Annotated in this window: 48 protein-coding genes and 2 pseudogenes (2 of these 50 only partly in view); 20 read left to right on the top strand and 30 right to left on the bottom strand. The window is 69.8% G+C overall.

The features are described from left to right. The 4 genes from ACFQVC_RS28430 to ACFQVC_RS28415 form a co-directional block, all read left to right on the top strand. Positions 1–133 carry the end of an ABC transporter ATP-binding protein gene (locus ACFQVC_RS28430; RefSeq protein ID WP_370423472.1) on the top strand. Its footprint begins 614 nt before the window's first position, so only the last 133 of its 747 coding nucleotides appear in the window; the start codon falls outside the window, past its left edge; the stop codon is at positions 131–133. After that, positions 130–2,655: an ABC transporter permease gene (locus ACFQVC_RS28425; RefSeq protein WP_381835863.1), complete on the top strand. Its 2,526-nt coding sequence runs from the start codon at positions 130–132 to the stop codon at positions 2,653–2,655. The genes ACFQVC_RS28430 and ACFQVC_RS28425 overlap by 4 nt, the downstream gene beginning before the upstream one ends. 72 nt (positions 2,656–2,727) lie before the next feature. Continuing rightward, positions 2,728–3,966 (top strand): sensor histidine kinase, encoded by a 1,239-nt coding sequence (locus tag ACFQVC_RS28420; protein ID WP_381835861.1) that lies wholly within the window; start codon positions 2,728–2,730, stop codon positions 3,964–3,966. Then, a complete protein-coding gene (locus ACFQVC_RS28415; protein WP_370423475.1) occupies positions 3,954–4,601 on the top strand; it encodes a LuxR C-terminal-related transcriptional regulator in 648 nt (215 codons plus the stop codon). The genes ACFQVC_RS28420 and ACFQVC_RS28415 overlap by 13 nt, the downstream gene beginning before the upstream one ends. A gap of 72 nt (positions 4,602–4,673) precedes the next feature. Here ACFQVC_RS28415 and ACFQVC_RS28410 read toward each other — a convergent pair whose 3' ends face one another. The 4 genes from ACFQVC_RS28410 to ACFQVC_RS28395 all read right to left on the bottom strand — a co-directional run bounded on the left by ACFQVC_RS28410 (position 4,674) and on the right by ACFQVC_RS28395 (position 9,642). After that, positions 4,674–5,552, bottom strand: coding sequence for a hypothetical protein (locus ACFQVC_RS28410; RefSeq protein WP_381835859.1), 879 nt, complete (start codon positions 5,550–5,552; stop codon positions 4,674–4,676). A gap of 249 nt (positions 5,553–5,801) precedes the next feature. Beyond that, positions 5,802–6,884 (bottom strand): TniB family NTP-binding protein, encoded by a 1,083-nt coding sequence (locus tag ACFQVC_RS28405; RefSeq protein WP_370423477.1) that lies wholly within the window; start codon positions 6,882–6,884, stop codon positions 5,802–5,804. Beyond that, a complete protein-coding gene (locus ACFQVC_RS28400) occupies positions 6,881–8,905 on the bottom strand; it encodes a Mu transposase C-terminal domain-containing protein (protein ID WP_381835857.1) in 2,025 nt (674 codons plus the stop codon). The genes ACFQVC_RS28405 and ACFQVC_RS28400 overlap by 4 nt, the downstream gene beginning before the upstream one ends. Continuing rightward, positions 8,902–9,642 (bottom strand): TnsA-like heteromeric transposase endonuclease subunit, encoded by a 741-nt coding sequence (locus tag ACFQVC_RS28395; RefSeq protein ID WP_381835855.1) that lies wholly within the window; start codon positions 9,640–9,642, stop codon positions 8,902–8,904. The genes ACFQVC_RS28400 and ACFQVC_RS28395 overlap by 4 nt, the downstream gene beginning before the upstream one ends. A gap of 88 nt (positions 9,643–9,730) precedes the next feature. Here ACFQVC_RS28395 and ACFQVC_RS28390 point away from each other — a divergent pair. The 3 genes and pseudogenes from ACFQVC_RS28390 to ACFQVC_RS28380 form a co-directional block, all read left to right on the top strand. Next, positions 9,731–10,867: pseudogene (locus ACFQVC_RS28390) on the top strand (MFS transporter); the annotation flags it as partial. Between the two features lie 235 nt (positions 10,868–11,102). Then, entirely contained in the window at positions 11,103–11,666 is a 564-nt protein-coding gene (locus tag ACFQVC_RS28385; RefSeq protein WP_381835853.1) for a dihydrofolate reductase family protein, read from the top strand. Positions 11,667–11,849: 183 nt separating this feature from the next. After that, positions 11,850–12,383 (top strand): GNAT family N-acetyltransferase, encoded by a 534-nt coding sequence (locus ACFQVC_RS28380; protein WP_381835851.1) that lies wholly within the window; start codon positions 11,850–11,852, stop codon positions 12,381–12,383. 10 nt (positions 12,384–12,393) lie between these two features. Here the strand turns inward: ACFQVC_RS28380 and ACFQVC_RS28375 are convergent, their stop codons facing one another. Both ACFQVC_RS28375 and ACFQVC_RS28370 read right to left on the bottom strand, forming a co-directional pair. After that, entirely contained in the window at positions 12,394–13,515 is a 1,122-nt protein-coding gene (locus ACFQVC_RS28375; protein WP_381835849.1) for a sensor histidine kinase, read from the bottom strand. Beyond that, complete coding sequence (locus tag ACFQVC_RS28370) at positions 13,512–14,210, bottom strand: response regulator (protein ID WP_381835847.1); 699 nt, start codon at positions 14,208–14,210, stop codon at positions 13,512–13,514. The genes ACFQVC_RS28375 and ACFQVC_RS28370 overlap by 4 nt, the downstream gene beginning before the upstream one ends. A gap of 465 nt (positions 14,211–14,675) precedes the next feature. Here ACFQVC_RS28370 and ACFQVC_RS28365 point away from each other — a divergent pair, with 465 nt between their 5' ends. Beyond that, positions 14,676–15,917, top strand: coding sequence for a DUF418 domain-containing protein (locus tag ACFQVC_RS28365; RefSeq protein WP_381835845.1), 1,242 nt, complete (start codon positions 14,676–14,678; stop codon positions 15,915–15,917). Positions 15,918–16,273: 356 nt separating this feature from the next. Here ACFQVC_RS28365 and ACFQVC_RS28360 read toward each other — a convergent pair whose 3' ends face one another. The 3 genes from ACFQVC_RS28360 to ACFQVC_RS28350 all read right to left on the bottom strand — a co-directional run bounded on the left by ACFQVC_RS28360 (position 16,274) and on the right by ACFQVC_RS28350 (position 19,472). Continuing rightward, positions 16,274–16,840, bottom strand: coding sequence for a SigE family RNA polymerase sigma factor (locus ACFQVC_RS28360; protein ID WP_381835843.1), 567 nt, complete (start codon positions 16,838–16,840; stop codon positions 16,274–16,276). Next, a complete protein-coding gene (locus ACFQVC_RS28355) occupies positions 16,833–17,417 on the bottom strand; it encodes a TerD family protein (RefSeq protein ID WP_381835841.1) in 585 nt (194 codons plus the stop codon). Before ACFQVC_RS28355 ends, ACFQVC_RS28360 begins: the two co-directional genes overlap by 8 nt. A 249-nt stretch (positions 17,418–17,666) precedes the next feature. Further along, positions 17,667–19,472 carry an ABC transporter ATP-binding protein gene (locus ACFQVC_RS28350; RefSeq protein ID WP_381835839.1) on the bottom strand — a complete coding sequence of 602 codons (1,806 nt, stop codon included), beginning with the start codon at positions 19,470–19,472 and terminating at the stop codon, positions 17,667–17,669. Positions 19,473–20,231: 759 nt separating this feature from the next. Here ACFQVC_RS28350 and ACFQVC_RS28345 point away from each other — a divergent pair. The 5 genes from ACFQVC_RS28345 to ACFQVC_RS28325 all read left to right on the top strand — a co-directional run bounded on the left by ACFQVC_RS28345 (position 20,232) and on the right by ACFQVC_RS28325 (position 27,590). Next, positions 20,232–20,843 (top strand): RICIN domain-containing protein, encoded by a 612-nt coding sequence (locus tag ACFQVC_RS28345; RefSeq protein ID WP_381835837.1) that lies wholly within the window; start codon positions 20,232–20,234, stop codon positions 20,841–20,843. A gap of 2 nt (positions 20,844–20,845) precedes the next feature. Further along, positions 20,846–21,448: an RICIN domain-containing protein gene (locus tag ACFQVC_RS28340; protein WP_381835835.1), complete on the top strand. Its 603-nt coding sequence runs from the start codon at positions 20,846–20,848 to the stop codon at positions 21,446–21,448. Between the two features lie 481 nt (positions 21,449–21,929). Next, entirely contained in the window at positions 21,930–23,702 is a 1,773-nt protein-coding gene (locus ACFQVC_RS28335; protein ID WP_381835833.1) for a SpoIIE family protein phosphatase, read from the top strand. Between the two features lie 485 nt (positions 23,703–24,187). Next, the gene (locus tag ACFQVC_RS28330) at positions 24,188–24,970 is read left to right on the top strand and encodes an ABC transporter ATP-binding protein (RefSeq protein ID WP_381835831.1); all 783 of its coding nucleotides are present in this window, start codon (positions 24,188–24,190) and stop codon (positions 24,968–24,970) included. A gap of 58 nt (positions 24,971–25,028) precedes the next feature. After that, complete coding sequence (locus ACFQVC_RS28325) at positions 25,029–27,590, top strand: ABC transporter permease (protein WP_381835829.1); 2,562 nt, start codon at positions 25,029–25,031, stop codon at positions 27,588–27,590. A gap of 289 nt (positions 27,591–27,879) precedes the next feature. Here the strand turns inward: ACFQVC_RS28325 and ACFQVC_RS28320 are convergent, their stop codons facing one another. From ACFQVC_RS28320 to ACFQVC_RS28275, 10 genes are all read right to left on the bottom strand, one after another. Next, complete coding sequence (locus ACFQVC_RS28320) at positions 27,880–29,028, bottom strand: NAD-dependent epimerase/dehydratase family protein (RefSeq protein ID WP_381835827.1); 1,149 nt, start codon at positions 29,026–29,028, stop codon at positions 27,880–27,882. After that, positions 29,025–30,239: a glycosyltransferase family 4 protein gene (locus ACFQVC_RS28315; protein WP_381835825.1), complete on the bottom strand. Its 1,215-nt coding sequence runs from the start codon at positions 30,237–30,239 to the stop codon at positions 29,025–29,027. Before ACFQVC_RS28315 ends, ACFQVC_RS28320 begins: the two co-directional genes overlap by 4 nt. Positions 30,240–30,297: 58 nt before the next feature. Beyond that, positions 30,298–31,401, bottom strand: coding sequence for an endonuclease/exonuclease/phosphatase family protein (locus ACFQVC_RS28310; protein ID WP_381835824.1), 1,104 nt, complete (start codon positions 31,399–31,401; stop codon positions 30,298–30,300). A gap of 43 nt (positions 31,402–31,444) precedes the next feature. After that, positions 31,445–32,296 carry a UbiA prenyltransferase family protein gene (locus ACFQVC_RS28305; protein ID WP_381835822.1) on the bottom strand — a complete coding sequence of 284 codons (852 nt, stop codon included), beginning with the start codon at positions 32,294–32,296 and terminating at the stop codon, positions 31,445–31,447. A 274-nt stretch (positions 32,297–32,570) separates the two neighbouring features. Next, positions 32,571–33,548: a lysylphosphatidylglycerol synthase domain-containing protein gene (locus tag ACFQVC_RS28300; RefSeq protein WP_381835820.1), complete on the bottom strand. Its 978-nt coding sequence runs from the start codon at positions 33,546–33,548 to the stop codon at positions 32,571–32,573. Between the two features lie 475 nt (positions 33,549–34,023). Beyond that, entirely contained in the window at positions 34,024–35,052 is a 1,029-nt protein-coding gene (locus ACFQVC_RS28295; protein WP_381835818.1) for a ketoacyl-ACP synthase III family protein, read from the bottom strand. Positions 35,053–35,073: 21 nt separating this feature from the next. Then, complete coding sequence (locus ACFQVC_RS28290; RefSeq protein ID WP_381836081.1) at positions 35,074–35,898, bottom strand: SDR family NAD(P)-dependent oxidoreductase; 825 nt, start codon at positions 35,896–35,898, stop codon at positions 35,074–35,076. A gap of 105 nt (positions 35,899–36,003) precedes the next feature. Beyond that, a complete protein-coding gene (locus ACFQVC_RS28285) occupies positions 36,004–37,017 on the bottom strand; it encodes a Gfo/Idh/MocA family protein (protein WP_381835816.1) in 1,014 nt (337 codons plus the stop codon). Beyond that, positions 37,014–38,042 (bottom strand): Gfo/Idh/MocA family protein, encoded by a 1,029-nt coding sequence (locus tag ACFQVC_RS28280; protein ID WP_381835814.1) that lies wholly within the window; start codon positions 38,040–38,042, stop codon positions 37,014–37,016. Before ACFQVC_RS28280 ends, ACFQVC_RS28285 begins: the two co-directional genes overlap by 4 nt. A 664-nt stretch (positions 38,043–38,706) precedes the next feature. Continuing rightward, on the bottom strand, positions 38,707–39,315 hold the full coding sequence (locus ACFQVC_RS28275) for an SGNH/GDSL hydrolase family protein (RefSeq protein WP_381835813.1): 609 nt from the start codon (positions 39,313–39,315) through the stop codon (positions 38,707–38,709). 399 nt (positions 39,316–39,714) lie between these two features. On the opposite strand from ACFQVC_RS28275, the gene ACFQVC_RS28270 reads away from it, so the two are divergent. After that, complete coding sequence (locus tag ACFQVC_RS28270; protein WP_381835811.1) at positions 39,715–40,905, top strand: IS110 family RNA-guided transposase; 1,191 nt, start codon at positions 39,715–39,717, stop codon at positions 40,903–40,905. 48 nt (positions 40,906–40,953) lie between these two features. Here the strand turns inward: ACFQVC_RS28270 and ACFQVC_RS28265 are convergent, their stop codons facing one another. Both ACFQVC_RS28265 and ACFQVC_RS28260 read right to left on the bottom strand, forming a co-directional pair. After that, entirely contained in the window at positions 40,954–41,391 is a 438-nt protein-coding gene (locus ACFQVC_RS28265; RefSeq protein WP_381835809.1) for a VOC family protein, read from the bottom strand. 276 nt (positions 41,392–41,667) lie between these two features. After that, positions 41,668–42,564, bottom strand: a complete 897-nt coding sequence (locus ACFQVC_RS28260) for an aminoglycoside phosphotransferase family protein (protein ID WP_381835807.1) — start codon at positions 42,562–42,564, stop codon at positions 41,668–41,670. Positions 42,565–42,920: 356 nt separating this feature from the next. Between ACFQVC_RS28260 and ACFQVC_RS28255 the strand changes: the two genes are divergently transcribed. Further along, entirely contained in the window at positions 42,921–43,073 is a 153-nt protein-coding gene (locus tag ACFQVC_RS28255) for a hypothetical protein (protein WP_381835805.1), read from the top strand. A gap of 145 nt (positions 43,074–43,218) precedes the next feature. Here the strand turns inward: ACFQVC_RS28255 and ACFQVC_RS28250 are convergent, their stop codons facing one another. After that, on the bottom strand, positions 43,219–43,836 hold the full coding sequence (locus ACFQVC_RS28250; protein ID WP_381835803.1) for a TetR/AcrR family transcriptional regulator: 618 nt from the start codon (positions 43,834–43,836) through the stop codon (positions 43,219–43,221). 112 nt (positions 43,837–43,948) lie between these two features. Between ACFQVC_RS28250 and ACFQVC_RS28245 the strand changes: the two genes are divergently transcribed. After that, positions 43,949–44,860 (top strand): alpha/beta fold hydrolase, encoded by a 912-nt coding sequence (locus tag ACFQVC_RS28245; RefSeq protein WP_381835801.1) that lies wholly within the window; start codon positions 43,949–43,951, stop codon positions 44,858–44,860. A 211-nt stretch (positions 44,861–45,071) separates the two neighbouring features. On the opposite strand, the gene ACFQVC_RS28240 is transcribed toward ACFQVC_RS28245, so the two are convergent. The 3 genes from ACFQVC_RS28240 to ACFQVC_RS28230 form a co-directional block, all read right to left on the bottom strand. Then, on the bottom strand, positions 45,072–45,980 hold the full coding sequence (locus tag ACFQVC_RS28240) for an NADP-dependent oxidoreductase (protein ID WP_381836079.1): 909 nt from the start codon (positions 45,978–45,980) through the stop codon (positions 45,072–45,074). Between the two features lie 293 nt (positions 45,981–46,273). Beyond that, entirely contained in the window at positions 46,274–48,022 is a 1,749-nt protein-coding gene (locus tag ACFQVC_RS28235) for a cation:proton antiporter (protein WP_381835799.1), read from the bottom strand. After that, entirely contained in the window at positions 48,013–48,210 is a 198-nt protein-coding gene (locus ACFQVC_RS28230) for a hypothetical protein (protein ID WP_381835797.1), read from the bottom strand. The genes ACFQVC_RS28235 and ACFQVC_RS28230 overlap by 10 nt, the downstream gene beginning before the upstream one ends. A gap of 327 nt (positions 48,211–48,537) precedes the next feature. Between ACFQVC_RS28230 and ACFQVC_RS28225 the strand changes: the two genes are divergently transcribed. Both ACFQVC_RS28225 and ACFQVC_RS28220 read left to right on the top strand, forming a co-directional pair. Continuing rightward, positions 48,538–49,101 carry a cysteine hydrolase family protein gene (locus ACFQVC_RS28225; protein ID WP_381835795.1) on the top strand — a complete coding sequence of 188 codons (564 nt, stop codon included), beginning with the start codon at positions 48,538–48,540 and terminating at the stop codon, positions 49,099–49,101. A gap of 389 nt (positions 49,102–49,490) precedes the next feature. Further along, complete coding sequence (locus ACFQVC_RS28220; RefSeq protein ID WP_381835793.1) at positions 49,491–50,081, top strand: hypothetical protein; 591 nt, start codon at positions 49,491–49,493, stop codon at positions 50,079–50,081. On the opposite strand, the gene ACFQVC_RS28215 is transcribed toward ACFQVC_RS28220, so the two are convergent. After that, a complete protein-coding gene (locus tag ACFQVC_RS28215) occupies positions 50,074–50,913 on the bottom strand; it encodes a S1 RNA-binding domain-containing protein (RefSeq protein ID WP_381835791.1) in 840 nt (279 codons plus the stop codon). The two genes, ACFQVC_RS28220 and ACFQVC_RS28215, sit on opposite strands and share 8 nt — an antisense overlap. A gap of 607 nt (positions 50,914–51,520) precedes the next feature. Here ACFQVC_RS28215 and ACFQVC_RS28210 point away from each other — a divergent pair. Then, positions 51,521–52,150: a class I SAM-dependent methyltransferase gene (locus ACFQVC_RS28210; protein WP_381835789.1), complete on the top strand. Its 630-nt coding sequence runs from the start codon at positions 51,521–51,523 to the stop codon at positions 52,148–52,150. An 816-nt stretch (positions 52,151–52,966) separates the two neighbouring features. After that, on the top strand, positions 52,967–53,245 hold the full coding sequence (locus ACFQVC_RS28205; RefSeq protein WP_381835787.1) for a hypothetical protein: 279 nt from the start codon (positions 52,967–52,969) through the stop codon (positions 53,243–53,245). Between the two features lie 292 nt (positions 53,246–53,537). On the opposite strand, the gene ACFQVC_RS28200 is transcribed toward ACFQVC_RS28205, so the two are convergent. The 4 genes and pseudogenes from ACFQVC_RS28200 to ACFQVC_RS28185 form a co-directional block, all read right to left on the bottom strand. Then, positions 53,538–53,723 (bottom strand): hypothetical protein, encoded by a 186-nt coding sequence (locus ACFQVC_RS28200; protein ID WP_381835785.1) that lies wholly within the window; start codon positions 53,721–53,723, stop codon positions 53,538–53,540. Positions 53,724–53,803: 80 nt separating this feature from the next. Continuing rightward, on the bottom strand, positions 53,804–55,255 hold the full coding sequence (locus tag ACFQVC_RS28195) for an MFS transporter (RefSeq protein ID WP_381835783.1): 1,452 nt from the start codon (positions 55,253–55,255) through the stop codon (positions 53,804–53,806). A 295-nt stretch (positions 55,256–55,550) separates the two neighbouring features. Further along, positions 55,551–56,996 carry an MFS transporter gene (locus ACFQVC_RS28190; protein ID WP_381835781.1) on the bottom strand — a complete coding sequence of 482 codons (1,446 nt, stop codon included), beginning with the start codon at positions 56,994–56,996 and terminating at the stop codon, positions 55,551–55,553. Between the two features lie 389 nt (positions 56,997–57,385). Then, positions 57,386–57,671: pseudogene (locus ACFQVC_RS28185) on the bottom strand (IS5 family transposase) (its annotated part continues 16 nt past the right edge of the window); the annotation flags it as partial.

Raw genomic sequence — 57,671 nt, 5'->3', positions numbered from 1 at the left:
CACGCATGACCCGGCTGCCGCTGCCTGGGCGGACCAGGTCCTGTTCCTTGCCGACGGTCAGGTCCACTCCTCCATGAGCGACGTTTCGGCCGCGCAGGTGGCCGCGGTGATGACGGAGCTGAGTGCCCGATGATCCGTCTCGCTCTTGCCACCGTGCGCCACCGCTGGTGGTCCTTCGCCGGGACCTTTCTCGGCACAGCCCTGGCGGTGGCGCTGGTCGCCGCCTGCGGCACGCTGCTGTTCTCCGCTCTGTCCTCCCCGGCCGGAGCCGACAGGTACACCGCCGCTGACGCCGTGGTCAGCGCCGCGCGTCAGGTGTCCGTGCAAGACGGGGACGACACCGAGACCCGCCCGCTGTCCGGTGCGCCCGCGCTCCCCGATGGCCTGACCGGCCGCCTGGCCACCGTGCCCGGAGTCACGCAGGTCACCGAGGACACGTCGTTCTACGCCCAGCCGCTCACACCCCGCGGAAAACCGGTCGGTGGCGGCTCGGACGCGACCGCGCCGGTGATGGGCCATGCCTGGTCCTCCGCCTCCCTGACCCCCTTCCGGCTTCTTGCCGGGCGCGTACCCCAGGACGGCGAGGTGGTGCTCGACGCGGGCTTGGCACGGCATGCCGATGTGCATGTGGGGGGCCGCGTGCACATGGCCCTGCCGCACAAGGTCGCCTCGTTCCGACTCGCCGGCACCGTCGCCGCCCCCGGAGGGCCGCAGCTTTCCTCGCAAGGCGCGGTGTTCTTCTCCGCCTCGGACGCGGAACGGCTGTCCCAGCCGGGCGATGCGACCGCGCTCGCCCTGCGCTTTGCTCCGGACGCCGACAGCCGCACAGTGCTGGACAAGGTGCGGTCGGCGGCCGGGCCGGACGTGCGAGTGCTCACCGGAGACGAACGGGTACAGGCCGACGCACCGGCTGTGCTGGTCAGCTACACCGGGGCGGTCGGGGTGTTCGGCTCGATGGCCGGCATCACCGTGTTCGCGGCCCTGTTCGTCATCGCCGGGACCATCGCCTTCGCCGCCCGGCAGCGACTGCGCGAGCTGGCGCTGCTGCGCACGCTCGGCGCCACGCCGCGCCAGGTGCGCCGGCTGATGGGCCTGGAGGCATGGGCGGTGGGCGTGGCCGCCGCCGTGGTGGGGACTCCGCTCGGGTCGTGGCTGGCGGGCTGGATGGGTGAGCGGTTCGTGGCCACCGGCGCGGTTCCCGCATCTCTTGACGTGCATGGCAGCGCACTGCCGCTGCTGATCGCGGCCGGTTGCGGGGTGGGGGTGGCGCGGCTGGCGGCGTACTTCGCCGGTCGGCGGGTGGCGCGGATCGCTCCGACTGAGGCGATGCGGGAGGCGGCTGCGGCTCCGGCCAGCGGCGGCATCTGGCGCGTGGTGACCGGTGCGGTACTGGTCGCCGGTGCGGTGGCCGTGCTGGTGTTCACGCCGATGCGCGGCGGGATCGGTGTGGGCATGGGCTTCATCGGCTGCGCGCTGCTGGTCTGTGCCGCCGCCGCCCTGGGACCCTGGCTGGTCCGGGTGGTGGGTGCGGTGCTGGGCGGTGTCCTGCCAGGGGCGACCGGCCGTCTGGCCGCGGCCAACACCCGGCGCTTCCCGCTGCGGACGGCGGGGGCGGCGATGCCGCTGGCGCTGCTGTTCGCTCTCAACGCCACCATGCTGCTCAACTCCACTCTGCTCAGCAACCTCACCGACCAGGCCGCCCACGCCCGGGTCGCCTCCGCCCGCCAGAGCTTGACCGCCGCCGACGGCCCCGGCCTGCCGCTGGGCGCCTACGAAGAGGCGGCCAGGATGCCGGGGGTACGGGATGTGGATGCGACCGTGCCGAGCGAGGTCATGGTCCGCAAGGGGGGCAAGCCGCAGCATTACCCCGCCCAGGGCCTGTACCGCACCGGCGGCGGTGTGCTGGATCTGAAGGTCACCAGCGGTTCCCTGGACGGGCTCGCCGAGGGGGTGGCGGTCAGTACGGACCTGGCCGGCAGCCAGCACTGGCGGGTGGGTGAAACGGTCGGGCTGTGGTTGCCGGACGGTACGTATGTCTCGCGGCCGGTGGTGGCCCTGTACGGCCGGTCCGCCGGGTTCGGCGACATGCTGCTGCCCGGCTCACTGGCCGCCGCGCACACCACTCGGCCCCTTGTGTCGGCCGTGCACCTCGGCCAGAACCCTGGTCCGGCGGCCGTGAAGGAGTTGCGGGCGCAGTTTCCGCAGCTGTCCGCGTACGGTGACGAGGCAGCAACCAGTCGGCAGGACGCCGAAACCGCCTCCCAGCAGGCAGCGCTGCGCCTGCTGACCGGTATCTCCCTCGTCTTCACCGCCGTCGCCGTCCTCAACACCTTCGCCATGGCCGCCCTCGGCCGCCGCGGCGAGTACGCCGCTCTGCGACTGCTGGGCGCCACCGCCCGCCAGGTACGGGCGATGGCCGCACGCGAAGCGGTACTGACGGTCACTGCCGGCCTCGTGGTCGGTGCGGGGATCGCCGCGGTGGTCGTGGGAACGTTCAGCAGCGCCCAGGACGGCCAGTGGCGCATCATCGTCGACCCTCTCTGGTACACCGGGCTCCTCACCGGTACCGGCCTGCTCGGTCTGGCCGCCGCAGCCCTGCCCACCCGCCTGGTCCTGCGCACCGCGACGGCCCACGGCGGACGGAGCGCGCAGTGAAGCCAACACACCAGACGGCGGCCGACCCCCCATGCCGCTCGGACGAAGCCAGGGGTTCGTAAGGTGCGGGACATGCTCCAGCGCACCGTCCGGTCTGTGCAATACCTGCTGCTGGGCCTGGCCGCAGGCAGCGGGGCCCTGGTGACCGTCGTGGCCGGGGCCACCGGCTGCGCGGTCCTGGTCGTCACCCACCTGGGCGCCCCCGCCTTCCTCGCCGCGACCACCGCGGTGCGCCGGCTCGCCGGACTCGAACGACGCCGCGCCGCCCTCATCCTGCCCGCCCCAATCCCCACTCCCTACCCGGGCGCCGAGCCCGCCACCGTCGCCGGACGTGCCCGGCAACGGGCCGCCCACCCCGCCACCTGGCGCGACACGGCCTGGCTGACGATCCTCTTCCCGCTGACCCTGGTCTGTGCCGTCCTCGCCGTGGTCGTCCTCGCCGTGGACCTCGCGGCCCTCACCTCGCCGGCTTGGGCCTGGGCCCTCCCGCCGGAACGCCGCGGCGACCCAGGATTCATGACGCTCACGACACCAGGAAGGCAGGCCACGACGGCGCTGGCCGCGCTGATCCTGCTGCCCGCCGCTGCGTGGCTCGTACGCGCCCTGGCCGCCGGCCAGGCCCGCCTGGCGGCCGGACTGCTCAAGCCAGGCCGCACCCAGCGACTGAGCGAACGCACCGACCACCTGGCCCGCACCCGCAGCCGCGCCATCGACGCCCAGGCCGCCGAACTGCGCCGCATCGAACGCGACCTCCACGACGGCGCCCAGGCCCGCATCGTCGCCCTCGGCATGACCCTGGCCCTGGCCGAACGGCGCCTCAAAGCCCTCGGACCCGCCGCCGACCAGGCCTGCACCGACCTCGCCGCAGCACGCGCCGACGTCAACACCGCCCTGGACGAACTACGCCACCTCGTACGAGGCATCCACCCCCCGATCCTCACCGACCGCGGCCTGGACGGTGCCCTGACCGCCCTCTTCGCCGACCACCCGCTGCCCGTCACCGCGGACATCCGCCTGCCCCACCGCCTGGCACCCGCGCTGGAGGCCGCCGCCTACTTCCTGATCGCCGAAGCCCTCACCAACATCACCAAACACGCCCACGCCACCACCGTCACCGTCACCGTCGACACCCGTCCCGACGGCACGCTGGCCGTCACGGTCACCGACGACGGGCAGGGCGGAGCCGACCCGGACGGCTCGGGCCTGACGGGACTGCGCCGCCGCATCGAAGCACTCGACGGCACCTTCACCCTCACCAGCCCCAGCGGAGATCCCACCACCATGCACGCGGAGATCCCATGCGCCTTGTAATCGCCGAAGACCTGCTCCTGCTGCGCGAAGGGCTCATCCGCCTGCTCACCGCCACCGGCCACGAGGTCCTGGCCGCCGTCGACTCGGGGCCCGACCTGATCGCCGCCGTGGACACCCACCGGCCCGACCTCGCCCTGATCGATGTCCGCCTTCCGCCCGGCTTCCGTGACGAAGGACTGCGCGCCGCCATCGAGGTCCGCGCCCGCCACACCCCCACCCTGCCCGTGATCATCCTGTCGCAGTACGTCGAGCGCACCTACGCCGCCGAACTGCTGGCCGACGGCCGCGGCGGCGTCGGCTACCTCCTCAAGGACCGCGTCACCGACATCGACGCCTTCCTCGACGCCCTCGACCGCGTCGCCGCTGGCGGCACCGCCCTCGACCCCGAAGTCGTCGCCCAGATCTTCGCCCGCAACAGCCAGGACACCGGCCTCGCCCGCCTGACCCCCCGTGAACACGAAGTCCTCGCCCTCATGGCCCAGGGACTGTCCAACTCCGCCATCGCCGAACGCCTCGTCCTCGCCCCCGTCTCCGTCGAAAAACACATCTCCAACCTCCTCGCCAAACTCGACCTCCCCCTCACCCACGACACCCACCGACGCGTACAGGCCGTCCTCACCTACCTCAACGCCTGATCCACCTGCCCCCTCACCGCCGCCCCTGCGAGGGAGGCCACCGCCTCGACCTGCCTGACTTCTCTGCCCATCTCACCCAGCTACGCGGCGCATTTTCGCGACCTGTTCCTTCATCTGGTCGTCGGTGCGCGTGCTGTGCCAGACGGTGCCTTCCCACTTCACGTACTGCGGTTCGCCCTCACGCAGGAGGACCGGCTTGAGGTGGCCGTGGAAGAGAAGCGTGCGGCCCTGGTTCCGGCGGAGCCGGCTGAACCACAACGCGCTCTTCTCATGCCGGGCAAGACGGTTCGCGGCGACGCCGGGAAGGATGCCGCGGACGCGGCCGGGTGTGTAGGTCGTCAAGGGCCGGCTGGGCGGCCGCCAGGAGTCTGCGAGGGCCCAGTGCGCGACGGCGTCGCCGCCGCGGTCGGGCGGGAGGTAGGGGTAGGTGACGCGACCCGCGACCTCCGCGAAGAACCGGGCCTGCTCGGCTTCGGTGCCGCCGGCCAGCCGACGCCAGTAGGGCGAGGCGATCAGCGGTGCGAGGGCGACGGCTTCGGGATAGACCGCGGCGAACAGCCGCGAGGTGCTGAAGCCGACGTAGTCCTGCTTCTCCCGGTCGAAGGGGATCAGGACATCGAGGCGGTCGTCCCAGACGTCCCAGCGGCCGAAGGGCGACGGGCGCCCCTCCGGAGACCAGATGTGTGCGCAGAGCATGAGGCCGGTCAGCACCGCGTCGTAGGTGGCGGCCCAGCCGTAGCGCCGCAGCGCGAGCAGGTGGCGCCGCTGTGCATCGAGGATGCCCGGGAGCCGGGTGAGATCGACGGCGGGATGGTCGATGTCGGGCGGGCCGATCCAGGTGCCGTGCCGCAGGCAGACGTAGGTGTGGTGGGGCAGGAGCCGCACCACCCGGCCGCCGGGGTGGCGGGCGTCGCAGAGGTGGCAGCCGGTCTGCGGCTGGTGGCGGAACATCTCCCAGTTCGGCGGCGGGGTCGCGCAGTTCCGGCATGGCCCCGGCCAGGGCGTGGACGCTGCGGCCGGTCAGCGCGGCGAGCCGTTCGGGGACGACGACGCGGCGGCCGGCTCCGGGATAGGCGGGCTGGGTGACCTGTAACCACAGGCCGTTGATGTCCAGGCCGTGCAGGGTGGCCAGGCGGCTGATGTAGGACGGGGGGATCTCGTGCCGGGCGGGCGGGACGGGGTCGGGGAGCGTGCGGAGCATCAGGCCGCGCGCCTCCGCCGCCCGGTCGCCTTGGCCTGAGCGGTGAGCCGTTCGGACTGCGCGGCGGCGAAGTCGATCGGGACGATCTCCAGCAGCTCCTCGGTGATGGCCTCGCTGCCGTCCTCGATGGCCAGCACGGCGGCGCCGCGGATGAGCTGCGACAGGCTGCCGATCATGCCGCCGGTGCGGTGGAAGAGGTAGTCGCTCATCGCACTGAGCGTGCCCGGCGCGTGCTCGTGGAGGCGGAGCATGGATTCCAGCGTGCCGATCAGGCCCCGCCAGGCGTCCTTGTCGCCGGTGGTGGCGTAGGAGAACGGGGCGGCGGGGATGACGACGAACCGTCCGGCGATCTGCCGGCCGCGCGTGCCGGCGAACAGGCCCTGGCTCTCGATGTCGATGCCCGCGTAGGCGAACGTGGCCGGCAGCCGCTCGGCGAAGTACTTCAGCTGATCGGATGCTTCCGCCCCGGAGCGGGAGCCGAGGTTGAGGTTGTGCAGCTCGTCCACCAGGACCAGGTCGACGTGGACGTGCGCGGCGGTGGCGCAGACGGCGTCGACGACGTCGGTGTGGGTGGCCCGGGCCGGGAAGGTCAGCCCGAAGAACCGGGCGAACTCCATCGCGAGCATCTTCGGGGTGGCCGCCGGCGGAACGGTGACATAGACGACCGGCAGCCGGGACCGGTCGTGCGGGTGGCGCTTGCGGGTGGCCAGCTCGTGCGCGCGGCCCAGCTGGGTGAGAGCGGTCGTCTTGCCCGTGCCGGAGGCGCCGGAGAGGATCACGCCGCGGCGGGCGGAGACCTGGTGGCGGTTGAGCTGGATCAGCAGCCGGGCGGTGGAGATCACCTTCCGGATCGTCGGGGTGTTCACCAGCGGCAGGTCCGCGTGATACTCCCGCCGCCGGTCCTCCGCCCGGGCCCGCTCCCGTCCGGTCAGCGCGGCCCGCTCGGCGGCGGGCAGCAGCTTGGGCGGGATGGTCTCGTGTTCGACGTAGCGGCGCCAGCCTTCCTTGGTCGTCAGCGGGGAGTCCGGCGGCGCCTGTTCGTCGGTGTCCGTCTGCGGCGGTGCGGTCGCGGGCGTGCTCATAGCCACCTTTCAGCTTCGGCGTGGGCGTCGAAGACCCCGAAGGGCACCACCTCCGAGGGCGCGGAGTCGGGCTCGGGGTCGGGCGTGTTCTCGATCTCGGGTGCCGCTGCGGGTGCCGGGAGGGCTGCGGCGGTGCGGGTGCGGCCGATGACGCGCGCGGTGCGGATGTCCGGTCCGTTCTCGGCCCGGGTCAGCAGGGCGTCCAGGACGCGCGCGACGTCGGCCTCGTTCGCGTCGTCCAGACCCGCCGCGGCGGCCAGGCGCCGGGCGTGGTCCCAGGTGAAGTCCGCGAAGGGGGCATTCACCAGCGGCAGGTGGACCCAGGGCGTGGTGATCCAGCCGCCGGTGGTGCGGACGAAGACGCGGGCGAGGTCATAGGGGTCGTAGTGCACCTCCCAGAGGCCCTTCTTGGCCGTGTGGCCGGAGTGCTGGCGCCGCCACGGCCCCAGCTCGGGCGCGTCGTAGGTGCGGTGGCCGATGCGGATGCCGTAGTCGTTGATCGCCCGCCAGGCCACCGGCAGCAGCTCCAGGTAGTCCTGGCCGCGCAGCACCAGCGGCAGGTAGCCGGCCGCCGCGACCAGGGAGGCGTACTTGTCGTTCGGCGACATCGCCTTCCCCGGGCGGAACGGGTCGCGCAGGGCGTCGTGCGGTCGCATCTGCCACCCGGCCAGAAGCCATTCCTCCAGCAGGTCCTGGAGTTCGGGGATCGTCCAGACGGCGGCCTGCTCGACTCTCTCGCCGCGGCGGGTTACGTCCCGGCCGGTGTATCCGGCCAGGTGCTGGGCGAACAGGGTGTTGATCGCGGAGAACGTCGCCTCCACGATCGCCTTGTCCGTCGGCGTGCGCGGACGCGCCCGCTGGACGGAGATGCCGAGGCGTTCGCAGGCCCGCAGGAAGGTGTCGGAGATGAACACCTTCCCGCCGTCGATGACCACGGTGTCCGGCACGATCACTGGCTTCGCGGCGACCTGTTCCATCCGCGCGTCGATGCCGAGCATCTGCCGGTGCGGCATCCGCGAGGCCGCCATCCGCAGCGACGCGGACCAGCCCGGCCGCATCGGCTCGGGGACCAGCATGCGCGCCAGGAGGAGCGAGGCGTCCACCGCTTTGGTGCCCACTGGCCGCAGCGTCGCCGCGCAGATCGTGCGGGTGGCGACATCGACCGCGATCGTCAGATCCGCCCGCGCGGTCACCCCCGAGTCCAGGATCACCATCACGTCCAGCGGGGTGGAGTCGATCTGCACCTGTTCCCCGGGCCGGTCGGCGAACGTCGGCGTGAACGGCCCCTCCGGCCGGTTCGCCGTCTGCCGCCGCGTGACCGCCGATCCGAAGGCGTGCCGGCCCGTGGCGAGCGCGTCGATGAGCTTGTAGAGGGTGCGCGTACTGGGCAACGGCACCACCCCCTCGCCGTGCGCGGCCTCCACCGTTTTGATCACGCGGCGGATCAGCCGCGAGCGGGTGCCGGTCGAGACGTTCGTCTCGCGGTCGAGCACTTCGCGGATCGCCGCCACCAGCCGGGCATCCGCCCGGCCCGTCGCCTCCCACCGGCGCGTCGTGCGCTGATCCACCAGCCCCCAAAGCCCCTGCTTGAGGTAGCGCGACCGCTTGCCCTCCACCGTCCTCAGGCTCACGGCCAGCTCGGCCGCCTTCGCCCGCATCCGCTCGGTCAGCGACCGCGTCGCCGGGTCGTACTCGTCCCGCGCGGGTGTTCCCGGCTCGGCGCCGGGCGGCAGCCCGGTCTCCACCTCCACCACATGCCGCTGCCACTCGGCCGCAGCTGCCCGCGCCGGCTCCGGCAGCGTCTCCAGGAGACCGAACGGCTCCATCTCCGGCAGCGGCTCGGCGCCGGTAACAGCGAAGTCCGGTGCCGCCATCAGATAGGAGGCCAGCACCGCCGATTCCGTCCCGGCAGCGGACCGCAGCCGCACTGCCGTTCCGGCCAGCGCCACCACCTGATGCTCGCCGTCGTCGAAGGTGACCCAGTCGCCCGGCCGCAGCACCGAGCCCCCGCCCGCGGTCAACGGCCTGCCCCGGGCGAGACCAGCGAGCCGCCGTGCAGGGGCACCGACACGTCCACCGCCAGTTCGTGCGACCACAGCAGGTGGAACAGCACCGGCAGCACCGCCAGCGGCTCACCCGCCGCCGCGGCCCCGTCCATCAGCGGCAGCGGCTCGGCGAACACCTCCCGCAGCCGCGAGGCGGCCGGCTCCATCCGGTGCCGGGGGTGCCGGTAGCCCGCCAGCCACCGGACGTTGCGGACCACGACCGGGTCCGGGGCGCCCACCAGCCGGAACTCCCACCCCACCTCGGCGCAGGCCGCCGCCGTCGCCTCGAACTTCACCACGTCCCGCGGGCCGCGGCGTTCGGCCGGGCGGCAGTCGACGACCATGGCCGTCCCGTCGTCGCGACGGGCGAAGTAGTCCGGCACGTGCGAGACCGGCCGGCCTTTCGCCGCTGTCCAGAACAGCCAGAACGGCTGCGAGGAGACGCCCACCACCGCCGGGTCGAAGTCCAGCAGCATGATGTGGTCGCGCTCCAACCAGGACTCGTACCCGACATGCCCGCCCGTCGTCGCCGACCACCACAGGCCCGGCAGGTTGCGCTGTCGGCGGTACGACGCGAAGGCGCGTACGGGAAGGGCGTGCTCGAACGGCACCGCCCAGACCTCCGGCAGCGGGCGCCGTAACTCCATCCCGTCCGGGGCGATGTACGCGACCTCGAACCCGGCCACCGGCTGCCCGGCAGAACCGCCCGGCATGACATCTAACGCACGCACCATGACCAGCTACCCCAACCCCTCACCGCAAGGTAGGTCTTCAGCCCGCACGCTTCCCCGCAAAGTGAAGCTTCAATCCGCAGCTTTCGACGTCACAGGACACGCCGCGTTGGCACTGATCACACTCCTGTTCCCCGGCACCGCGGAGCGCACCAAGGCATTCGGTATCTGGGGCGGCATCGCAGGTCTCGGCGGAACGGCGGGACTGGTGATCTCCGGCGCGCTGACCGGCCTCGCGTCCTGGCGCTGGATCTTCCTGATCAACCTGCCGGTAGCCCTCACCGCCCTGGTACTGCTCCCACGCCTGGTCCCCGAGAGCCGGGCCGTCCGCGCGGTACGCCTCGACGTACCCGGTGCGGTACTCGGCACCGGCGCCCTGGTGTCCCTGGTCTACGGACTGCTGCGGACCGGGGAGGCGGGCTGGGGGGGGGACATCACCGCAGTCGGGCCCCTGGTCCTGGCCGTGTTCCTGGCCGCCGCCTTCGTCGCGGTCGAGTCACGAACTGCCGAGCCACTGGTGCCGTTGTCGTTCCTGTCCTTCCGGTTCCGGGCCGTCGCCAATGCGGCGGCCCTGCTGTTCTCCGCCGCCATGTTCGCCATGGCCTTCCTGCTGATGGTGCACCTGCAGACCGTGCTCGGCTACCGCCCTCTCACGGCCGGCCTCGCCTATCTGCCCTACTGCGCAGGCATCTTGTCGGGCATGTGGCTCTCCTCCCGAGCCGTGATCAGGCTTGGCCTGCGCCCGACCCTCGTCATCTCGATCCTGATCGGCGCGGCCGGATTCCTCCTGCTGTCCGGCGTGGCACCGAACGACGGCTACGCCTCCGGAGTGCTGCCCGGCATGCTCGTCACGAGCCTCGGATGCGGACTGAGCCTGCCCGCCCTGACCGTCGCCGCGCTCACGGGCACCACCGAGGAGGACGCCGGGCTCGGCTCGGCGCTCCTGAGCTCCGTTCAGCAAGTCGGCGGAGCCGTGGGGGTGGCGGTGCTCGTCGCTCTGGCCGCACGCCGCAATGACGCCCTGTCCACGCAGGACGGTCCCCTGCAAGCCGCGACGGTGGGCTTCTTCCTCGCGCTCACCGTCGCCGCCGTCCTCCTCACGCTGGGCGCTGTCCTGATAGCCACTCTGCTCGGGAAGGACCAGCGCCCCGAGAATGCACCCGCCGCTGAAGAAGTTCCGGACGACCGCGAGAAGAACCGTACGTAGCCGCCACTTCGGTCGATCGGAAGTCGGAAAGGGGGCGTGCCTCTCTGGGGCCGGATCTTCGCTGCGCTCATCCAGCGGAGCGCGGTGGAGATGGTGTGCTGCTCTGCGCGACCAGCACATCCGGATGCCGGTTGTGCGCGTTGAGCCACCGCAGATACGCCTGCAACTCCCGCCGTCACCCCCTCCGGCCGCACTATGATGCGGCCTCCGGACTCCAAAGACTTGGAGAAGACGCATGAGCAGCGTGAGCACCAGCACCGGCAAAGTGGTCGTGAACAGGGCGATGTCGCTGGACGGGTTCATCGCTGGTTCTGGCGACGCCATGGACTGGATCTTCGAGCACGTGACTGCGGATGCGTTCCCGGAGGTCATGGCGGCCACGGGTGCCATGCTCATCGGCCGGCGCACCTACGAGGTCGGCAAGCGCATGGCCGACCAGGACAGCGCCTACGACGGGGGAGCGCAGTTCGTCCTCACCCACCAGCCTCCCGACGAGCCGGACCCTGCCGTCACGTTCCTCACCTGTGACATTGAGGAAGCCGTTGCCACGGCGCGCAGCGCCGCGGGCGGCAAGAACCTGGAGATCCTCGGTGCCGACGTGGCCGCCCAGTGCCTGCAGCGCGGGCTCGTCGACGAGATCCTGGTGTATGTCCTGCCGGTGCTCCTCGGTGACGGTGTCCGCTTCACGCCCCCAAGCCTCGGCAGGGTCGACCTGGAACCTTTCAGCAACACCCAGTCGGGTGCCGTCACGATGCTCCGCTTCCGCGTGCGAAAGCAGGCGCGGTCCTCCAGCAGTTGACACCACCACGAGCGGACCTCCTGATCGTCGTTCCCCGCGGATGCGCAGGCGGCGGAAGCCGTGCAGCCAGGCAGGCAGCCAGCCGTCGCCAGCAGGTCATGCCCGGGCCGAAGCGGAGTTCCTGGGACAGGTACTCCCGCATATCGCAAGAGCCTCGGAGATGCTGGATGAGATCCTGGGGTCATGAACGAACTGCGTCCCCTGTCCGGAAGCCGTGTGGAGTTGCGTCCGCTGACGGCGGATGCCGTGGCCGCGTGGATTGAGGGGGATCGCGCCGCGGTGGGGCACTTGACCGGTGCGGTGTTCCCCGATCCACCGGTGGCGCCCCCGCTGATGGACGATGCGCTGCCTTTCATGAGGGATCGGCTGCGTGAGCATCCCGACGAGGTCGGGTTGTGGGCCTGGCTGTGCGTTCTCGAGACCACCGGTGAAGTCGTCGGCTCCGCCGGCTTCGGGGGACGCCCGGACAGCGACGGCCTGCTGGTACTCGGATATGCGATGTATCCGGGCTTCGCCGGGATGGGCTATGCCTCGGAGACTGCGGCCCTGCTGGCCGAGTGGGGGCTGACGCAGCCGGGAGTCAGGGGTATCCGGGTCACCGCGCAGACAACGAACCCCGCCTCGCTCCGTGTGGCGGCCAAGGCCGGGTTCGTCGAAGTGGGCAAGACCGATGACCCGGAAGTCGGCGAACTGATCGTGTTGGAACGGCGGTCGTAGAGCCAGCCTCTCAGGCGGGCCGGATGGGGGCCCGCAGCTCGATCGCGTATCCGCCCTGCTGGGTGGATTCGGCGGTGAGGGTGCCGTCGAGGAGTTCGGCGCGTTCCCTCAGGCCGATCAGGCCGTGGCGGGCGCTGGGCAGGGCGACGGACGGGCGGGTGGGGGCCGTGTTGGTGACGGTGACGCCGAAGTGGTGCGCGTCATGCCACAGCCGCACCTCCGCGCGGGCGCCGGGGGCGTGCTTGCGCACGTTGGTGAGAGCTTCCTGGACGGTGCGGTAGACGGTGCGCTGGGCGGTGGTGCTGATGTCGGGCGGGAGCTGACCGGTCAGGGTGGTCTCGATGCCGCTGTTGGCGATCAGCTGTTGGAGTTCGGCGAGGGTGGGCTGGGGGGTGAGTTCGGTTTCCTTGCCGCCGGAGGCGCGCAGCAGGGTGACCATGTGGCGCAGTTCGTCGAGGGTGTTCACGCTCAGCGTGCGGATGGTGCGGGCGGCGTCGCGTGCGTCGGGCTCCTTGGCGGCGACTTGCAGCGCTCCGGCCTGTACGGCGATGAGGCTGACCTGGTGGGAGACGACGTCATGCATCTCGCGCGCCAGTTGGGCGCGTTCGCGGGCGAGGACGCTCTGGGCGTGCAGGGCGCGTTCGTGTTCGCGGGCCTCTTCGACCTCGACGAGCTGACGGGCCACGTCGTGCCTGGCCTGGACGAGCTGGCCGCACAGCACGGGGGCGAAGGCCGTGGCCAGCGCGTAGACGAACTGGATGAGCGTCCAGGTCTGGTCGCCGGAGAGCGTGTCGGACAGCGGCCAGGCGAGGGTGCCCCCCGCCGCGTTCAGCAGGGCGCAGCCGACCAGCAGCGGGCGGTTGCGGGTGCGGACGGCCAGGGTGTACAGGGCGGCGATCGGCGCGACCGCCACGTCCATGAACAGGGTCATGGGCAAGGTCAGCAGGACGGCGGCCAGGGGGAAACGGCGGCGCAGCAGCAGAGCGGCACAGCCAAGTGCCGCGCAGGCCCACATGAACGTCGTCGCCTCGCCGAAGAGGTTGATCCAGACGTCGAGCGCGGCAACCGCGATGAGGCCCGCGTCGACGGCCCAGCGCGGCACCCGCCGCCACAGCGCCCGGCCCGTGGTCATCGCCCGTTGTCCTCTGCCGTGTTGTCACCGCTGTCGCCGCTGCTGCTGTTGTCACCGAGCAGTCCGGCCCGCTGCGCGAGCAGTGCCGCCTGGACGCGGCCGGCGACCCGCAGCTTGGTGAGGATCGAGCTGACGTGGTCCTTGACGGTGCCCGCACTCAGATGGATGCGGGCGCCGATGTCGGCGTTGGACAGTCCGTGGGCGATCAGGACGAGGACCTCGCGTTCCCGGTCGCTGAGCAGGCCCACACGCGCCACGTCCGCGTCCTGGGGACCGCCCGCCCCCGGATGGCTGCGCAGCAGAGCCCGTGAGGCCTTCGGGGACATCACCACCCCGCCCGCGGCCAGGGTGCGTACCAACTGGCCGAGTTGTTCGGGCTCGGTGTCCTTGAGCAGGAAGCCCGCGGCCCCCGAGCGCAGCGCGGTCAGGATGTACTCGTCGGTGTCGAAGGTGGTCAGCATGGCCACTTGCGGCGGTGTGGGCAGCGTCCTGATCTGTTGCAGGACGGTCAGGCCGTCCACGTCCGGCATACGAATGTCGAGGAGCACGACGTCCGGCAGCTCGCGCCGGACCACCTCGGCGGCCTGTGCTCCTTCCGTGGTCGCCACGACCTGGATGCCGTCGGAGGCGTTCAGGATCAGTTCGAACCCGGAGCGCACCAGCGCCTCGTCGTCCACCACCACTACCCGGATCACCGGCGTTCCGCCTCACACTCTTCTGTCCTGTCCGGCTGCTCGGCGACCCGTACCCCGCATCGGGACGACCGCGTTTCTCGTACGGTGATCGCCTGCCGCCGACAGTACGTCCGTCACGGAACGCGGTGGCTCGATTTCCTCGGAGTATGGACATCTGGCGGGTCAGCTCCAGCCGTTCGGGGGGAGTGCCCGGGACCGTCGGCAGCCAGCCAGCCAGCCAGCCAGCCAGCCAGCCAGGCGGGCAGGTGGGTGGGTGGGCGAGGCTTGGCGGCGACGCCGTCGCCATGACCCGTTTCCCGGCGTCTCGGACTGGCCATCGCGCCGCTGCCGACATGCTCGCTGCCGACACGTTGACCGGACGGCGCAGTAACGGCCGGTCGGCGGGGAAGCCCAGGCCGGTCGGCGGGGGCGTCACCGAAGGCCGTCGGATGGTCAGCCTCCTGGCCGCACCGCGAGATTGCCCGTATGACACAGATACAGCCGCCGCAGGAGACATCAGCTCCGCAGGAGAACCCGCCTCCACGGCCCCGGACCTCGCCCGACTCCGCAAGGCAGGCCCCTGGCGGTGCCTCGATGGGGCGCCTCGTCGGGGTGGATCTGGCCCGCGCGCTGGCGGTGTTCGGCATGTACATCGTCCACATCGGCCCGCCGCTGTCAGCCACGGACGGCGTCGCGAGCTGGGTCCGGTACCTGGCCGACGGGCACTCGTCGGTCCTGTTCGCCACCCTCGCCGGGTTCTCGCTGATGCTGCTCGCGGGTCGCCGTGAGCCGAAGACCGGCCTGGCCGGCCGGCAGGCGAAGGCCCGGATCGTGATCCGCGCGGTGGTCCTGCTGGCGCTGGGCACCGTGCTGGCGATGGAGTACGGAGGCGTGATCATCCTCGCCTTCTACGGCGTCTACTTCCTCCTGGCCCTGCCGCTGTTGCGTCTGCGTGCGGGAACCCTCGCGATGATCGCGGCGGGGCTCGCCCTGGTCACACCGCAGCTGGCGTTCGTCCTGACATCGCGGATGAGCGACTCCGTCCAGCAGGGGATCAACGCCTACGACCCGCTGCACCGGCTCAGCGAGGTGGGAGTGCTTGATCTGCTGCTCACCGGCTTCTATCCGGCCATCACCTGGATGCCGTTCGTGATCGCCGGCATGGCGCTGGCTCGCATGGACCTGTCCGCGGCCGCCGTCCGGCGACGCCTGGCCGTGCTCGGTGCCGGCCTCGCCGTGGGTGCCTACGGCCTGTCCCTGCTGCTGGCGGGCAAGGACGCGTTGAGGAGCATGGCAGAGGACGGGGGGTCGTCCAGCGGCTCCGGGGCGGGATCCATGGGCAGCGGGGCCGTCGAGCCCCAGCTGACGGCCTCGCAACTGCTGTCCGCCGGGCCGCACAGCGGCACCACGTTCGACATCATCGGCAGCGTGGGCGTCGCGATCCTCGTGATCGTGGGCGCGACGGTGCTGATGGAGCGTCTGCGGCGACTGGCGACACCGGTCATCGCCGTGGGCACCATGTCCCTGACGGCCTATGTCGGCCACTTCGTCGCCCAGTCCGTGCTGTCCCAGGCAGGCGGCGCCGAGGGCACACAGTCGTGGGTGCCCGTGCTCACGTACATCCTGGGGGCGATCGTGTTCGCCGCTGTCTGGTCCCGCTTCTTTCGCCGTGGGCCGCTGGAGTACCTGCTCAACGCCGCTACCAAGCCGGTCAAGTACATCCGGTGAAGTCCGGTCGGGGCAGCTGCTCTGCCTGCCCCGCGGACTGAACGGAGGACTGGACGGACTGGACGGACTGCCGAAGCCGGCAAGGGAATGGCCCTTGCCGGCTTCGGCTGTGGTCCTGGCCGACTGACTGATGCCGGCGCCGCCCGGGGCAAGGGCCGGTGTGGGTCCGGGCAGCACTGCCGACGGTCCAACTCGCCCGCGCCGGCTGCAGGTTCAACAGGCACCCGGCATCGGGAACTGTGGGGTTGGATGACCAGCCGTCCAACCCCACAGGCATCCGCGGTGGTGAACGTGAACCGACCGTCGGGATCCACGCCACTTTCCCGTCCGTGCGTGGGCGAGGGTGCCCTGGGACGTCAGGCTGCGGCCTGTGAGGGCGCAAGCTCCTGGCGGAGTATCTCCAGTGCCCGGTGGAGAGTGCTCTTGACGGTGCCGACAGTGATGCCCAGGGCCTGCGCCGTCTCCTTGGTGCTGAGGCCCTCCCAGTACCGCAGAACCAGCACACTGCGCTGACGCTCACCGAGCAGGGGAAGAACACCCAACAGCTGCTCCTGGTCCAGGAGTTGCTGCAGGCGGGCCTCCTCGGACCCGGCGTCCGGGAGGTGCTCCAGGGGCACCTCCACCGCCTTGCGCGCGCGCCACCACTCGGTCCTCAGATTGATCATGACGCGGCGTACGTACGCGTCGGCTCGCGTCTTGTCGTTGATACCCGGCCAACTCGCCTGCGTGCGCAGCAGCGCAGCCTGCAGGAGGTCCTCGGCGTCGGTGGGGTCGGGTACGAGGCGGCGGGCCATGCGCAGCAGAGCGCCGCGGCGCAGACGTACGTACTCTCCGAAGTCCTTGTGTGCCGCGGACCGTTGGCCGATGCGCCGGGTGTCTGTGGCACTGGGCGGTACGGGGATCGTGCGTGCGCGCTCAGCCATGGCGCTCGATGGCCTGGAGGAGATCGCCGAAGGTGGCGCAGGTCGCCGGTTCACCGATGGCTGTCATCGTCCATGCGCCTGCTGTGCGGGTCACTTCCGCCATGATCAGTGCTGTGTGAGGGCCTTGGGCGGGAAAGGTGTACCGGGCCAGCTCGTGGCCCCTGCTCTCGTCCACGAGCCGGCAGTGCGCGCTCTGCACCGTCTCGAAGGTGCTGCCGTCGAAGGAGCTGACGGCGAAGACGATGCGGTCCGCGTGGGGAGGCAGCCGGGACAGGCGGGCGAAGAACGACTCGCTGTCCCCTGCGGCCGGGGTGTCCTCCGCCACGAGGCCGGTGAGGTGCTCGATGGACTCGTCCGGGTTGCGGGGATTGTCGGCGAACAAGGCGTCGAGGAACCGGCCGTGGCCGTACAGCACGGCGAAGGCGCCGAGGCGGCCACGGCGATGAAGGCCGAGCGCGCCGAGCAGTGCGGGGCGCGGAGCGTGCTGCCAGCCGATGCCCATCCGCATCAGGTTGAGCGGACGGCCGTCCGGCCTGTGCAACGGGACTTGCTGACCCTTGGCCATGAGTACGGGCATCGGGACTCCAGGTGAGGTGGCGGACTGGGCGGGGGAGCGAACCGTCTGGTGACAGCGGCGCAGTCACCAGCCTCATGAGCCGTGTGGTGCGCCGGTATCCGGCGGATGTCCGATGCCACCCCGCCACTCAGCCGGGCTGCCCCCGCCGCACGGCGGGGCAGCCCGTGGACGGCGGCGGGGGGGGGAACCAGTGGACGGCGGGGGCCACCGGTGGACGACGCTGTCGCAGCCTTCCGTACCCGGCCCGCATCACCCGTGGGGGAGTACTTCAGGGGTCAGCAGCTGGGAAGCCGCGAGCTGCGCGTACAACTCGTCCTTTTCCACCAGCTCTTCGTGGGTGCCGATGGCGCGGACCCTGCCCGCGTCCATGACGACGATCCGGTCGGCGTCCGTGACCGTCGACAGGCGATGGGCCACTACCAGCACGGTGGTCTCGCGTGCGGCAGCGGCGATGGCGTCCCGTACTGCCAGTTCGTTGACGGCGTCGAGCTGCGAGGTCGCCTCGTCCAGGAGCAGCAGCCGGGGCTTGCGCAGCAGTGCGCGGGCGATTGCGATGCGCTGGCGCTCGCCGCCGGACAGCTTCGAGCCGCGGTGCCCGACCAGGGTGTCCAGACCGTGGGGGAGCCGCTCGACGAGGGCGTCGAGCCGAGTCCGTGCCAGGACCTCGCGGATGTCGTCGTCCAGCGCACCGGGCGCGGCGAAGGCGAGGTTCTCCCGCAGCGTGCCGGCCAGGACCGGCGCGTCCTGCTCGACGTATCCGATGACGGACCGCAGCTCGGACAGCGGCCACTGGCGTACGTCCTTGCCGTCGACCAGGACGCGGCCGCCGGTCGCTTCGTAGAACCGCTCGACGAGTGCGAAGAGCGTCGACTTGCCCGCCCCCGAGGGGCCGACGAAGGCCGTCATGCCGCCGCCCGGGACCTCGAAGTCCACTTGCTGGTGGATGTACGGCAGCCCGGCCCGGTAACGGAAGGACACCTCCTCGAAGCAGACCGACGCCGCACGCGGCCGCACGGCGTCCGTCGCTGTGTCCCGTGCCGGCCGGTGCCCGTCCTGGGGCTCCGTCGCCAGGCCGTCCACCTGCTTGATCCGGGCGATCGCGGCCGCACCCTCCTGGTAGTGGGTCGCGGCGTCGACCAGCTTGTACACCGGCTCCATCAGGTAGAAGAGGTACAGCAGGAACGCGATGAGTGTGGACACGGGGATCGCCCCGGCCGCCACGCGGGCCCCGCCGACGGCGAGCACCGCGAGGAAGGCCAGCTGCACGGCGAGGTTGTCCGCCGAACCCAGCACGGCTTCCCATTTCGCGCTGCGTACACCGTGGCGCCAAGCCCGTCGTGCCGATGCCTCGACGCGAGCGGTCTCCCGCTGCTCGGCGCCGGACGCCTTCACGGTGCGGAACGCGCCGAAGGCCCGCTCCAGGCCCGTGGACATGTCCCCGACCGCGGCCTGCGCACGCTCGGCGGCCTGCCCGATCTTCGGCATCACCAGGGCCACACCCGCGCCGACGACCGCGACCACGCCGAGCGTCACGCCCAGCAGCAGGGCATCGAGGAACGCCATCACCACGACCGCGGCGACGAGCGTGACCGCTCCCGTCGCCGCATTGACCACTGCTTGGGTGCTGACCGCCCGCAGCAGGGTGGTGTCGGAGGTCACCCGGGACATCAGATCGCCCGGCTGCATCCGGTCCACCTCCGGGAGCCGCAGGCGCAGCATTCGTCCGATGAGGCTGCGGCGGGCGGCGAGCACCACAGACTCCGCCGTCCGCTCCAGCACATAGGCGCCGAACGCTTCGGCCACCGTGCTCAGCAGTACCAGCACGGTCAGGGCCAGCAGGACGGTGGCGATGGTGCCACCGGACGAGAGCCGGTCGACCAGCGTCTTGGTGGCCAGGGGCTGCAGCAGACCGCCGGCGGCCCCGGCCAGCGCGCACAGCAGACCGAGCGCAACGGGCCAGCGGTGCGGACGGACATACCCGTACAGCGCCTTGAGCGTCTCGCGGGCGCGCAGGGACTCGGCACCCGTCGTCTCCGGGGCGGATGCGGTGTTCACAAGATTCCTTCTCTACGTGGTCGGCCGCGCACCGCGTCAGCGGCTGCGGACATCGGCCCGCACGAGGGCCTTCGGGGCTCGGCTCAACGGGCCAGTTCCGCAGCCCTCGTGGCGAGCGTGTGCACCACCGCATCGCAAAGGTCAGGGCGTGCGACGGCCAGGCAGAGAGCGCCCGCCACGAACGCCATGCCAAGGAATTCCCAGAGCGCGCTCCCGCGTCGCCTGGCGCTCCGACGACCCGCTGCATCGGCCGGTGGCCGGCGGGCGGTGTCGAGCTCCCTCTCGTGCGCACGGTGTGTCATGCCACCAGCCTGGAAGTCCGGGCCTTGCGCCGGCCATCCGGCGATCGTCGGGTGGACCCCCGCCAGGTGGCTGGAGCCGCCTGCACACCGTGAAACCGGAGCAACCGGAACCGGCGAAGAAGGGGGGCAGGGGGCGGCGGAGGAGGAGGCGGGGGCCTCGGGCAGCTGCCGGTTCGCCCACGCCAGTGGTTGACCACGTTGCGGCGTCGCCGCCGCCTGGAAGCGCTGACAGGCGGAAACACAGGACGGGAACGGCTCAGCAAGACCCGGCCATACCGCGAAAGTTGTAGCAACCAAGAACGTACCGCGGGGGTTTCGTCGGTGATCAAACCGGTGTGGGACGACACCCGCTCAGACCGCTCGTACCTTCATGATCAGTGCCGCTCTCAGGCCGATGCCGTCGAGTGGGCTGCCGGCACATGTGTCGGCCAACCAAGTGATCGAGAAAGGGGGACGTATGCGCAGGACGCGCACGCTCCTGGCCGTGGCGGGAGTCGCCGCCGTGGCCCTGCCGGGCTCAGCTGTGGCTCTCTCGCCACAGAGCGCGAGTGGCGAAGCACCAGTGCGGACCGCAGCACAGCCGGAGCGGGGAGCCGGGTTCTTCGACGATGCCGCTCTGCAGCCCGTCGAAGGGAGGGACAACATCTACTACATCAAGGCCAAACACAGCGGAAAGTGCTTGACGGTCAGAGGGGCCAGCAAGGCCGAGAACGCACCCGTCAATCAGTACCGGTGCGTTTCCGCAACGAACCAGTGGTGGGTCGTCCAGAACATGGGCGGACTGGCCCGCAGGCTGGTCAACTACAACAGCCAAAAGGCACTGTCCCTCAAGGGCGGCAGCATGGCCAAGGGAACTCCGCTGGTGCAGCGCACCTACGACGCGGACAAGGACCAGATCTGGTGGGTCGCACTGCCCAACACCAGTGACCAGCCCAGCGTGATCTTCATGGAGAACGGGACCAGCGACCGGTGTGCTGACGTGCAGGGGGCCAGCACGGCGGACAACGCACCCGTGATCGCGTGGACCTGTAACAGGAAGAGCAACCAGAAGTGGATGGCGGCCGGATGAGTATGGGACTGAACCGTAAGGGCTTCCAGGGCATCGTGGCAGCCGCTACCGCCGTCACCGCGGTCACCGCGCTCTCGGGCCTGGCCGCTGCCTCCACGCCGGGCCCATCCACCCCGGGCCGATCCGCGCCAGGCACCGCCAGTTCGGCCCAGGCCGGCAACCTCACCCGGTACGTGGTGGCCAACCACAGCGGCAAGTGCCTGACTGTTCTGGGCGCCAGCCACGCCAACAACGCCCTCGTCAATCAGTACCGGTGCGTGGGCGCCAAGAACCAGCAATGGCGCCTCGAGATGGCCGGCGGTGGGGCCGCCACCCTGGCCGACGCCGTGCTGCGTAACGTCAACAGCGGCAAGTGCCTCACAGTCCTCGGCGGCAGCACAGCCAAGGGCGCGAAGCTCACCCAATACACCTGCGTCGGCGCGGCGAACCAGACCTTCGCCGTCAAGCCTTTGCTGCTCAAGCACACGCAGCTCTTTGCCAAGCCCCTCTCCGGCACGAAGTGTGTCGACGTGCAGGGCGGCAGCAAGGCGGACAACGCCGCCGTCCTCCAGTGGTCATGCAACAACAGGGAAAACCAGAAGTGGGATCTCACCCGCAAGGCATGACAGGGCGCCGGGAGCGGTTCCCGTTTCCCTTCGACCCGTAACGAATGGGTGCTGCTGCCCGGCAGATCACCGCTGCGTCCGCAGTCCGATCGCAGCGACGGTGACCGTGCCGTGCCGTGCCGTGAAGGACCCGTGAAAGTCACTGCGTTCCTGCGGGGACAGAGCGGAGCGCCCGGTCGAGACCAGCAGGGCGACCGCCGCGGCTGCCGCGCCGCCGGCGGTTTCCCCGCTGGCCCCTGCGAACGCTCTCGACCGGAGCCGTACGCCTCATCGCGGCACAGATACTCAGGGCGGGGCTGCGGGGCTGCGGGGCTGCGGGGCTGCGGGGCTGCGGGGCTGCGGGGCTGCGGGGCTGCGGGTCCGCGGGTCCGCGAAGGGCCTCCTGATATGCGCGCTGGCGCGGGCCAGCGGATCATGGGAGGGGTGTCCCTGCGGGACGGGCGGGCAGGCGGTGCTGACCCCGCGGAGCAGGAGGTGAGCTGTGGGGCCCGAGGTGTCGGCTTCCCGGTCTCTGTTCTCCGAGCACGCCGAGACACTGCTGGCGGCGGCGGGCGCCGTGGCCACGTCACCGCTGGGCCGTGAGTACCGGGTGCTGAGGCAGATCGTCGAAGGCGCGGCGGCCGGTGTGGCCGTGCTCGACACCCAGCTGCGCTATCTGTACGTCAATCCGCACATGGCCCGGATGAACGGTCTGCCCGTCGAGGCCCACCGGGGCCGCGTGCTGACCGAGATCCTGCCCGGCGTGCACCGCGCCGACGACGTGCTGCGCCAAGTGCTCGCCGACGGCCGGCCGCGCGAACTGGTCGTCCATGGGAGCACCCGGGCCCGTTCCACGTACGGACGTCGGGAGTGGCGTGCCACCTACCATCGCCTCGAGGACGAGCACGGCACCGTCGTGGGGCTCGCCGGGATCGGTCTGGAGATCACCGAGCCGCGTCAGTATCTGCACGAACTCGAGCGCTCGCACCGCCGGATGGCCTTGCTCGACACCGCCGCCACCCGCATCGGCACCACCCTCGACGTCGACGCCACCTGCACCGAGCTGGCCGACTTCGTGGTGCCAGGCCTCGCGGACACGGCATCGGTCGAACTGTTCCTGGAAGACCGGCCGGGAACGCGGCGTCCTGTCCCGCCCGGGGTGATGCGACTGCGCCGGGCCGGCTTCGCCTCCCAGCCCCGGTTGGCCGAATGTCTGCAGGAACTCGGCGAAGCGGGTGGGCTCGTGGAGTACGACCCCGACTCCCCGCTGCGCCGCTGCCTGGAGGAGGGGCAGCCGTGGGTGCACGACCTCACCTCCGACGACCCGGACCTCGTCGCCGCGCACCCCGGGCATCGCTACGCGCGGCGTCTGGCTCTCTACCGCGCCGCCGGCTTCCACTCCGCGCTGCTCGTACCGCTCACCTCCGACTCCCGCACGCTCGGCATCCTGGCGATGGTGCGCTGCGCGCCCTCGCCGCTGTTCGCGAGCGAAGACGTCGCCGTGGCACGCGAGTTGGTCACCCGTGCGGCACGAGCCCTTGGACGGGCAGTGGAGTTCGCCCGCGAACGGACCATGGCGCTGGAGCTGCAGCGCGCCCTGCTGAGCGAACCACCCGTTCCCCACCCCGAGTTGGACACGGCATCGCGCTATCTGCCCGCGCACGACAGTGCCTTGGTGGGCGGCGACTGGTTCGACTCGCTGGCGCTGCCCCAGGGGCGCAATCTGCTGGTCATCGGCGATGTGATGGGCCATGGCGTGGATGCCGCGGTCGCGATGAGCCACTATCGCTCGATGGTACGGGCCATGGCATCGGCTGAACTCCCGCTGAGCGAGGTCCTGCGCCATGCCGACCGTATGGTCGCCGAGTCCGGCTTCGACCGCGTCGCGACTTGTCTGCTGGCTCTGGGCGACCCGCGCACGGGCACCATCACCTACGCCAACGCCGGGCATCTGCCGCCCTGGCGCCTGACGCCCGAGGGACGGAGCGAGATCGTGCCGATTCCCGCCGATCCTCCCCTGGGCACCGGACTCGGCGACTATCACACCCTCACCCGCAGCGGCCTGCCCGGCGGCACCCTGTTCCTCTACACCGACGGTCTGATCGAACGCCGCAGCGACGACATCGACACGTCGCTGGCCCGGCTGACCCGGCTGCGCCTGAACCCGCGCGACGACCTCGAGACCATCCTCGACGCCGTCTTGGACCAGCTCGTCGCAGAGCCCGCCGAGGACGACATCGCCGTGCTCGCGGCCCGCACCCGCACCCGCCCCTGACCCACGACCGCACCGGCCACATCGGCCGTACCGGGGCGCAGTGAGCCTTTTGGTGACCCCCCCAGGCTCCGCTGGGCAGCGCACTGCACAAGCTGAGAGACCTCGACGCGATCATGGTCCTGGCCTCGCTGATCGCACTCGCGGCGGCGGCACTCCTCGCCACCTATGGTCCGGGCTGCTCGCCCGCAGGCTGCGCCGGGTCTCCGCGACGGCGGGACGGGCCTCCGGGACAGCGGGACGGATCTCCGAGCCTGCGGGGCGGATCTCCGCCGGGGACCTCGATGCGCGATCCGGTCCCTGCGCCTGCCGGGCTGACCTCACGTCCCGCCGTACCGCCTGCCGGCCCGGCCCCTCGCCCCGTCGTATCGCCTGCTGCACAACTGCTACAAAGTGACGCGGCCATCGATACGCCGCGGCCCAGGGCCCCGATACATGCTCCGGAGACTCTTCGAGTGCGCCTTTCCGCACCGACGAGGAGCCTTTCAGTGACCACCGACTCCCTTGCCCCGCATGCATCCCGCACGTCGGCCGGTATCGCCGCCGTCGCCACAGATCTGACCAAGATCTACGGCAGCGGTGACGCCCGGGTCGTCGCCCTGGACCAGGTGAGCATCACCTTCCGCGAGGGCGAGTTCACCGCGATCATGGGTCCGTCCGGATGCGGCAAGTCCACCCTGATGCACTGTGCCGCGGGGCTCGACTCGGTCAGCTCGGGCTCGGTGCGTGTGGGCACGACCGAGCTGGGCACGCTGGGCGACCGGCAGCTCACCCGGCTGCGCCGGGACCGGATCGGGTTCGTCTTCCAGGCGTTCAACCTGCTGCCGACGCTGTCGGCCCTGGAGAACATCACGCTGCCGCTGGCCATCGCCGGGCGGCGGCCGGACGCGCAGTGGCTGGAGCGGGTGGTCTCCATGGTCGGGCTCTCCCAGCGCCTCGGGCACCGGCCCGCGCAGCTGTCCGGCGGGCAGCAGCAGCGCGTCGCGGTGGCGCGCGCCCTGGTCTCGCGGCCCGCGATCGTCTTCGCCGACGAGCCCACCGGAAACCTCGACTCCCGCTCGGGGGCCGAAGTCCTGGGCTTCTTGCGGGACTCGGTACGCGAGTTCGGCCAGACCGTCGTGATGGTCACGCACGACCCGGTCGCCGCCGCGTACGCGGACCGCGTGGTCTTCCTGTCCGACGGCCGTCTGGTGGACGAGATGGTGCGGCCCACCGCGGACCGGGTCCTGGACCGGATGAAGGCCTTCGACGGCCGGGCCCACACCAGCTGACCCGGGCCACGTCGGCCCTGCTCCGCCCTGCCCGCGCCAACTCCCCGGAAAGACCGTCATGTTGAAAACTGCCGTGCGCAATATCCTGGCGCACAAGGCCCGTCAGCTCATGACCGTGCTCGCGGTCGCCCTCGGTGTCGCCTTCGTCTGCGGCTCCCTCGTCTTCGCCGACTCCACCGCCGCGGCCCAACGCGCCGCCGCGTCGAAGAACTTCGCCGACATCGCGGTCACCGTCAGCGAGAAGCCGTCCGCGTCCGGCGGCCCCACGGACCCGAAGAAGGGTGTGCTCGACGACGCGCTCGCGCGCAAGCTGGCCGCCGTGCCGGGAGTCGCCTCCGTACGGCCGTCGGCCGACGGCACCGCCGCCCTGAACGCCACGGACGGCAGCCCCCTGCGCGTCGACACGGGCAAGAACCACGCCGCCTCCTACGTGCCGGACACGCACGGCAAGGACAGCCGCTACCCGCTGGTCGTGGGCCGTGCCCCGGAGCACGCCGGTGAACTCGCCGTGGACCGGGCAACCGCCGACGCCGGGCACTTCCGCGTCGGCGACACCATCACGCTGGCCATCGACGGCCCGGTGATGACCAAGCGGCTCGTCGGCATCGTCACCACCAAGGACACCCGGGCCACCACCGGCACCCTCGCCCTGTTCGACAAGGCCACCGCGCAGAAGCTGTTCGCGGCCCCGGGCCACTACAGCGCGATCGACCTGTCCGCCGCACCCGGCACCGACCAGTACGAGCTCGCACGCCGTGTCACCGATGTGCTCCCGGGTGACCGGGCCGAGGCCGTGACAGGCGCCGCCCGAGCGGAGCAGAACGCCGTCTACGTCAACGGCCTGGCCCGGGGTCACGCCAAGATCTCGATGGTCTTCGCCGGAGTCGCGCTGTTCATCGGCTCGTTCCTCATCGTGAACACCTTCACCATGCTCGTGGCGAGACGCTCCCGTGAGATCGCGCTGCTGCGGGCGATCGGCGCCTCGCGCCGCCAGGTGTCACGCTCCATCCTCGTGGAGGCTCTGCTGGTCGGCCTCCTCGCCTCGGCGGCGGGCTTTCTGCTCGGGCTCGGGGTGGCGTCGGTGCTGCCGTCCCTGCTGACTGCGGGTGGCCACGCACTGCCCCATGGCCCCCTGGCGATCGGGCCGCTCCCGGTCGTGGCGGCGCTCGCCGTGGGCGTGGGCGTCACCGTGCTCGCCGCCTGGCTGCCTTCCCGCAGGGCGGCGAAGGTCGCACCGGTCCAGGCGATGCGCACAGCCGCACAACCGCCTCGCAACTCCTCCTCGAAGCTTCGCGCCGTGACGGGCCTCGGTCTGCTCGTCCTCGGCGCCGGGCTGCTGGTCTCGCTCATGGGCGCCGAGAGCGCCACGGACGAGAACCTCCAAACCGCGATGCTGGGCTGCGGTCTGCTCATGGCTGCTCTGATCGTCCTCGCTCCGCTCCTCGCCGTCCCGGCGATCCGGCTGACCGGGCGACTCATGCGGCGCTCAGGGGTCACCGGCCGACTCGCGCGGGAGAACGCCCTGCGCGACCCGCGGCGCACCGGGGCCACCGCCGCCACCCTGCTCGTCAGCACCGCGCTGGTCGCTGGTCTCGCCGTCATCGGCAACTCCACCGCGCAGGCCCTCGACCGTCAGGCCGCGGCCGGGCTCAGCGCCGACTACGTGATCGGCTCCCGCGTCACCACGGGCGCCGGCATCGACCCGGCCTCCGTGCAGCGGGTCGCCGACACCCCCGGCGTGCGCACCGCGAGCCCGGTCACGGACGCCGCCGTGTTCATCGGCGGTGGCGCACGGGAGATCTCCGGCGTGGACTCCGCGACCGTCGACGACGTCATGAAGCTCGACTTCGTCAGCGGCTCCGCAAAGGACATCGGGCCGGGCCGGATCGCCCTCTCCAGCACCGTCGCCCGCGAGCACGGGGTGAGCACGGGCGACCGCATCGACGCCGGGATCGGCCGCAACCGGGACCTCACCCCGTACACCGTCGTGGGCGTCTACAAGGACAACCCCATCGCCCACGACGTACTCGGCGCCCGCAGCGAGGTCGCGAAGGCCAGCTTCCTGCCCGGATCCGTCCAGCGGATCCTCGTCAAGACCGACGACGGCACACCGGCGCAGCGCATCGAGGACGGCCTGCGCAGCGCCACGGGCCACAGCCCGCTGGTCAAGATCCAGGACCGGCAGGCACTCGTCGACGAGGCCGCCGGCGTCATGGGCGACCTGCTGAACGTCATGTACGGACTGCTGGCTGTCGGCGCCCTGATCAGCGCGCTCGGCATCATGAACACCCTCGCCATGTCGGTCGCGGAACGCACCCGTGAGATCGGCGCGCTGCGCGCCCTGGGCATGGACCGCGCGGGCATCCGCCGCATGATCCGCCTGGAGGCAGTGACGGTCGCCGCGTTCGGCACACTTCTGGGCCTGGCGGCAGGGCTGTTCGGCGCCTGGACGGTCGGCGCCCTGGCCAACGGCGCCCTGGAGCAGTACTCCCTGGCGCTGCCCTGGGGAACACTGCTCCTGGTGTGCCTGGCCTCCGTCGGGATCTGCGTCCTCGCGGGTGCCCTCCCGGCCCGCCGGGCCGCTGCCCTCGGTCCGCTGGAGGCCGTCGCGCAGGCCTGATGCCAGGCTGGCGACCCACCGGCCGAGGGTGTCGGATGTCGGCGTCAACGGCTGTGTGGCCGGGGCCAGTTGCCGGGGCCAGGCCACGCAGCCGCCGTTCCGTGCCCGGCGCGTTCGCGCCTGGGGCTGTATCGGCGGGGGAGGCCGATGGTGTCGGTGGGTACTCCGCGCGTCAGGCAGTTTCGCCGGCGGCGCGCAGGCTCGAATGACGCCAACCCGGGCAGTCCACCGGGAGCGCGGAGGTGATCCGGCGCCGATTCCACGCCGGGCGTGCGGGTGTGCGGCGCCGTCAGAAGAACCGCTTGGCCAGTGCCAACGCGCCCTGCTTCCATACGTCGTTGCTCGTCCGGCCCCCACCGGCCCCGCCCGGTCGGGGGCCATGGTGGCGCCCCTGCTCCCGCCACCATGTGTAGGAGTGGAGTATCGCTTCCTGGTTCGACCACTTGGGGCGGAAACCGAGCTGGTCATGCGCCTTGCTGACATCCGCGTACGAGTCCGAGAGCAGCTTGAACAGCAGGCGCCGGTAGACCGGAGACAGGTGGGCCCTGTCCAGGAGCCGCAGCGCGGCCACCGTGGGCCGGGCCGGGAGGGACACGATCCGCTTTCCGTGACCGGCGGCGTCAAGGACGCTCTGGAAGTCCTCGCGCAGGGTGCCGAACTGTTGGGCGCCGATGTTGTAGGTGTCGTTGGCGGCCTCGGGGGCAGCCGCGAGCACCATCGAGACGGCATCGACGAGGTCGTCGAGGGCGAGCATCTGATTGCGGATGTCACCCCCGCCGAGGAGCGGGAAGTTGCGTCCCTCGTCGGCCCACTCGAAGAGCATGGCGAACAGCCCGAGCCGTCCTGGCCCGACGACGGTCTTGGGTCGCAGCACAGGCAGACACATGCCCTGGGCCCGGTAGCGCTCGGCGATCCGCTCCGCAGCCAGTTTCGCGCCGCTGTAGGCGTCCGCGGGCACCCGCGGGTAGTCCTCCGGGGTCGGCACCTTCTTGGGCAGTCCGTACACGGCCGTGGAAGACAGGTGGACCACGCGGGGGACTCCGGCGGTTCGTGCCGCCTCCAGGACGGCTCGGGTTCCGTCCACGACGATGGAGCGGATCTGCGGGCCCGGGTAGGTAGGCAGCGCGGTGGCGCAGTGCACCACTGCGTCCATGTCCGCCATGAAGGGCGTGAGGATGTGCGGGTCCCGGATGTCCCCGGTGAACGATCGCAGGCCCGCAGGGGCGTTGCCGGCCGGCCGGATGTCCGGAGCGGCCGGCCGGATGTCCAGGGCGTTCACCTCATGGCCCGTGGCGAGCAGCCGCCTCACCAGGCGAGAGCCCAGGAAGCCGGCCGCCCCTGTCACCGCTATGCGAGCGGTGTGCGCCGTGACGCCGGCCGTGGATGCGGGCGGTGTGCCGGGCTCGGTCGTTCCGTCCAAGTGGGGGGTGTGCTTCATCGGTTGCTCCTGGTCGAAGGTGTGTTGTGGCACCACGGCCGGCACTGCGGCGTGGCGGCGGACGTGGCGGCTGCGGCAGGGCCGGGTGTCTCTTCGGGCCGCACCAGCGTCTTCTCGTACGCGTCGAGGCAGCCGTCGAGGCCGAACAAGGCGCGGGCGCGGGCCGCGCCCGCCGTGCGCTGGCGCGGGGTGGGGCGGCCCACTTCCGCGATGGCTTCCGCGATGGCGGCCGGGTCGCGCGGAGGGACGAGTCTGCCGAAGCCCGTGGCGGTCACGGGCACGCGGCCACCGGGCACGTCGGAGGTGACTGCCGGAATGCCGCACATCATCGCCTCGGTCTGCGCGATCCCGAAGGACTCGGTGATCGAGGGCAGGGCGAACACGTCGATGGACGCGTAGAAGTCACACATCCGCCGGTGGTCGAGGAGCCCGAGGAGCGCGACACGCGGGTCCCCGGCGATCTCCTTGCGGAGGGCGTCGACATTGCTGCCGCCGGCGACCGTCAGGTAGTCACCGGCGAGGAGCAGCCGGTCGTGCGGGGCCGCCCTGAGCCGGAATGCGCGGACGAGATACTCCAGTCCCTTTTCGGGATGGATGCGGCCCGCGTAGCCGATGTGCAGCCCCGGCCCCTCCCGGTAGCGGGGGCGGCCGCCGCTGCGGTCCCGGCAGGGTGCGGCGATCGGCACGAGGGGCAGCTCGCGCAGGTGGGGCCAGAGCCGCGAGTGACGGGCCTGTTCCAGGCTGTTGACCACCACGGCGGATGACCGTCGCATCGCGGCCGCGGCCGATGCGTCGAGTGCGCGGACGGCCGTGCTTCCGAGCAGGCCGGAACCCGGCAGGAGGTCCGCGTGATGCGTCGTCACCAGGCGTGTGCCCGGGCACAGCCGGGCCAGCAGGCCGGCCTCCAGCATCGGTGTATGCAGGTGCACGGTCCGCGAGTTCCGGGCGAGACGGGCCACGAGGGCGCCGAACGCGGGGCTCACCGGGCCCCTGCTGATCCGCCCGATGACCGGGCTGCGGTAGATGTCGACGCCGCCGTGCCGTTCGCGCCTCGGCAGCGAGCGGTCGTGCCGGCAGGCGACGACGGCGACACGGTGACCGCGTGCCGCGAGCCCCTCGGCTATTTCGCGTGCCGTCTCCGTGAGCCCACTCACGTACGGCAGGTAGTAGTTGAGTACGACGGTGAGGTCGTAGTGCCGATGGACCGGCATCTGTATCGGAACTCCTTGGTCGGGTCGGGTCGGTGATGTGGGCGTGCGGGCGGCGAGGTCAGCCGCCGCCATGGGGAGCCAGGGACACGACTAGGCTCTGCGCCTCGTGATCGGACAGGCCCTGCGCGTCGGTGAAGCGGTAGCGGTGCACGCGCACACCCCCGCCGGTGAAGACCCAGTCGAGGCGCCACAGGCCCGGGATGAGGCCGTCGGTCCTGAACGACGCGGGCAACAGGTCACGTTGGGCCGGTGTGGCGTCGCTCAGCAGCGAGCGGATCTCCCGCAGGTCGCCCGACGCGGGGGTGGAATTGAAGTCCCCGGCGACCAGCGTGGGGCGACGGTTGCGGGTGAGGTCGTGGGTGAGAGCCCGCAGGTGGGCCGCGCGCCGCTGGTGCTGTTCCTGTACCTGCCGATGGAATCCGGCGCTGAGCGGATTGCGGGAGTCGCCGATGGGGGTGTCCCAGTGCAGGTTGTAGACGGACAGTTCCCGGTCGTGGACGCGCAGATCGGTGCGGAGCGCCTTCACGGCCCAGAACTCCGGCCACGGGCTCGGATCCGCGGGCAGGTCCCTGCCCCGCAGCGGGGTGGTGCGGACGATGGGGAAGCGGGACAGGGTGAGGAGTTCGCCCCGCACAGCGATGTGGAATCCGGGGAACTCGCGTCGTACGGCGGCGAGTTGGTCGATTCGCTGTGGTGTCCGTGCGGGCCAGTGCAGATATTCCTGGAGGAGGTACACGTCGGCGCGCTGGGCCCGCAGATAGCGGTACAGCACATCGGGGTCGTCGTCCTGGTCCCAGTACTGGGTGTTCCAGGCGAGCACGCGCATGGCACTGCCTGGCGGCGCGGGTGGCGCCGGTGCGGTCAGGGCGTGCCAGTTCACGCCTGCCTCTGCACTCAGGCCGATGGCCAGGGCCGCCGTGGTGACGAGCGCGGTCCAGCGCCGCGGCCCGGCAGTCCACGGCAGGCCGAGCAGGAGGGCCAGCGGTGCCACCGCGTACAGCAGCGGTGGAACGACATCGGTGACGTTGCCGAGCCAGGTCCGTCCGGTCAGGGCGAGGTGGATCAGGACGAACGCGAGCCAGGTGACTGCCAGTGCGAACCCCACGCGCGGCCGTCGGCGCGGTGCGCCCGGCTCGGAGGCCGGCTCGCGGGGTGCTGCCACGGCCAGCCGTACCTTCCACGGGGTGAGGGAATCCGAGCGCATATCAGGCGATGGTGTGTGTCAGGGCGAGCGCCGTGCCGAACAGGCCTGTCCAGACGGTGAGGTTGGCGAGCGTCGCCCGGTCGCGGAACAGCGTGCTCATGGGGTTTCCGCCACCTCGCTCGACCATGAGGACCTGCAGATATCTGGCCAGGCCGAACAGGACGCACGGCACCGACAGGGTCGCGAGGGCCGTGGCTCCGGAGGCGAGCCTGAGGTCGTGTTCCAGGTACAGCAGATACGACACGGCCGTGAGTGCGGCGGCCAGTACGAGGAGCTGGTCGAGCAGGGGCATCGAGTAACCGGAGAGGCAAGGGCGGTGGTCGGCCCCGCTGACGGCCAGCTCGTGGCGTCGTTTGCCCAGGAGCAGCAGGAGGCAGGCGGTCAGGACACACAACGACAGCCAGGTGGAGGGGTGTTCGCCGATGGCGGTGTAGCCCTGGAAGAGGCGCAGGACGAAGCCGCTCGCGACGAGGAAGGCGTCCAGCAGCGAGATGTGCTTGAGGCCGCGGCTGTAGGCGAGATTGACGCCCATGTAGGCCAGCACGGGCCACCAGCTCGGCAATGGGGCGGTGCTCATGGTTAGGGCCATGAGGAGGGTGAGGACGCCCGCGAGCGTGGCGGCGCCGCGCATCCCGACGGTCCCGGCGGCGATGGGCCGCAGCCGCTTCACCGGGTGCAGCCGATCGCGATGCCGGTCATGGACGTCGTTGAACAGATACACGAGGGCGGCGGCGAGGGTGAACACGACCACGGCGCGGCCGACATCGATGAGCATGCCGGGGCTCCAGGATGCGGAGCCGACCGCGGCCAGGGGGACGGCGATGAGGTTCTTGGGCCACTGGCCGGGACGCATCAACTGCACGTAGGCCCAAAGGTGTGAGCGGCGGGACGGGCGGGTGCGGCCCGCGGGGCGGGGCTCGTCAGGCTGTGGGTGCGGGGGCTTTGACCGGGCGGCGGCCGTCGGAGGGCGGCCCCCGGGCGGCTCTGCTCGCCGCGAAGTTCCTTCCGGAGTTCCTGCTGAGGTTCGTTCTGAAGCTCTCTGCGATGAGGCAGGAGATGACGCGGTCATGACATATCCTTTGTCGGGTGGTCCGGTCGTGCAGCCGTCCGGGTGGGGCGGGCAGTTCCTATGGAGCCGCAGGCGCGCGCGGAGCGTCGGGGCGCGCGACCAGAACTACGACCGCCGTACTGAGCACCTCACTGACGAGGCAGACCAGCCTGCTGACGACGACGGCCGTGGAAGCGGCGGCCAGCGGCATGACCGCGGTCAGCGGCGCGATCAGGACGACCTCGCGTGCTCCCAGTCCGTCGGGCAGCACGAAAGTGAGGCTTCCCAGGGCCGAGGCCAGGGCGAATCCGCTGACACAGGGGAGCAGTGATGGCGCGGGGTCGGCCCCCAGGAGCACGGCGATGGCCCAGAGATGCAGGCCCATCGCCAGCCAGGAGACCACAGCGAGAGCCAGCGACCGGCGCACCGCGGCCGTGGATGCCGGGGTGACCTGAGGCCTGCGAGACAGCCGAAGCGCCACCGTCACAAGCCGGTTGACCCACTGCGGCCGCAGCACGAAAAGGCCGCAAAGAATGAGCGGCAGGAAAGAGAGCAAGGTGGGCAGATGCAAGGCGCCGGGAATCAGGAGCGCCCCGGCCGCGAACCCCGCCGAAATGGTCACGATGATGCTGATGGAATACGCGGCGACGGCACGCTCAGGGCTGACGCCGAGGGGTTTTCCCATACGTATGTGCGCGACCACCCCCCACAGCCTTCCGGGAATCAATTTGCTGATCATGCCGACAAAGTAGAGACGTGCCGTCTGCCGGCCGGTCAACCCGGGACCGGTATCACAGATCAATGCGCGCCATGAATACATGGAAACCGTGAGGCCGGCCGTATAGGCCACCACCGAAAGCGCGAGCGCGGGCCAGGTCGCCGGGGTTTGCAATCTGGCCAACTGAGCGGCGCTCAGTCCGCCGAACGCGCTGGCCAAAGCCACGCAGACGGCGATCGACAAGAGGGTGAGCGCAAGCGCTCGCACCGCCTTCGTCATGCGCGTCGAGCCGTCATCACCGCCCAAGAGCCGGCTGTCGACCCCATTTCCCTTGCGCACAGCACTATCTGTGCCCATGGTCCCCCCGTAATGTCATGAGGCTGCCTGCCGGTCTGAAACATTAACCCGGCAGGGCCCGCCCGATTGTTGCGGGACGCTCAATGTGTGGATCCTTGCACAGGGATCAGTACGACAGAAAGCGTATCCGAGGGTCCCGAACGATTTTGGTGGGTCGGGGGCTGAACTGGTGTTTCTTGGAGGGGCGGCAAGGGATTCTCAAGTGCGATTCAAGGGGCGGGCAGGGAAGTGCGCACGCCGTATCACAGGGGTGCTGAAGCGTATTGGCCGAACGCGCAGAAAAGAGGAATGAGCGGATCCGCCATAGGGCCGTGCAGGAACGCGAAAAGGTGCAGGTGTGATGTACACGGACCCTGCTGTCGGCTATTTCGGGGGAATCGGGAATGAGTGAAGCGGCCGGCGAGAACGAGTACGTCCTCCCCGGCCGCTTCTGGGCGGTACGGCGGCGCCTGCGGGGCTACCGAGGCGGGTTGCGCCGCACGCAGACGCAGGACCAGCTGAACCCGGCACCGGCGCTCAGCATCACGGCGATGCCACCGGGCTCCAGATGATCGTCCGTCAGCAACTCGGCCACGTTCGCGGCCAGATCGCCGCACCCCAGATGCCCCGTCCTGCTGCCGTACGGAACGAATCTGCACTGCGGCAGCTCGACGAGCACCGGCGTGTAGGCATCCGCCAGCAGCTTCTGGCTCAGTCGTGGCAAGGTGACGATCCGCAGCCGCGGATCGTCAGGTGTCGCTCCGGCCTCCACGATCGCCTGCCGCAGCACACGCCGCATCGACGCCAATGAGATCCGGGCGAACTCCGCCATGCCCTCACGCTGCAGCCAACGCGACTTGGCCTTGTGCGTGGACATCGGATCACCGGCTTCGAACGGCACATCCGTAAAGGGCCGGCCGCAGCGATGCATCTCCTCCAGAGCTGGCACCGAAGCCGTACACAAAGAGAGCAACTCCAGCTCCCCGGCCTCACCGTCGAGCAGCAGAGCCGTCGCCCCGTCACCCAGCACAGTGGTGGTGTCGCTGCGCCAGCGGTTGATGGCGGGCGCGGGGAACCGGTCCGCGGTCGTGACCAAGGCGCGTCCCACCGAGGGATCGGCGAGCATCCGGCATGCCGCGGCCGACAGCCCGGCCACCGAGCCGTTGCACAGCTGCTGCACCACCACGGCCTCCGCCTCCTCGGCCCCGCAGTGTCGCGCGACATAGTGCGCGGGAGACCAGAAGTCCTGCCCCTGGTGGCCCACATGGCCGTGCACGACCAGGCGCACGCTCCGCGCCGCAACCCCGCCCTTCTCCAGCGCCGTGAGGCCCGCGTCGACCGCCATCTCCGGCGCGGACAGCTTGCTCACACCGACCGACTCGAAGCCGTGCACCTCCCGTACGTCCGGTTCGGCGACCCCTTCCGCCACCGCCTGCTCCGCCGTGCAGACATCCGGCGGCAGGTGCAGTGCCCAGCCGCGGATGTGAACTCCTCCGTGGAACTTCATCCCGGCCCCCGTCCTCAGCTCTCAACTGCCCTGGATGACACGGGCCATGGCCGCGTCGCCGGACGTGAGACCGCCGTCCACGGTCAGTACCGTGCCCGTCGTCCACCGGGAACTGTTCGAGGCGAGGAAGCACACCGCCGCGGCGATGTCGTCGGGTTCCCCGATACGCCCGAGCGGATACCAGGCGGTGAGCGCGTCGAGGGTTTGCGGGTCGGCACGCATCTGCTCGTCCCACGCCGCGGTGCGCACCGTGCCCGGCGAGATGGCATTGACCCGAACCCCCGCCGGCCCGTACTGCGTTGCCAGGCTCCTGGTCAGCGAGATCAGGGCGGCCTTCGCCGCGCTGTAGGACGGGTGGCCGTAGAAGGCCACCGCGTTCACCGAGACGATGTTCACGATGGCCCCACCACCCCGCTCGGTCATCCCGGGGAGAGCAGCTCTGGCACAGCGAACGGCACCTTTGAGGATGACGTCGTAATCCCGGTCCCAGAGGTCGAGCGGAGCCTCGTGGAACGGTGCCGGAATGCCATTGGCGACGATCGCGTTGTTGACGAGCACATCGATCGGCCCGAGGGCCTCCTCGACCTGCCGGAAGGCACCCTCTACCGAGGCGGAGTCCGTCACATCCAGACGGAACGCCCTCGCCGTGCCACCTTCTGAACGGATCGCGGCGACCACCTCCTCGGCCTCCGCCTCCCGGATATCGGTGACCGCCACCGCGGCCTCGCAGCAGGCCAGTTGACGGGCTATCACCCGGCCGACGCCACCGGCTGCGCCGGTGACCAGTGCGACGCTTCCCGAGAGATCGAATCTGTCCCGGGCAGCGGAACGTGCATGCGGAAACACTCTTTCCAGCCTCCATGTCTGTCTCGGTTGCTCTGGTACGGGCGGCACGCGAAGTACGCGACGCACGTCGACCCGCGCCGTGGTACAAGCCCTGCGCACGGGGCTTCAGCGGATGGCTGCGGGCTGGCCGCTGCGAAGCGACGCGTATCCCGCCAGGACGATCTTCAGCGAGCGCAGCGCCGACTCACCGTCGGCGAGGGGCACCACTCGCTCACCAGGACCGGACAGGAACGCCTTGAGCAGTTCCTCGTTCACGTCCGTTCCCCAGGGGATGTCCATCGGGCGATGATTCTTCTCGTCGAACCCGGAGACCAACTGCCCGAAGAAGTCCGCATCTACGGTGGCCTCCGCCCCGACCAGCTGCAGCTCGAGCCGGTCGCGCGAGACGGCGTGCAGCGGCTGGCTCCAGCTGCAGTCGACCGTGACCACGACACCGTTGTCGTAACGGATTACCACCAGACCCGCCGTGTCCACGGCCACGCTCTCGGCGTAGAGCAGATTGTTCGCCTGTGCGTACACCTCCACGGCGCGAGCGCCGTCGAACAGATCGTCCATCAGGTCGGCGACATGAACGGTGTGATCCATGAGCGCGCCACCGCCCGCGAGGTGAGGGTCCACGAACCAGCGCCGGACGTCCGCGGGGAGCCGCCCGTTGTTCGCCCCGGTCACCGACAGGACACGCCCCGTGCGACCGGAACGGACGGCGTCGCGCAGCGCGGCATACGCGGGACTGAACCGTACGGGATACGCCACCGCGAGCCGGACCCCGGCCGCCCGGCAGGCGTCGACCATGGCCGCACCATCCTCCGCCGTGGTGGCGAGGGGCTTCTCGCACAGCACGTCGGCGCCATGACGGGCAGCCATCTCGACGAGCTCCCGGTGGCGGGAGTTCTCGGCGGTGACGATCACCGCGTCCGGGCCCCAGGCGAACAACTCCGCATAGTCCTCGGCGTATGCCACTCCCAACTGCCCGGCCAAAGCCGCGCCACGCACTTCCCGCGGCCCGGCGCCGGTGATGTCGGGGTCGCTGGTCAACAGCTCGATTCCCGGCATGGCGCGCAGCAACTGGGCATAGCGCGCGGCGTGCGTATGGGCGAAGGAGAGCAGCCCGACCCTCATCGAGCACCCCCGGCCACGGTCACCGCGCGGTCGGTGCGCACCGACTCCCGTGCGGCGTCGGCGATCCGCAACGCCGCAAGACCATCGCGCGCGCCGACCCGGGGCGCGGGTCCTCCGGCCACGGCCACGGCGAACTCCCGGAGCTCATCAAGGTAAGGGCTGCGCGTCAACGGGTACTTGGGCGGAATCACCTCGCCCGGCCCGCCGGCTTCCGCCACCACGCGCACGGCCCGCGTCCGCTCGGAATCGTGCTGGAGCAGTCCGTGCGTACCGGCCAGACGGAACGTCGTACGGAACGGGTTGCCGGGCAGACCCCACACGCCCTGAACGTGACTGACCGCGCCCGAAGCGTGGGTGAGCACGGCCGTGGCACTCACCACAGGAGCGGCTTTTCCAGGTCCCCGGCGGCGCCCGAGCGGGACCGTCCCATCGTCGGCGTGCCGGATCTGGGCGTAGACCCGGTTCACGTCACCGGCCACCCAGCGTGCATAGTCGAAGTCATGGATCATCTGGTCCACGAGGATGCCGCCGGAGAGTTCGGGGTCCGAGAACCAGGGCTTCCACGTCGACGGGTTACGGCCGGAGCGTGAGAACCGCAGCACCGCGAGCTCACCGATGGCCCCCGCCGTCACCTTCTCGGCTGCGGCTGCGTACTCCGGGAAGTAGCGCACGACATGGCCGGGGAACAGATGCACACCGGCATGTTCGGCCGCGTCGATCATCTCCTCCGCGTCGCCGGCGTGGAGAGCGAGCGGCTTCTCGCACACGATGTGCCGCCCGGCCTTGGCGGACAGCAGGGCCAGTTCTTTGTGGGTGTGGCTCGGCGTGCAGATGTCGATCAGCTCGCAGCGGTCGAGGAGTTCGTCCACCGAGTCCACCGTGTCGACCTGGTGCGCCGCCGCCAGGGCTGCGGCGTTTCCGTCGTCGGAGCAGACGGTGACGCGAGCTCCGAGCTGACGCCAGCACGGGACATGAACACCCGCCATACTGCCGGCACCGATCACCCCCACGGACAGTCCCTGCATTCCATCACCTCTCGCGTACATATGGCACGTCGTCAATTGCCGTGCATGTACGGGGGTGTGTCGAGGGGTACGGAGCGGAGCAGGACTGCATACGGTGCCCCCCCCGTTTCCCCACTGCTGGTACCAGTGACCAGCCCCCCGTTGGCTGTGGCACACCTGTCCGCGAGGCAGAGAAATCGCGCGCATGGCGCGCATCGCTTGGGCGTGACTGGATGCCACTTTTGGTGCAGGAGAGGCTAGTGATGCGAATCCCGGTGATCGTCAACCCTACGGTTGACGACCATGCAAACCTCTGCGGTACCCCGGTCAACTGATGCGGTAGGCCAGTGAAGTTCCGCAAGGTGAGGGGCGGGGCGTCGCACAGGCAAGAGGCCGCAGCCTTGTGGAGGAGGGCGAGGTCAAACTCGCTTGTCTGGCCCGCCGGTTGGAACAGACACGGGAGTTGCGAGCGGGTGCGGATCGCCCGGAAGGCAGCGGCCGGTGTGATGCCCGCGCCCAGCCGGCAGCCGGGAATGGAGGCCGAGGTGCTGCCGCAGGTGCATCGGGCATCTTGAAGACACTGCCGGTCGCGAGTCTGATTCATCGAGGGGTGATCTTGATGGTCAGGGGACGCGCCAACCGCAACAGCGCACCGCAGGCCGGTTGAGAGCCTGCGCTTTCGTCTCTAGGGCAGCTCCAGTTCGCCCAGCCCCATGGTCCGCAGCGCCTGCTGGGCCATCTCCAGCTGCCCCACCGCATTCGGATGCGCCGGATCGTCCAGCCACCCGATCGGGTCCGTCGTCTCGTGCTGCGCAAGCCAATGGGACTCGTGGTCGACAAGCAGGGCGCCGGTCTCCGCCGCGATCTCCCGCACCGCCTGGCAGTACGCAGGCATCGCCGCACGCCGCTCACGACCGGAGAAACTGACGAGAGCCGGAGTGTGCAGCACGACCTGCGTGCCTGCCCCCACCCCCTGGACAATCTTCCGCATCGCCTCGTGGAAGGCCGACAGCCCGGCCTCACCGGCGAGGCAGTCATTGGTGCCGAGCGACACGGACAGCACATCCGGCTGGAAGCGCCCGATCAGCCACTCATGGTTCCCGAGCACGTCACCGGCGCTCCACCCGGATACCCCGGTATTGACCACGACATCGGTGAGTCGTCCCAGCTGCCATCGCACCCGCTCGTGCAGATGTTCAGCCCAGCCCCGTGCGCCATGGGTGTGCAGCACGCCTTGGGTGATGCTGTCCCCGGTCAGCACCCACGTCATGGGCTTGTCCGTCAGCCTGATCATTGTGTTCCCTCCCGCTGCGGTCGCCACGCGTCGTGGCTGAGCGCGGCGTCCTGACGGTGAGCCATGCTGCCCATCCAAGATCCCTCAGCGCAACGCCCGTGCGGGGTGGAGGCGGGCCGCCGGCAGGGCACGATAACGTCTCGATCGTTGCGGGTCGGATCACTCAAACTTCCCTACGTTGTTCTGCGGGACGTGGTGAGCCCTTCGTATGGTTCATTCACCCAGGGGCATCGGGTGTGGCTTTCAAACTTCTGCCGTCAGAGGCTTCCATCGATTGGCCGCCCGATGCCCCACGACGACTCGGCTGCCAATTAGGAATTGCGAATGATCGCCAAGTAGGGAATCGACAGCGAGGTCGTCCGTGGGAGGCACCAGCACCACACCGCACGGAGGCACCACATGGCCGCGATCTGGGCCGGCATCGACGCAGGCAAAGTCCACCATCACTGCGTCGCGATCGACGAGAGCGGCCGTCGGGTGCTGTCTCGACGCGTCGCCAACGACGAATCCGAACTGCTCGAACTCCTCGCCGACGTCCTGGCCCTGGGCGACGAGGTGATCTGGGGCATCGACCTGGCTGACGGCGGAGCCGCACTGGCCATCGCGCTCCTCCTCAACCACGACCAGCCGGTCCACTACATCTCCGGCCGGGCCATTCACCGCGCCTCCGAGAGCTACCGCGGAGAGGGCAAGACCGACGCCAAGGATGCTGCCGTCATCGCCGATCAGGTCCGCGTCCGCCGGGACCTGCACCCCTTATCCACCGGCGACGAGACCGTCACCGACCTCAAGCTCCTCACTGGCCGCCGCATGGACCTGGTCGCCGACCGCACCCGCACCGTCAACCGCCTCCGTGCCCAGTTCACCGGCATCTTCCCCGGCCTGGAGCGGGCCCTGGACCTCACCAACACCGGCCCGCTCACCCTGCTGACCGGCTATCAGACCCCCGCGGCCATTCGCCGGATCGGCGTCAAGCGGCTGGAGACCTGGCTGCGCAACCGCCACGTCGTCCGCCCCGATCGGCTCGCCGAAATCGCTGTCCAGGCCGCCGAACGGCAGCACACGAGCCTGCCCGGCGAGAAGCTGGCCGCCACGTTGGTGCACACGCTGGCGAAGGAAGTGATGAGCCTCAACCAGCAGGTCGCCGAGCTCGACAAGGCCATCGAGGCCCGATTTCGCGACCACCACACCTTCGAGGTGATCACCAGCATGCCCGGCCTGGGCGTCATCCTCGGCGCCGAGTTCCTCGCAGCCACTGGCGGTGACATGACTGTCTTCGGCACCGCCGACCGCCTCGCCGGCTTCGGCGGCGTCGCCCCGGTGCCCCGCGATTCCGGGAAACTGAGCGGGAACCTGCGCCGCCCGCAGCGATACAACCGCCGCCTCCAACGCGTCTTCTACACCTCGGCGTTGTTCAGCATCCGCCACTGCGAGGAATCCCGGCGCTTCTACGATCGCAAACGTGCCGAAGGCAAGCGCCATACCCAGGCTGTCCTGGCTCTCGCCCGCCGCCGCGTCAACGTCCTCTGGGCCCTCCTGCGCGACGGACGGCGCTACGAGCCAGCTCCGCCGGCAACGGCTGCTGCATAGGAAGGGATGCGACACGCTGCGCGCGGCCAGGTGGTCTGACCGACCCCGTCAAACCAGGCAAAACTCGTTACCTTCCGGGTCTGCCATCCACACGTGATCCGGCCTGCCCTGCAACTCGTACTCGCGGACCACGGTCGCGCCCGCAGCGGTCAACCGCTCCACCGCCTCGACCACGCGCGGCCAGCGCACCTCCCACGGGGTTTCACGGCCGCCACCAACTCGCACGTCGATATGCAGCCGGTTCTTCGCCACCTTCGGCTCCGGCACCTTCAGGAAGGACAAGGTGGGGCCCACGCCGTCCGGATCCGAGAGGTACGCCCCGTCATCCCACTCGTCCTCCGGAACCTCATGATGCGAGAACCACTCCTCCCAGCTCCCGAACCCTGCGGGCGCGGGCTTCTCCTCGTAGCCCAACGCCAGCGCCCAGAACGCGGCCAGCTTCCCCGGGTACGCGCAGTCGATCGTCAAGCTCCACTCGGTCCCCATGAGCCCTCCCCAGTCGGATGAACGGACTGTACCGCGCACCTCCGACACCTCCTGCCCGCTGCCTCAAGCGTGCGCCGCGGCTTGACGAACGGCATTAGGAATCGGCGGCACGCGCTCAAGGTTCGGTGGCACGGTGCTCCCCTGCGCCCGCTAGCAGGAGGTCCGTTGTCCTGCCTCAGCCGCTCTGTTCCCGTCGGTGCTGGTGCTGGTGCTGGTGCTGGTGTCGGTGAGGGAGGCAAGCGATCGTCTCCCTCACGCTCGACGACCGGGGCGACGTCACTCCATCGACTCCAGAATGCGGTCGAGTGTCCGACGCCCCATGCTGCTCATCGTCGGATTGCTCTCGACGTAGTACCAGACAACCCCCATCGCCTGTTGGAACGCCCACGCCTTGCCCCGCTCCCACTCCAGATCGTCACAGCCCAGGGTCCGTCGTAGCACTTCCCGCGGGCCTGACTGCAACAGGTGCCAGGCACTGACCAGATCCAGCGCGGGATCGGCCGGGCCGAAGCCGCCGGTGTCGAGTACGCCGCTGAGCCGCTCTCCCGCGACCAGCACATTGCCGGGGATCAAGTCACCATGGCTCATCACGTCGGCACCCGTGCGTGGCAACTCCCGAAAACGGCTCCACACTTGGCGCAGCCGGGGCACGTCGAGCAGAGACTCACTCTCCTCGAAGCACTTCGCCACCCAAGCATCGTGGTCAGCAAGAACGCCGCCACGCCCTTCGCCGCTGAAGAGCCGCCCCCGCGTCTCGGCCTCCCGCAGGGCTGCGATGAAGGCCGCAAGATCCCCGGCAAAAGCGTGCGACCCACTCGGATCGGCATGAAAGGCGACCGTTCCCGGCAGCCATGTCTGGACCGACCACGGCATGGGGTAAACCGCTCCAGGCTTTCCCAGGGCAACCGGCTCCGGGGCGGGGAACCGGGACACCTGCGCCAGCTCCGCGCTCGCCCGGGCTTCCTGCTCCAGGACCGCCAGCGCCTCACCGGCATCGGCCGGCCGCAGGGGGAAACGCGCGGAGAGGTCGTCCCCGATGCGGAAGATGGCGTTGACCGTCCCGGTCGACGACACGAGTCGGACCGCCTTGCCGCTCCACTGAGGGAACTGTTCCTGGATCAAAGTGGCCACCATCTCGGTGGTCACGTCCACTTGGTCATCGTGCATGGTCATCTCGCGCGGCCCCTTCCACTGGTCCAGAACACCGGAAGCAGACCGGATCAACTGAGACAACAGCCAGTATTCATACGCCAGGGCCCGGGGCAATTGAGATTTTCGGCAGCCCAGGTGTCTCAACCGTTCTGGTCGCCCCAGGTCACAACCGGGGCTTCGGACCAGACCACTTGAGACGGGACGCCACCCCCTCTGACCGCGCAGGGAGCAACGTGCCGCCGACCTTCGTCCACCGCATCACCAAGGTGAATGCTGTCCGGATTTCAGTCGTTGTTTCCTTCGCATGCCGAGTACCTCGGGATACATAAGGGAGCCGCCGAAACCGGTGGCGGCGCGGACACGTGAGGACTGCACCTATGAACGGTCAGACGGATCAGCGGCCCGTACTGCTGGTACTCATTGGTTGCGGCGCGGTGTACGCGGCCTATGAGCATCCTTCGGTCGGTGCCGCGCTCTTGGTGGGGGTCGGCGTGGTGACCCTGCTGCACATCCTGATGAAAGACCGGTGACCCGCGGCGTCTGCGCAGGTCGGACGGCGTGGCCAAGTGTGATGCTCAAGGTGACCAACCAGCAGGTTGTGACCGAGCTTCTGTGATGGCTGCGCCTTGGTAATGAGAATGGGGATCGGTACGACAGGGGGTATGCGGCCGCCCATCAACGAGCCGCATCACCGGTACGGAAGATTCGGTTCAGGTGGTGGTCCAGTACTGCGGTCGCGGACTCCGGGCTGCGCTGGCCGACGAGGATGCTGGTCCCGAGTCCCGCAGACATGGCAAGCAGGCCGGCTGCCTCCAACAGTGCGTCCACACCGGGCTCAAGCAGAGCTGCTTCTTGAGCCTGCTGGAGGAGTCCGGCCAAGGCATCTTCGGCGGCATCGGGGTTCTTGATGAAGGGCTGGGCTGCGAGTGCCCGGTCGTTCACGGCCAGAACGGCGTACGAAGTGTAGAGGTAATGGAAGGTGCGGCTCTCGTCGTCCGTCGGCAGCGCCGCCATCAGCAGCGCCTCGACCGTCGCGCGCGGACCGGGGCGATCGCCGGCGGCGCGGACACGGGCGGAGACCCGCTCCCCGAACCTCTCCGCCAGATGCTCGAGTCCGAAGAGCAGCAACTTCTCCTTGGTCTGGAAGTAGTACTGCACCAGGCGCAGCGATACACCCGCCTCCGCTGCCACGTCGCGCATCCCCACGGCATGCAGACCGCGCCGTCCGGCGACCCGGACGAGCGCCTCGGCGATCTCGGTGCGCCGTTCTGCGTGGTCCACGCGCTTGGGCATCGGCCGGTTCTCCGCTCGTCGTTCCTGCTACGGCCCCCATGGGCCTTGATGGTACAGCCGTATCAAGTTCGTGGTACGTTCGTACCACGAAAACGAGACGCCGGAGGTGGCCATGCCCGAGACCGTTGCCCGCACCCAGGCCGATGTCGGCCGTTATGTGAGCGAAGCCTGGCGGGAGCGCTACTTCACGGCCTGCGACGCGGTCTACGCGCTGGGAGCCCCCGCTCTCGCGGAAGAGGACGTGGAGACGTCCTTCGGCACCACACACGTCTACCGCTACGGCCCCGCGAACGAGGCCGCCCGATCTCGCACCCCGGTCGTCCTGGTGCACGGGGCGGGCTCCTGCTCCGCCATGTGGTATCCGAACACCCCGGATCTCAGCGCCGACCGGCCCGTCTACGCGGTCGACACCCCGGGCGATCCCGGCCGCAGCGTGCAGCACGAACCCATCCACCAGCCCGAACACGCCGCGCAGTGGCTGGATGAGACGCTCGCCGGACTCGGGCTCGACCGCGTCCACCTCGTCGGCTCCTCCTACGGTGGCTGGCTCGTCCTGAACCAGGCGCACCGCGCTCCGGGCCGCCTCGCCTCGGTCACCTTGCTCGACCCCGGCGGCCTGGAGAAAGTGGGGCTGCGCTTCTACGTCTGGATCTTCGCCAGCCTCTTCGCGACCTTCGCGCCCAAGGTGCTGCGCCCGCGGCTTGCGGCCTGGCTGGAGCAACCGGTCCTCGTCGTGCCGGAACTGCGCACGATGATCAGAACGGCCGTTCGCGCCTACCGCATACGCCGCCCAGCTCCGCTGCCCCTGACCGAGGAGGAGCTGTCCACCATCCGGACACCGCTCTATCTGCTGCTCGGCAAGCGAAGCCTCCTCGTCCACCCGCAGCGGCAGGCAGAGCGTGTGCCGCGCCTGATCCCCGGCACCCGAGCAGAGATCATCTCCCGTACGGGCCACGGGCCACAGATCGACCACGCGGAGGAGACCAACCGCAGGATGCTGAACTTCATGGCCTCCGCCGACTGACGACCGACCGCACCGACGGGACAGGACAGTGCCGGGCGGCCCGGCCAGAGCGAGCTGGTAGCGCCCGGACTGCGGAACCCCACCGTGCACACGGAGGCCACAGGCGGCGGTTGACGATCGACCTGCGGCCCAGCACAAAAGGTGAAGGCCCGGCCTGTTGCCGGGCCCTCCCCTCGCCTCCGGACCCGCCGCCGCGTTTGGGACAACCCGTCTACGAGCCGTTGGCCACCAGGACGAGCTTGCCGTGTACCCGCCCCTCTTCGCCGGCGCGGTGCGCCTCGGCAACCTCGGCCAGCGGAAACGTCTGCACGCTCGGCACCGAGAACCGTCCGGACTCGATCAACTCGCCGATTTCGCCCAGCACATGGAGCGCACGGCCGGAGTCTCCGCGGCTGAACCTCACCCCGTACTTCTCCGCGCCCGCGAAATCGGCGATCGTCACCACATGCTCCGGGCCGCCCGTCAGCTCGATCAGCTCGGGCAGGACGTCGCTCCCCGCGATGTCGAGCGCCAGGTCGACACCGTCGGGCGCGAGCGTACGCACCCGCCCGACGAGGCCCTCGCCGTAGGAGACGGGCTCGGCGCCCAGCGAGCGGAGGTAGTCGTGATTCGCTGGACTGGCCGTGCCGATCACGCGCGCTCCTCGGGCCACGGCGAACTGCACTGCGGCGCTGCCGATGTTTCCGGAGGCACCGCTGATGAGCAGCGTGCTGTCGCGCTCGACGCCGAGCTGGTCGAGCGCGCGCATGGCCGTCTCGATGGCGGCGGGCAGTGCGGCGGCGCCGGGGAAGTCGAGGGATGACGGGATCGGCGCATAGAAGGGCAGCACCGCCAGCTCGGCCTGTGCAGCCCCGTCGGTGCAGAAGCCGAATACGCGATCGCCGACGGCCACGTCCGTGACGCCCTCGCCGAGTTCGTCGACGATCCCGGCCGCCTCGTAGCCCAGAGTCTGCGGACGGTCCTGATCCATCAGGCCCTGGCGCTTCTTCCAGTCGCTCGCATTGACGCCCGCCGCCCGGACCGCGATCCGGACCTCACCGGGCCCCGGATGCGGATCGGGAAGCTCTACGACCTCAAGAACCTCCGGCCCTCCGAACCGGCTGAACTGCACTGCCTTCACCATTCGCTCCGATCGCCACGCAAGATGACGCGCTCACCGCGCCCCAGAGCAGTCTGCGTTCCGCCCGTCGGCGCCGCGCTGTGCGCCACGCGATCCCAGTACGCGAAGTGCCCCCGGAGAGGGACACGGCGTGTTCGGAATAACTCGTCCAGGCGTCAGTGCCTTCTCTTCCGCCTGCACCCGGTGGTGGTGCCGGTCCGCTGACGGGCACACCTTCACCGCCCTCGTGCACGAGGAACTCGACAGGCTCCGAGCCGCCATCACCCCACTCGGCTCGAAGCATGGTGAGTGGCTCATCTGTCGGACACGGCGTCGGTGATCTGCTGGAGGCGGGCTGTGTCGACGTCGAGCATGGTCTGGGCCTGATTCAAAACGGCGGAACCGTAAGTGCCCGTCGAGCGGGCAGCGAGGAGGCACTCGCTCTGCGCGGTCAGGACGCGCAGCCGCAACTGCAGGTACTGGTCGCGGCTGCCGACCTCCTCCTCGGTCAGGGGGCCTTCGGCGCCCTCGTCGTGCCGGCGGGGGCGCGATTCCGAGCGGACCTGGCTGACGGCCCGCTCCCCGAACGGCTTGCCGTCGCGGTCGGTGAGCTGAGGGTCGCCCAGGACGCTCTCGGCAGCCTGGGTCAGGTCGCCCAGCAGGCGGACGTACTCGCCGCGAACCCGGTCAGGGTCATCGGGCGGGATGCGCACGGAGCGGATCACCGCGGGCAGGGTCAGCCCCTGGAGCAGCAAGGTGGTGGTGGCCACCACGTAGGCGATCAGGATGAGTTGCGCACGGTCGGGGGTGTCGTCCGGCAGGGACTGGGCGGCCGCGAGGGTGATGGCGCCGCGCATGCCGGCCCAGGCCAGGACCACCCCGCCGCGCCAGCCGAGTGTCTCGTTGAGCCGGAACTCGACGTCGGCGGACACCTTGGTGACCCGTCGCTGCAGGCGGGCCTTCTTCTCGGGGGTGACGTTGCGCAGGCGCTCGTCCGGCTCAGTGCCGCCGGTGCCCCGGAGGCGGGCCTCAATCTGCTCGATACGCGGCTTGGCGGCGGCGGCCCGCTCCTGCTCACGGCGCATCCCGGCCACCAATGGTGCGACAAACACCACGCGCACGACGATGACGAGCGCGGCGGCCAGCAGACCGATCACCAGGGCGCGGCCGGCGCCCAGGCCGCTGTCGTGCACCTGGTCGATGAGCGTCTTCACACTCAGGCCCATGAGCAGGAACATCCCGCTCTCCAGCAGGAAGGCCAGGGTGCGCCAGTTCGTGGACTCGGCCAGACGGTCGGTGGCGCGCAGAAAGCGTGAACTCTGATGGCCCGTCACTACACCCGCGACCACCACCGCAAGCACGCCGGAGGCGCCGAGCTCCTCGGCGGGCAGATAGGCGACGAAGGGCACCACGAAGGAGATCGCGGTATTGAGCACCGCATCGCCCAGCAGCCCACGCACCCGCACGTTGACCATGCCGACGGCCACACCGATCGCGATCGCCACGACCACCGCGTACACGAACTCCCCGACGATGCCCCACAACGAGAACGTCCCGGCGATGGCGGCGACGGCCGAGCGCAACAACACCAGCGCGGAAGCATCGTTGACCAGACCCTCGCCCTCCAGGACGGTCAGCAGACGGCGCGGCAGTCCCAGGCGCCGACCCACCGAAGTGGCCGCCACCGCGTCCGTGGGGCTGATCACCGCCCCCAGCGCGAACGCGGCCGGCCAGCCGATCTCCGGCAACAGCCCATGGAACAGCCAACCCGCGCCGAGTGTGGAGACGACCACCAGCAGCACCGCGAGACCGCTGATGGGCTTGAGATTGCGGCGGAAGTCGACCACGGGCATGTTGACGGCCGCCGAGTAGAGCAGCGGCGGCAGCACCCCGCCCAGGATCCACTCGGGCTCGATCTCCGGATGCGGAACGCCCGGGATGAAGCTCAGAGCGATCCCCACAACCACCAGGCTCAACGGAGCGGCAAGACCGAGACGCTCGGAGAACACGGCGACGGCGACGATGCTGACGACCCCGATCACGGCGACCAACGTCAGTTCCATGTACACGCCCCCGGACCCGCGTCCTGACGAACGGGCCATGCGACCAGCCCGGCGACCTGGTCGACGGCCTTGACCAGAGCCTCGACAAGGAACGCAGGAATCCTGCCGGTAGACGATGCCGCCACCACGTGGGTGCCAATGGGCATACCCCAAGTGGCGGCCGGCGCCGCGGTGGCCAGTTTGTCCATGACCGAATTCTCGACGCTGCCTCCCGCGTCTGACCGCCCGCGCGCCGGGCGGTACAACGGGTTCGTACGAATGAGGGGCTGTCGCTCAAGGGCTGTGTCCATGCCCGGCACACCTCGGTGCCCGGGCCTGCGGCAGCTGACAGTTGGCAACGGGATGAATACACCGAGTCAGCGCTGCTGATGAAAACGACACCGGCCATGAGCGGGCTGCGGCGCGACGCCGATGAGGACCTCCGCAAGCTGATGAGGATCTCCGAAATCTCCACCACGGCCTGGTTGATCCACCAGACTTGCCCTTGATTTCTCAACAAAGAAGGGATGGCATACGTGGCGAAGAGCGCACTTCTGGTGATGGACGTCCAACGGGACGTCGTGGCCATCGCCGACGACGGTTCCGGATATCTGCCGCGCTTGCGCAGGGCGATCGACGGCGCCCGGGCTGCCGATATACCCGTGATCTACGTGGTAATGCGGTTACGGCCGGACGATCCGGAAGTCAGCCCCCGCAACAAGGTGATGACAAACGTCCTGCAGGCCGGACTGTTCACCGAAGGAGCCCCTGGAACCGAAATTCATGACGATGTCGCGCCGCAGCAGGGCGACGTGGTGGTCACCAAGAGGCGGGGGAGCGCGTTCTCGGGCAGCGACCTCGACTTGGTCCTCAGGGCTCGCGACATCGACAGCCTGGTTCTCACCGGCATCGCCACCAGCGCTGTAGTGCTGTCCACTCTGTGGCGCGCCATCGACCTGGACTTCGGCCTCACCGTCCTGGCGGATGCCTGCCTCGACACCGACCCCGAGGTGCACCGGATGCTCACCGAGAAGCTGTTCCCGCAGTGGGCAGATGTCGTCGCCGTCGAGGACTGGCTCAAAGCCATCGCACCGCAATAGCCGTGCGCGTCCGGACCCTCGCGTGCGGGGCGAAACGGCCTCGCCTCCCGCCGGCCGGGCGTTTTGCCGCGACGCCGCGTGCCGGCGAGATCCTGGTCCGCACGGGTACCCGCAGCAGAGGATCTGACCCTGCTGCGCACACTGACCAGGGGAGCCCACAGGCGCCTGGTGCCAACTGTTGACCCGGCGCGCGAGCGTCGCACCGCGGGGGAAGCGGTCGTTGCCCGGGTCTTTCTGACCGGCCCGGCTGTCTGCCTGTCCCGCCGTGAACTCACGGCAGGGCCAAGGACGCAGGATGTCCTGCCGCGCTGAAGACGGACAGACGGGAAGAGGGGTAGGAGGACAGCAGGCACTGTCGGTGAGCTGCGGTACGCGGATAGCGTGCGGGCATGACGACGATGGACAAGCGGCGGGTCCTGTACCGGCAGGGCACCGGGTTCTGGCGGATGACGGCGAAATGGGTTGTGGTCTTCGGGGCCCTGTCCCTGTTGGACGGCGGGCTGCTCCGGTCGTGGGGCGACGCTCTGGTCTGGCCGATCGTCGGGATCCTGCTGTGGGTGCCGTTCGGGATCGGCGTCGTCTGGTACCCGAAGAAGGACCAGCGGGTTGAGCTGACGGCGCGTGAACTGCGGGTGCGGCGCAAGCGGTTGCCGATGGAGAAGGTGAACCTGCTGCATGTGGCACGGCTGTGGCTGGAGGGGCGGTCCACGGCGGACGACCAGTTGGTGCTGGAATGGAAGCGCCTCGACCGGGTGGTGTGGGTCCCGCTGCAGGATGGCCGGGCGTTCGGCGTGGAGTTCCGCGACCCGGCCGCGTTCGCCAAGGTCTTCGGCGCCTTCGCGGTCGAGGCGTGCGGCGGACCCGACATCGTCCGCGCGAGGGCCGCAGCGGAGAGTTACCCGGACCCGCGCCCGATGCGGCCCCGCCCCGCAGCCGACGGCGACGACTCCTGGCTGGACGTTTTGGACATCTTCAACTGAGACACTCGAGAGCCGTAGAAGCCTGTCGTCGGGAGAGGGACAGCCTGCGTCGCTCTGGATCGATCTCCGTGATGACGACCATGATCCTCTCGCCGACTTGGACTACTTCTTCTGGAGCCGCGACCGCCGTCCAGGCGAGTTCTTGTAGGTGGACCAGCCCGTCAACGTCCTTGGTGACCTGGACGAAGGCGCCAACCGGGAGCAGCTTGGTGACCTGTCCCAGCAGCGTCTGCCCCACCGTGGTGTTCTCGGCGAAGGTCTGAAATGGGTCAGGCTGCGTTGCTCGCAGAGACAGCCTGGCCTCCCCGTTCGTCGTGTCGAACTGGAGGAACCCGCACGAAACATGTTGTCCCACCTGAACGATGTCCGAAGCGGTCTCGAAAGGTCGCCAAGTCAGTTCGGGAATCGTGATGAATCCGACGCCGGGGAAAACCGGGTGACCAGGGCCGTCGTCCAACGCCACGAACACACCGGACCGTTCGATCGACGCGATCCTGCCCGAGAGAGTTTCGCCGACGCGTCGAGACTTGAGAAATGCCCAAAGATCGCCGTTCTCCGTAGCAGCCATGGACAGCCAGGCTTTGCCCCGATCCAGGTCGATGGCGGTCACCTCGGCGGTGATCCGCTGGCCGACCTCCACCGCTGCCGCTGGAAACTTGCACCACGAGAGGTCCAACGGCCCCACGAACCCCAGCGGACGTTTCGTGAAACCGTCCAGGGTTACTGACACCCCTCGCCGAGATACCTCTGCCGCAATCCCGCCGCAGAAGTCACCGACGCGGAACGCAGCCAGAAACCTCCGGGAAGCCTCATCGCCCGACGCTCCGCTCATGCCGTCCAGCGTCTCACGAGAAGCGGCACATCAGCTCAACTCATGGACGTCTCGGACTCGGTAGCCGAGGCGGCGACGGCGGTTATGTAGCGGAGGCTGGTATCCCATCTACGTCCGAACCGTCGCTGAAGCTACCGGCGTAAGTGCCTCGGTCTCGATCCTTCCCACCTGCTCATAGCCGATGATCGGCTTCGTCTGAGGGAAGCTGCCCAGGATGTCGTAACAACCCGCCAGCCGTCGTGCCTGGCATGTGCCATCACGTGGATGTCGCCCACCCTCACCTTGCCCGGCTATTACCACCTGCCGTGATTCCGGTCTCGGAGAACACAGCGTCGTCGTGGCGAGAGCCCACCGACCGCAGGCGGTGCGGCCGGTGAGGCCGCGAGCTGGTGCGAGACCCAGGGGGCCATGGAGGTGAGCGGGTCGGCGGGAGTGCCGTCGTGACATTCCAAGCAGCTGCTCGGAACCACCGGGGCGTCCCGTGCTCAGGTGACGGGACGACGACCAGTCCCGAGGGGAAGGAGCCGATACCGAACCGGAGTACGGCCAGGAGCCGATACGGGGCCGGAGAACAGCTGCTAATGGCGCGGGTGTTAGCTTCCTTCCCGTGTCAAATCACCAGGACGAGACCAGGGCGGCCTACGACGGGGTCGTCGAGCTGTATGCCTCGATGTTCGCCAATCGGTTGGAGACACAGCCGTTCGCGCGGAACATGATCAGTACCTTCGCCGAGCTCGTGCGTGGCACGGGGAACCTGCGGGCTGCCGACGTCGGGTGCGGTCCCGGTCATCTGACGGCCATGCTGTACGATTTGGGGTTGGACGCCACCGGGCTCGACCTCTCCCCGGCCATGGTCGCCCACGCCCGGCGGGCCCATCCGGCGCTGCGGTTCGACGAAGCGCGAATGGAGGCCCTGCCTGTCGAGGACGGCGCACTCGGCGGAGTGCTGGCCCACTACTCGATGATCCATACCCCACCTGGAGAGCTGCCCGCGCTGCTCGCTGAACAGGTGCGGGTCCTGGCGCCAGGGGGGCTGCTCCTGGTGTCCTTCTTCGGGACCGAGGGGCCGGAGCCGGTCCGCTTCGACCACAAGGTGGCGCCTGCCTATAGCTGGCCGGCGGAGCAGTTTGCCGAGTTGCTCGCCGGGGCCGGTCTCCTCGTGGTGGCACGGTTGCTCCATGACCCAGCGTCCGAGCGGGGTTTTCTCGACACCCACTTGCTGGCCCGCCGCCCGTAAAGCGTGGCCCGTAGCGCGGTACCGGCGCAGAGCACTTGTTCCGCGGGTGCCGTAGTCCCGTGATGACGCTGTACGGCAAATCCCGCACCCTTTGCTTGAGGGTGGGGCAGACCGGCTCGCTGGGTTACCCCACCCATCCGTCGCCGTTACGCACACCCCGTTGAGGCCGCCCAGGTGGCGGGCATGCAAGCACATCTGTTCAAGGACATTGCCCGAACCTTCACGCGCATCGCAGCTCACCTGGATGCCGGTCCCGCTGGCGCCGAGCCAGTACCCGAGCCCGGGCCGAACACACAGAAGCGGGTTGGGCAACCGCTTCAGCACCTGGCCGGAAACCGCTGAAGACCGGTCAGGCCGACGTGCGCAGGGCGGAACTGGGCACGTCGATCCCGGACGGGTGGACAAGCATGAAAAGCCTCTGGTGGAGACGGAACTCTTGGTCGAAAATCCATCCGCCAGGGGCTTCTCCTGTCCGTCAGCTCAACTACGCGCCCGGCTTGGCGGGGTGGACAACGCTCCTGCGGTGACACACTGTCGTCATGTCCAACTCCTACGCGCAGCCCATCTTGCGAACGGCGGATCTCTCGGAGGGATTGCGCATCGTTGACAGGCTGCTGGGGATCGCCGATCTGAGGGATCTGGAAGTCGATTTCGATGCGCGGATCTCCTCGAGTCACTCTCTCGAAGGCGCTGGCCCTGCTGCCGAACGCCGAGTGGGGGGCTGTAGGGGAGAGGGACGGCGCCTCGGACACGGGGGATGATCCGTCGGCCTACCTGCCCCTCTGGCTACGACGCTGGTGTGGGGCACTCGAGACCGTGGAGCCATTTCTCAAGGCGGTGGACGACAGCCCGGCGACGGTGCGGTGGGACTTCAACGCCTGGCCCGAGGCTCCAGAGGTAGGTCTGGGAGTGGGGGGCACCCGCGGCGCGTTCATCACCCTGTGCGCACATGCCCGCGACCTCGGTCTGGAAGAGCCTGCGGCCGACTACACGGTGTTCGTCCACGCCACGCAAGTTGAGGCCGAACGCATACCGTGGCTTGCGGCCCAAGTCGGGCTGCGGGTGATCGGCGACTTGGTGATGGCATCGTACTGAGCATCCGTGACGGGAGCTGCAGCACTGCCAGCATGATGCCAACGTGCACCAACGCCCTCGGCCGAGCGTAGATAGCTGATCACGGTATCCCGGGCGCTGTCGCAGGAACCTGGGCAGCGCAATCGGCAGATTGGAAAGGGTTGCGCGTCCTGGGTGCGGCAGGCCAGGTGCTGGCTGTTCTGCCAGTTGTCCTGTGCTTCCCGGTTACCCTTGGCGCGCTCAGCGCTCCGAGCGCCTGGCGTTGGAGTGGAGTAGAGGCGTATAGCGCGCGTGCTGCTCCCGCCCGTTCGTCTCACGCCATCAGGCCATTGAGGATGATCTCGGCGATGAGCTCGCTGTCGTCGGCGTTGTCCGGTCGGCCGAAGCCCCGAGTCGAGGGTTCCTGGCCGTACATCAACGTGGGTTTGGCGATGGCGAAGTGGAAGGCGTACCAGGGAATCTTGCGGAGTCGGCCTGCGGTGACGAGTCGCTCGAACACGGGGCGGACGGCTTGGCTGAAAGGCTCGGGACCGTTTGTTAGAGGGGTGACGGTGTGGACACCGTCACCCCTCTCAGAGGTCAGTTGGACCGAGTCGGCTTGGACAGTAGGAACATCAGCGCCCACATCACGACGAGGGTGCCGACGACGTACCAGAGGCTGTCGGCGAAGGCGGTGTTCATGGCCGAGCCTCGGGTGCCCGCGGTGGTGTGGGTGAAGAGGACCACGGTGGTCAGGGCGGTGCCCAGGGCGATGCCGAGCTGGGTGGCGGTGTTGAAGAGGCCGGAGGCCGATCCGGCGTCCTTGTGGGCGACCTTGCCGAGGGTGAGGTCGGCGAGCGGGGCGCCGATCATGCCGAGGCCGAGGCCGACGGCAAGCATGGGGGCAGCGGTCAGTACGGTGCCCATGCCGGTGCCCTCTGTGGTGATGAGGTGGTGGTAGCCGGCCAGGGTGGCGGCGGCCAGCAGGGCCCCGGCCTGCGGGACGGCACGGCCGTAGTGGCGGACCAGGCTCATGGCGAGCCAGGCACCGCCCATCTCGCCGAGGGAAGCGGCGACGAAGCCGAGCGCGGCCTGCCCGGGGGTGAGACCGAGGCCGTCCTGCATGAACAGGGCCCAGGACAGGAAGAAGGCGCCCGACAGCAGGCCGAAGGCCAGCTGGGTGGCCAGTCCGGCACTGAAGGCCCGGCCGGTGAAGAGGGAGAGGACGACCAGGGGGGAACCGTCCCTGCGCATCTTGCTCTTCTGCTGGGCCACGAACCCCGCCAGGACGAGCAGACCGGTGGCCATCGCTGCGAACGACCAGGCGGGCCAGCCGTGTTCGCCGCCCACGGTGAGCGGGAGCGTGATCAGCAGCAGGCCGAGCGCGGAGAGGAACATGCCGAGCGGGTCAAGGCGCCGGGTAGTGCGGTCGAGGGACTCGGGGATGTGGCGCAGGCCGAGGACGACGGCGGCGATCCCGATGGGCAGGTTGATCAGGAAGATGGGCCGCCAGCCCAGGCCGAACAGGTCGGCCTGGGTGAGGACGCCGCCCAGGACCGGGCCTGCGACGCTGCCGAGCGACATGACGGTCCCGTACAGACCGAACGCCTTCGTACGGGCGTGCTCGTCGAAGGTGACGTGGAGGGTGGCCAGGACCTGTGGCACCATCGCCGCGGCCGCGGCGCCCTGGAGGACACGGGCGGCGATCAGGAGGTCCGGTCCGGTCGCGATTCCGCAGAGCAGGGAGGCGAGGGTGAAGACGCCGGTGCCGACGAGGAAGATCCGCTTGCGGCCGTAGAGGTCGCCGAGCCGGCCGCCGGTGATCAGGCCGAGGGCGAAGGTCAGGGCGTAGGCGGCGTGGATCCACTGGAGGGCCGCGGTGCTGGCGTCGGTGTCGGCCTGGATGGTGGGCAGGGCGGTGTAGACGACGGAACCATCCAGCGCGTTCATCAGCTCCGCGGTCAGGACGACGGCGAGGGTGAGCGTGCGGGCGCGGTTCCCCGAGGGCGGGCTACTGGTCGGGGTGGTAGCCCGGTGGGTGTCGTGGGACACGGGAAGGGTTCCTGTTCCTGTGAGGTTCGGGGATACGGGCAGGCCAGGGCCATCTCGTACGCCGACTGCGCACAGGCAGAAGAAGGGGATAGGGGGCCCGGCCGGTGGGGGCGCCGTCGTTTCGGGCAAGGCGGTACGGCACCGCGCGGGTGCTGTCCGTGCCGGAAAGAGGACGGTTACCGGGCCTGGGCGATAGGTCATCACCTCACGTCGACTGCGGCGGAAGACGCCCGCCAAGGGAAAAGGGAGGAAGGGGTCGGCGCCCGCCCGGTGAGGGGCGGGCGCCGACCGTGGGTCAGGCAGTCTTGGCGGGCTTGGGGAGCCGGAACATCAGTGCCCACATCACCGCGAGCGCGGCGACGACGTACCAGATGCTTCCCGCGAAGGTGTGGGTCACGGTGGTGCCGTGGCTGCCGGCGGGGGCGTACTGGAAGAACACCACCGACGCCATCGCGATCCCGAGCGCGGTGCCGAGCTGCATGGCGGTGTTGAACAGTCCCGCCGCGGAGCCGGCGTCCTCGTGGCCGACCTGGCTGAGAGTGAGTCCGGCAAGCCCCGCGCCGACCATGCCGAACCCGGCGCCGACGAGGATCATCGGGGCGACGGCGGTCACGAACGGCATCTCGGTCTGCTGGGCGGAGACCAGCAGTTGGTAGCCCACCAGCGTGAGGGCGATCAGGACGGCCCCGGCCTGCGGCACCCGGCGCATGTGGCGTCCGGCCCACTTGGAGGCGAGCATCGCACCGGCCATGCCGCCGATGGAGATGGCGACGGACGCCGGGGCGAACTGCCCCGGGGTCAGGCCGAGGCCGGACTGCATGAACAGCACCCACGTCAGCAGGAACACCCCGGAGACCAGCCCGAAGACCAGCTGCGCGGCGAGCCCGCCGGCGAACGCCTTGCTCTTGAAGAGGGACAGCGCGACCAGCGCGGAGCCGTCCTTGGCGGTCTTGGCCTTCTGCTGGGCCACGAACACGGCCAGCACGACCACACCCGCCGCCATCATGGCGAAGCTCCAGGCTGGCCAGTGCTTCTCGCCGCCCACGGTGAGCGGGTAGGCGATCAACAGCAGACCCGCGGCGGAGAGCAGTATGCCCAGCGGGTCCAGGCGCCTGGCCTGCTGGTCGCGGGACTCCGGAATGAACCGGAGGGCGAAGAGCACGGTGACGAGCCCGATGGGCAGGTTGATCAAGAAGATCGCCCGCCAGCCCAGACCGGCGATGTCCGCGGAGGTCAGGACCGCGCCCAGGACGGGTCCGAGGACGCCGCCGAGGGACATGATCATGCCGTACATGCCGAACGCCTTGGCCTGCGACTCCCCCTGGAAGGTGACCGCGATGGTGGCCATGACCTGCGGCACCATCACCGCCGCTCCGGCTCCCTGCAGGGCCCGGGCGGCAACCAGGAAGTCGGGTCCGGTCGCGATCCCGCACAGCAGCGACGCCACCGTGAACAGGACGGTACCGGCGACGAAGACCCGCTTGCGCCCGAAGAGGTCGCCCAAGCGTCCGCCGGTGATCAGGGCGAGGGCGAAGGTGAGGGTGTAGGCGGCGGGGATCCACTGCACCGCGGCGCTCGTCGCCCCGGTGTCCGCCTGAATCGACGGCAGTGCAGTGTGGACGATGGAACCGTCGAGCGCGTTCATCAGCTCGGCGATCAAGATCACGACCAGAGTGATCGTGGCGGCCCGGCCAGCCCCGGTGGGGCGTGGGTGACCGTGGGTACGGGTGTCGGTTGACACGAGGAAAAGGTCCTTGTCGCGTACGGAGAAAAGGGGCAGGGGCAGGCCTGGGCATGCCCCGTGCGCCTACCGCGCGACAGGGGAAAGCAGGGTGCAACGAGCCCAGGCCATCGGGAGCACCGCCGTCGAGGCATACGTCAGAAGCCCGCGATCGCGGACAACTGGAAAGAGCGCCTCAGAACAAGCGGCTACACGGCCTGGGAGATATGCCATCACCTCGAAACACAGCGCCGGGCCCCGGAACAGGCACCGGCAGAACTGGACAAGAGTAAGAGACTCCCCGATGCCCGTGCAACGCAATATCTCACCCGCCCCTCCCCACCCCTGCCTGGCTCCCCCCGAGGGACAGCGCCGGGGCCGATTCTGCTTCCGGGGCGGTCACTCGTGGTCACGGAGTCCTGGACACCGGCCACGGCGACCAGACCGCGAGCAGCAGGCCGAGGGTGTCGGTCACAATGCTCCGGTCCCGGCCCACGATCTTCTTGGCGTTACGCGCCTTGGCTGGTGGCGGGGACGCTGGTGGAGGTCTGCACGCTCTGCGCGTCGATCACGCAGGCCGACGGGACGCCGTCGCGCCCCTACTGTTCTCGCACCAGCTCCCTGAGCAGACCGTTGAGCTGGGCAAAGATGCCGTCCTTCGCACAGTTGGGGTATAGCCGTAGACCGTCTGATGGG

The sequence above is a fragment of the Streptomyces monticola genome (assembly GCF_042665355.1).
GTDB lineage: Bacteria > Actinomycetota > Actinomycetes > Streptomycetales > Streptomycetaceae > Streptomyces > Streptomyces monticola.
This window is presented reverse-complemented; position numbering and strand designations above follow the sequence as displayed.

Excerpts from the sequence above, each read along its gene's own strand:
- ACFQVC_RS28235 (WP_381835799.1), bottom strand. The coding sequence starts at position 48,022 with ATGGAACTGACGTTGGTCGCCGTGATCGGGGTCGTCAGCATCGTCGCC.
- ACFQVC_RS28405 (WP_370423477.1), bottom strand. The coding sequence starts at position 6,884 with ATGAGCACGCCCGCGACCGCACCGCCGCAGACGGACACCGACGAACAG.
- ACFQVC_RS28260 (WP_381835807.1), bottom strand. The coding sequence starts at position 42,564 with ATGACCATGCACGATGACCAAGTGGACGTGACCACCGAGATGGTGGCC.
- ACFQVC_RS28410 (WP_381835859.1), bottom strand. The coding sequence starts at position 5,552 with ATGTTCCGCCACCAGCCGCAGACCGGCTGCCACCTCTGCGACGCCCGC.
- ACFQVC_RS28380 (WP_381835851.1), top strand. The coding sequence starts at position 11,850 with ATGAACGAACTGCGTCCCCTGTCCGGAAGCCGTGTGGAGTTGCGTCCG.
- ACFQVC_RS28220 (WP_381835793.1), top strand. The coding sequence starts at position 49,491 with ATGACGACGATGGACAAGCGGCGGGTCCTGTACCGGCAGGGCACCGGG.
- ACFQVC_RS28345 (WP_381835837.1), top strand. The coding sequence starts at position 20,232 with ATGCGCAGGACGCGCACGCTCCTGGCCGTGGCGGGAGTCGCCGCCGTG.
- ACFQVC_RS28375 (WP_381835849.1), bottom strand. The coding sequence starts at position 13,515 with ATGACCACGGGCCGGGCGCTGTGGCGGCGGGTGCCGCGCTGGGCCGTC.
- ACFQVC_RS28250 (WP_381835803.1), bottom strand. The coding sequence starts at position 43,836 with ATGCCCAAGCGCGTGGACCACGCAGAACGGCGCACCGAGATCGCCGAG.
- ACFQVC_RS28365 (WP_381835845.1), top strand. The coding sequence starts at position 14,676 with ATGACACAGATACAGCCGCCGCAGGAGACATCAGCTCCGCAGGAGAAC.
- ACFQVC_RS28420 (WP_381835861.1), top strand. The coding sequence starts at position 2,728 with ATGCTCCAGCGCACCGTCCGGTCTGTGCAATACCTGCTGCTGGGCCTG.
- ACFQVC_RS28270 (WP_381835811.1), top strand. The coding sequence starts at position 39,715 with ATGGCCGCGATCTGGGCCGGCATCGACGCAGGCAAAGTCCACCATCAC.
- ACFQVC_RS28230 (WP_381835797.1), bottom strand. The coding sequence starts at position 48,210 with ATGGACAAACTGGCCACCGCGGCGCCGGCCGCCACTTGGGGTATGCCC.
- ACFQVC_RS28215 (WP_381835791.1), bottom strand. The coding sequence starts at position 50,913 with ATGAGCGGAGCGTCGGGCGATGAGGCTTCCCGGAGGTTTCTGGCTGCG.
- ACFQVC_RS28425 (WP_381835863.1), top strand. The coding sequence starts at position 130 with ATGATCCGTCTCGCTCTTGCCACCGTGCGCCACCGCTGGTGGTCCTTC.
- ACFQVC_RS28285 (WP_381835816.1), bottom strand. The coding sequence starts at position 37,017 with ATGAGGGTCGGGCTGCTCTCCTTCGCCCATACGCACGCCGCGCGCTAT.
- ACFQVC_RS28415 (WP_370423475.1), top strand. The coding sequence starts at position 3,954 with ATGCGCCTTGTAATCGCCGAAGACCTGCTCCTGCTGCGCGAAGGGCTC.
- ACFQVC_RS28395 (WP_381835855.1), bottom strand. The coding sequence starts at position 9,642 with ATGCCGGGCGGTTCTGCCGGGCAGCCGGTGGCCGGGTTCGAGGTCGCG.
- ACFQVC_RS28280 (WP_381835814.1), bottom strand. The coding sequence starts at position 38,042 with ATGCAGGGACTGTCCGTGGGGGTGATCGGTGCCGGCAGTATGGCGGGT.
- ACFQVC_RS28295 (WP_381835818.1), bottom strand. The coding sequence starts at position 35,052 with ATGAAGTTCCACGGAGGAGTTCACATCCGCGGCTGGGCACTGCACCTG.
- ACFQVC_RS28245 (WP_381835801.1), top strand. The coding sequence starts at position 43,949 with ATGCCCGAGACCGTTGCCCGCACCCAGGCCGATGTCGGCCGTTATGTG.
- ACFQVC_RS28265 (WP_381835809.1), bottom strand. The coding sequence starts at position 41,391 with ATGGGGACCGAGTGGAGCTTGACGATCGACTGCGCGTACCCGGGGAAG.
- ACFQVC_RS28275 (WP_381835813.1), bottom strand. The coding sequence starts at position 39,315 with ATGATCAGGCTGACGGACAAGCCCATGACGTGGGTGCTGACCGGGGAC.
- ACFQVC_RS28305 (WP_381835822.1), bottom strand. The coding sequence starts at position 32,296 with ATGCGTCCCGGCCAGTGGCCCAAGAACCTCATCGCCGTCCCCCTGGCC.
- ACFQVC_RS28355 (WP_381835841.1), bottom strand. The coding sequence starts at position 17,417 with ATGCCCGTACTCATGGCCAAGGGTCAGCAAGTCCCGTTGCACAGGCCG.
- ACFQVC_RS28315 (WP_381835825.1), bottom strand. The coding sequence starts at position 30,239 with ATGCCGGTCCATCGGCACTACGACCTCACCGTCGTACTCAACTACTAC.
- ACFQVC_RS28255 (WP_381835805.1), top strand. The coding sequence starts at position 42,921 with ATGAACGGTCAGACGGATCAGCGGCCCGTACTGCTGGTACTCATTGGT.
- ACFQVC_RS28360 (WP_381835843.1), bottom strand. The coding sequence starts at position 16,840 with ATGGCTGAGCGCGCACGCACGATCCCCGTACCGCCCAGTGCCACAGAC.
- ACFQVC_RS28320 (WP_381835827.1), bottom strand. The coding sequence starts at position 29,028 with ATGAAGCACACCCCCCACTTGGACGGAACGACCGAGCCCGGCACACCG.
- ACFQVC_RS28340 (WP_381835835.1), top strand. The coding sequence starts at position 20,846 with ATGGGACTGAACCGTAAGGGCTTCCAGGGCATCGTGGCAGCCGCTACC.
- ACFQVC_RS28325 (WP_381835829.1), top strand. The coding sequence starts at position 25,029 with ATGTTGAAAACTGCCGTGCGCAATATCCTGGCGCACAAGGCCCGTCAG.
- ACFQVC_RS28385 (WP_381835853.1), top strand. The coding sequence starts at position 11,103 with ATGAGCAGCGTGAGCACCAGCACCGGCAAAGTGGTCGTGAACAGGGCG.